We start from the raw sequence: 57,671 nt of genomic DNA, 5'->3' as shown, positions 1-57,671 counted from the left end.
GTATTTGGCAAGAAAACAATAACACCCACTAATAAGCATTTTCTACATATTGAAAGTAAATAGATTTTGAATCCTAAACCTCACAAAATTCTGTCTTATAACTCTGTTGATTGGTATTCGTGGAATGATGAAGCCTTTGCTAAAGCAAAAGTAGAAGATAAACCGATATTCTTGTCTATTGGATACTCATTAATGGGTGCAGTTGACTACTTGTCATTGGTGGCATTCTGATTTGTGGTAAAATATTAACATAATGTACTTATACGTTCGATGTGAGAAATAATAAATATAATTTACAGTAACTGGAATAAGTAGGGGAAATTGCTTTATGACCAGATCTGTAGTTAATGCATAGCAGAGGCTATTGCATAGATATTAATAATTAAAATATGAAATAACCTTTGCTCAATCCTAAAATGAAATTGTATTTAGGAGGAGCATACTAATGAGCTATATTAAAGCAACAGATGTGTTGCCACAAGCAAAAGTATACAGAAAATTATTTTCAGAATGAAAAAAGAAAATCAATAATGAAATGCGCCATAAAGCAAACGCTAGATGGCGCATTTTTGTTTCTGAAAAATGTATTAGGTTGATACATTGATGTAGCCAGTGATATCATTTAAATATAAGTTTAAGAAAGTGGTGAAGCCAATGGTAAAATAGCTAAATGATTCTCTAAATACTCTAAGCATATTATATGACAAAAATATAAATTAAAAGGAAGTTCTAAAATGTGTACAAGTTTTGCAGTATACGGTCAAGAAAAAATTATTTATGGTATGAATTTTGATACTGATGAAATTGATTTAAAACTGAAAGTCTTTTGTTATAATGATAAAAACATATTTTACTTTTCAGGCTTATTAGATAACATATACAGGGACATCGCTGGTTTTAATAGTGAGGGTCTTTTTATCTGTACTCAAGCAGTAGAATATAGTCCAGGTTTTAAATCAAGTTGTAACGAAAATGATTGGTTTGCTTTTGATATTTTTGATGAGGCGCTAAAGAAAACAAGAAAAACATCTGAATTTTGTGAAATTCTTAATAAAAGAGTAATCTCGTATCCTAGAAATCCATTATTCCCAGATTTAGGACTACATACTATTATCGCTGATAAAACTGGTAATGCATATATTCTGGAAGAAGGAATTGATACAAATATAATAAGTCGGATTAATAATGATTTTATTATTATGACTAATTTTCCAAATGGGAATTTCAAGGAAACAAATTATGATAAAGTATATGGTTGTGGTGCTGATAGATATATTTGTGCTCATGAATATATTGATAATAATATTAATAGCTTTGGTATAAATGAAGCTTTTGAAGTTTTAAGAAAAACTAGTCAGGATAATACTTTGTGTTCAATAGTATTTGAACCGTTAAAAGATGAAGTTTATATTAGTTTTAAAACAGATTTAAGTAAAAAATGGAAAATTTCAATGATCGAAAAAACAATTCAATCATTGGATGGACTTTTAAGCAACAATAAAATTCATTTTACAAATGGAGAAATATTTGTGAAGGATCTTATTAGCTTATATAAGTGAAAATCATTATAATAAAAAAGAGCAATTGATACTTTAATGAGTAATCCTCTATTGACTTGGGAAGAACAAAATGAACTATACAAGACGATAATTGAGTATATAGACTATAAGTATGTTGAAAATAGTTTGACCATTGAGATTAAGTTCAAATAAAAATTAGTGGCTATGTGCCTTACATAGTCACTTTTTGTTTGGGTATAATAAGGTTGTATCTTTATTTAAGGAGGTGATGCCCTATGACAACTAGCAAGATACCCAATAGATTAATAAATGAAAAAAGTCCGTATCTGTTACAACATGCATATAACCCTGTAGAATGGTTTCCTTGGTCTGAAGAAGCCTTTACAAAAGCAAAAACAGAAGATAAACCTATTTTCCTAAGTATTGGCTATTCCACTTGTCACTGGTGCCATGTAATGGAAAAAGAATCTTTTGAGGATCTTCAAGTTAGTAAAATATTAAATGATTTCTTTATATCAATAAAAGTTGACAGAGAAGAAAGACCAGACATCGATAATATATACATGTCCGTATGTCAGGCTATGACAGGAAGTGGAGGATGGCCTTTAACAATTATCATGACTCCAGATAAAAAACCATTTTTTACAGGAACCTATTTTCCAAAGCAAAGCAAACATGGTTACCCAGGTCTAATGGACATATTAAATAAAATAAGTGAAGCTTGGAAAAAAGATGCGATTAGTTTAATCGAATCCAGTGAAGATATAATTAAAGCTGTAAAACAATATTCTGAATTAAAACCTTTTGAGTTAAATAGTAAAGTAGTGGAACAATGCTACAAAAATCTAGTTAAGTCTTATGACCATTTATTTGGTGGTTTTGGATTAGCGCCTAAGTTTCCTACAGCACATAATATTAATTTTCTTTTAAGCTACTGGAAGTTATATGGCGAAGAGAATGCATTAGAAATGGCCAAAAGTTCTTTAATTAACATGTATAAAGGTGGAATATTTGATCATGTTGGATTTGGATTTTCAAGATATTCAGTTGAAAGAAATTGGTTAGTCCCACATTTTGAAAAAATGTTATATGATAATGCTCTTTTATCCTATGCATATCTGGAAACTTATGAGGCTACAAAAGATCCTTTATACAAAGAAGTAGCAGAAAAAATTTTTATTTATGTATTAAGAGATATGACTTCTAGGGATGGAGGCTTTTATTCTGCTGAAGATGCAGATTCTGAAGGAAAAGAAGGGGAGTTTTATATTTGGTCAAAGGAAGAGGTAGAAAAAGTATTAGGAAAAAAAGATGGAGAATTATATAGTAAATATTATAACATTACTCCAAAAGGTAATTTTGAAGGAAAGAATATTCCCAGTCTTATAAATACTGATATAAATGACAAAAACTATGGGGCTTTAAACATTAAGCTAGAAGAACTCCGCAGAAAATTATTCGACTATAGAGAAAAAAGAGTACATCCACTGAAGGATGACAAAATTTTAACTTCCTGGAATGGAATTATGATTGCTTCTTTAGCCTATGGGGGTAGGATTTTGGAAAATACCCAATATACTAAAGTTGCAGAAGAGGCTCTGGATTTTATATTTGGCAAATTACAAAATAATAATGGAAGACTTCTAGCTAGATATAGAGATGGTGAATCTTCATATTTGGGGTATTTAGATGATTATGCTTTTATTGTATGGGGCTTAATTGAATTGTATAGAACGACCTATGATTATAAGTATTTAGAAAAGGCACTAAATCTAAATGAGGAAATGATAAAATATTTTTGGGATGATGATAATGGTGGATTTTTCATGTCTTCATGGGATAGTGAAAAGTTAATTATAAGATCAAAAGATTCCTATGATGGTGCTATTCCTTCAGGAAATAGTGTCGCAGTAATGAATATGGTAAGACTTTTTAAAATAACTGGAGATGTAAAGTTGGAAAAAAATATAGATAAAATTTTCAAAACTTTTGGAAGTCTAGTTAAAAGTATGCCAGAGGCATATAGTAAAATGGTTACTGCTTTTTTATACAGTATAGTACCAGGAAAGCTTATAGTTATATCAGGAAAAAGTAATGAAGCAAATACTGAAAGTATGTTAAATATAGCTAATGAAAAATACTCACCGTTCTCCTCAATTATTTTTAATGATGGAAGTGAGAAAATTCACAAACTCATACCATTTATAACTGATCAGAATATGATAGATAATAAGGCAACAGCATATGTTTGTGAAAATTATACATGTAGAATACCTACAACAAGTATAGATGAATTAATAAAAATCTTATAAAACAACGGCTACAAAGACTTCCAATAAAAACAAAAATAAACTAGGTATATTAATTTACATAGTTTATTTTTGTTTAAAGGCATAAATCTAATTTAATATTATTTATGAGCCCATAAAAGATCCACCATTTACATGTAGTATTTGTCCGGTTACGTAGCTTGAATCTTCAGAGGCAAGATATACATATGTTGGCGCCAATTCAAAAGGTTGACCAGCTCTTTTCATAGGTGTATTTGCACCAAGAGTTGTAATTACTTCTGCTGAATAGCTGGCGGGTTGAAGTGGAGTCCAAATGGGACCAGGGGCAACACCATTAACTCGTATTCCTTTAGACACAAGAGAAAGAGCTAAGGATCGTGTAAAACTAACAATAGCACCTTTTGTGCTGGAATAATCCAAAAGAATTTTATTTCCTAGATAAGCGGTAACAGAGGTTGTATTTATGATTGTACTGCCACATTTCAAATGGGGCAGAGATGCTTTAGTAATATGAAACATTGGATACATATTTGTTCTAAAAGTATCATCGAGTTGCTGGGCTGATATGTCCTCAAGTTTATTTTGTGGAAACTGCACTCCTGAATTATTAACTAATATATCAATATGATTAAAAGCGGATAGAGTCCTTTTAACGGTTTCTATGCAGAATGATTCATCTCTAATGTCACCAGAAATTAAAATGCACTTTCTACCCAGGTTTTCTATTAAAGCTTTTGTTTCTCTAGCATCTTCGTGTTCATTAAGGTATGCAATAGCTATATTAGCGCCTTCTTTTGCAAAGGCTAGGGATACAGCCCTTCCAATTCCACTGTCGCCGCCAGTAATTAACGCAACTTTATTTTTTAATTTATTTGTACCAATATAGTTTGGATTATCAAAAATCGGTCTTGGCACCATTAGAGTTTCCAGGCCAGGTTGAACTGGTTGATGTTGAGCAGGAAAAGTTATTGGTATTTTTTTGCATTCTGTTTTGTAACCTAAATATTTATAATATAGAGTCAATTTAAATTCTCCTGAAAATGTTATCTACATAATAATATTATAAAAAATCAAATTATAGTACTGGATACTACACAAAAATCCAACCGCCGTATAATACATATATGAATACATACGACGGATTAAGAATTTGGCAAATATTCATTACATCATGATATTCTATATAGATCTATGCAATTTGAGTGATAACAAGATGTGCTGAAACTGGTCTCGTGCCTCCAGCTAGTGGAGTTATGGTAAGTGCCGTAGAGTTTCCAGCAGGATTTCTCACAGTGAGTAATGAATTTATTACTGTGGTTGTTACAACAGCGGTTTCTACTATAGCTGTAGTACCTGTTGATCGTCCAAGCACTGTATATGCAAGGTCAGCACCATTTAGAGTCAGAATCAGTTGACCTGCTTCGCTCACACTTACATTAAATAAGATTTGATAGGTGCCAATCGCAGATAAGTTAAATGTACTGGGACCAGTTCGTGTAATAATAGACCCACTAGTAGGACCGTCTTGTGGAAAGCTTACATCAGTACCTGGTGCAACTGTTGCCGCATTATCTGGAGGCATAAGTGCAAAAAAATCTGCGAAGCTTAATACTCCACCAGTTGCACCAGTAGCACCAGTGGCACCAACTGGACCTTGAGGGCCAGGAGCACCAGCAGGACCTTGAGGACCAGCAGGACCAGCAGCACCTTCAGGGCCAGCAGGACCAGCAGCACCTTCAGGCCCTTGAGGACCGGCGGCGCCAGCTATGCCTGCGGCACCTGTAGCACCAGTGGACCCAGTTGAACCAGTAGAGCCAGTAGGACCGGCAGGGCCAGTGGAGCCAGTAGGCCCGGCAACGCCAGCAGCACCTTCAGGACCAGCAGGGCCGGCAGCGCCTTCGGGACCTTGAGGTCCAATAGTGCCTTGAGGACCTTCAGGACCTTGAGGACCTTGAAGCCCGGCAGGACCAGCAGCACCTTCAGGGCCAGCAGGACCAGCAGCACCTTCGGGACCTTGAGGTCCAGCAGCTCCAGCTATGCCGGCAGCACCAGTGGTACCAGTAGCACCAGTGGCACCAGTAGAGCCAGTAGGACCGGCAGCACCAGCGGGACCAGTAGCACCAACAGCACCAGTATTTCCAGCAGGCCCAGTAATACCGGCAGGACCAGCAGCACCTTCAGGGCCAGCAGGTCCTGCTACGCCTTCAGGGCCTTGAGATCCAGGTGTGCCAGCGGGACCTTGAGGACCGGCAGGCCCAGGCGCACCTTCAGGACCGGCAGGGCCTGCAGCTCCTTCGGGACCCTGAGGTCCAGGAACACCAGCAGGACCTTGAGGACCCTGAGGCCCTTGAGGTCCTTGACAACCAATATCACAAAACCTACAGTTGTTGTGACTATTTACATGACATTCTTTAAATAAGTTGTTCTTATGACTATTTGAGCTATATTCGTCATATACTTCAGATGAATCATCATCATGGAAATTTGAGCTGCATTTGTCATGTAGTACAGATGAATCATCTTTATGCCAATATGAATAGAATTTTACGCCATTAAAGTAATAATTTCCATTCTTCATAAATATCCTCCTGATGTACTAGAATAAAGTTAAATATAGTATTAATATATTTAATCATTTACACTTCATTATATGAACTTTATAATATAAAGTTACATTATCCGTATGGCTTAATTGGAAGCAATATATTTTTGCCTGCTAATTTTGACATAATAGGGGAAAAAATAAAGTCAAAACTCCAAATTGTGAGTTTATTTTAATAAATACTCACTTATTTTTATATTTAGAATATAATGAACTACAACATTGTTTTGACTTATATCTAAGATAAAAAATTGAGGAGATTTGATTATATGGATGTTAATAATTTAAAATATAACCAAGCAGAACTTGAAATTGCTATAGATGGAGCCACAGGACCAACAGGACCCACAGGTCCAACAGGTCCAACAGGAGCAACTGGAAGAACAGGAGCCACAGGAGCAACTGGAGCTACTGGTGCAACAGGAGCAACTGGAACAACAGGAGCTACAGGAGCTACAGGATCTACTGGTGCCACTGGAAGAACAGGAGCAACTGGAGTAACCGGGCCAATAGGAATAACAGGATCTACTGGTCCAACTGGTATTTCTGGAGCAACAGGAGCAACTGGTGATACAGGTGCAATTGGAGCTACTGGTCCTGCAGGTAATGATGGAGTCACTGGACCAGTAGGAGCAACTGGAGCAACTGGTGCAACTGGTGCAATTGGAGCCACTGGAAGAACGGGTGCCACTGGGACTACAGGAGCAACTGGTCCAACTGGTGCAACAGGAGTTGTTGGAAATACTGGTATCACAGGACCAACAGGTGCCACAGGGCGTACAGGAGCTACTGGAGCCATAGGTTCAACGGGTCCAACAGGTACAACAGGATCTACAGGAGTTACTGGAGCCACTGGAGTAACAGGAGCAACAGGCCCAACTGGTGTAGGAACAACAGGAGCAACAGGTGCAACTGGCGTAGGAGCAACAGGCCCAACTGGTGCAGTGGGGGACACAGGAGCAACAGGCCCAACTGGTGCTATTGGTTCAACAGGCCCAACAGGTAGCACTGGTGTAGGCATCACAGGCCCAACTGGCGCAGTTGGAGATACAGGTTCAACAGGTCCAACTGGAAATACAGGAGCAACAGGCCCAACCGGAGTAGGTATAACGGGAGCAACGGGAGGTACAGGAGCTACAGGTGCTACTGGCACCACAGGAGCTACCGGAATAACGGGAGCAACAGGTGCAACTGGTGCAATAGGCACAACTGGAAATACAGGAGCTACTGGAGCCACCGGACAAGCTGGAGCCACCGGTCCAACAGGTACTACTGGAGCAACAGGTGCAACAGGTGCTACAGGTGTTGGTATAGGAATAACTGGACCAACAGGTGCTGTAGGAGATACAGGCGCTACAGGAGCAACTGGAACAACAGGAGCTACAGGAGCTACAGGCCCAACAGGAGGAACTGGAGGTACAGGCCCTGCAGGAGCAACTGGTTCAACTGGAGCAACAGGTCCAATTGGAGCAACAGGCCCAACGGGAGCAACTGGTTCAACTGGAGATATAGGACCCACTGGAGATACAGGAGCAACAGGCCCAACTGGTGCTATTGGAGCAACTGGACCAACAGGCACAACTGGAGCAACTGGAGATACAGGAGCAACTGGAGATATAGGAGATACAGGAGCTACAGGTCCAACAGGCCCAACAGGAGCTACTGGAATAACAGGAGCAACAGGAGCTACTGGTGTTGGAATCACAGGCCCAACAGGAGCAACAGGAGCAACTGGCGCTACCGGCGCAACTGGAGCAACAGGAGCAACTGGAATTGGAATAACAGGAGCAACAGGAGCAACTGGAGATATAGGAGATACAGGAGCAACCGGTCCAACTGGAGACACAGGAGCTACTGGAGCTACTGGAGCTACTGGTCTTACCGGAGACACAGGAGCAACTGGAGCTACTGGAGACACAGGAGCAACAGGAGCAACTGGAGCTACTGGAGCAACAGGAGCTACTGGTGCAGGGAGTACTCTAGCATCAACTCAACTAAGTAGTTCAATAGCGCTTCCAATAGGCACGGAAGTATCAGTTTTAACAATTCCTATAACAACTGTTGCAGGTCAGAGTTTGAAATTAGATTCAATGTCAGAAGTTGAGTTAACATCAGGGAATGCGTCTCCAAATCAATACACCATAACCTATAGCCTATTCCTTGATGGAACATCAATTAGTTCTATAACAGTGGAAAAAGAGCAGGATAATGTGCCTTTAGCTACACGTACTCTTTCTGAAATTCCAAATTTAACGTGGGTGGATAGTCCTTCAGCCGCTGCTCACACTTATGAAATTCGTATAACAGTTACAGCAACTAATATTGCAAGTGCAGTAGCACTCACTAGAGCTTTAAATATAGTACAATTCTAATTAATTATGAATAAAGAAATTGCCAAATATAGCATGCATATATTTGGCAATTTCTATTTTTTAAACGTATATATGTCATAACTTAAGAATTTAGCATAGTATATACTATGTTGAATTTTGGAGTGATTTATATGATAACTATTAGTTTGTGTATGATTGTAAAAAATGAAGATGATGTAATAGGAAGATGCCTTGATTGCGTTAAAGATATTGCTGATGAAATAATCGTAGTAGATACAGGATCAACGGACAACACAAAAGAAATTGTTAAAACCTTTACTGATAAGATGTATGATTTTAAATGGATTGATGACTTTTCTGCAGCAAGAAATTATGCGTATTCAATGGCAAAAATGGATTATATTCTTTGGCTGGATGCAGATGACATTATTCTTGAAGACGACAGAAAAAAATTAATACAACTTAAAGCCAATTTAAATAAAAAAGTAGATATTGTAATGATGAAATATAATGTAGGTTTCGATAAAAATGGGAATATTACTCTATCATATTTCAGGGAAAGATTGTCCAAAAGAATAAACAACTATAAATGGATGGAGCCAATTCATGAGTATTTAGAAATTAATGGTAACATTATTAATTCAGATATTTGTATAACTCATAAAAAAGAACATCCAGCAATAAAGGGGAGAAACTTAGCTATTTATGAGCAATTAATAGCTAATGGCAAGAAACTTACAACTAGAGGGCTTAATTATTATGCTAGAGAATTGTATTATAATGGTGAGTACGATAAAGCAATAGAATACTTTAATAAATTTTTAGATACAGAAAGAGGATGGATAGAAGATAATATAAGCGCTTGTTTTAATCTTTCAAAATGTTATGCATATAAAAATGATAATAAGAGAATGTTAAAATCATTATTAAGAAGTTTTGAATACGATACCCCTAGAGCTGAAATCTGTTGCGAAATTGGTCACTATTACTTTGAAATGAAAAATTATAAAAAAGCTATTTTTTGGTATAAATTAGTTTCTCAATTAGAAGAACCAAAAGATAGTTGGGGATTCATATCTCATGATTATTGGGGATATATACCTAGCATACAGTTGTGTGTTTGTTATGATAGGATTGGTAACAGAGATGCGGCTATAGAATATAATAATAAAGCCGAAAAGTATAAAAAAAATGATTATTCGGTAAATTATAATAGGAAATATTTTGAAAATACCAGTAAATAATGCTGGTATTTCGCATTCAAGAGCAGATTGTTAAATAAATCTTTACATTAGTTTACATATAAAATATTATGTAAACTAAATGCAATTGTAAACCATTAATCCTCGTAACTTTTAAATGATTAAAAGACTTAAACATAATAATCTGGGCATACTAAATTAAAAAATATGGAAAGGATGATTTAAAATGACTAATACAATAACATATCCTAAGACTGTTCCCGCTGAAAAACAGGATAAACAGCCAGGTTTGGAAAAACTTATGAATCCAAAACCTATATATGAGGATGCAGAATACAAAGGAACAGGAAAACTTAAAAATAAAGTAGCTGTTATAACAGGAGGTGACAGTGGAATAGGAAAAGCGGTGGCCATAGCTTACGCAAAAGAAGGTGCTAGAATAGCAATAATATATTTAGATGAACATGAAGATGCTAATGAAACTAAAAAAATTATAGAGACAAATGGAGCCGAATGTTTACTTATCCATGGAGACATAGGTGATGAAGAATTTTGCAAGGAATCCGTAAAAAAAATTATTAACCAATATAATGCAATAGATATATTGGTTAATAATGCTGGTGAACAACACCCTCAAAATAGTGTAGAAGATATAACAAAAGAACAATTAGAGAGAACATTTAAAACAAACATATTTGCCATGTTTTATTTAACAAAATATGTATTACCATACTTAAAAGATGGCAGTAGTATTATAAACACTTCATCAGTTACAGCATATAAGGGAAATAAAACATTAATAGACTATTCATCAACTAAAGGTGCCATAGTATCTTTTACTAGGTCAATGGCATTATCAGTGGCTAGCAGAAATATAAGAGTTAATGCGGTTGCTCCAGGACCTATATGGACACCACTAATACCTTCATCATTCAGCGCTGAAGATGTTGGAAAATTTGGATTAAATACAACGTTAGGTAGACCAGGTCAGCCAGTTGAACTAGCTCCTTGTTATGTTTTTTTAGCTGAGGATGGTTCATCTTATATTTCAGGTGAGACTATCCATATAAATGGTGGAGAAATCATAAATAGTTAAAAATATATTTCATACTTAAAATAATGCTGGCATAAGGCTTTCACTTATTTACATTGATATTTGCATATCTGATAAATAATTTTATTACGAAATATTATTTGAAAACTTGTCGATACTGTATAATAATAAGAGAATATATTATTATTATTTTAAATGAGGTGTCACGATTGGTTAATAAAGCATTAAATGCATTACAAGAGTATTTTGGATATAAAGAATTCCGTAGTTCTCAAAATTCTATAATAAACAGCATACTTTCTGGAAAGGATACGTTAGCTGTTATGCCTACAGGTGGAGGTAAATCAATTTGTTATCAGATTCCAGCACTTTTATTTGATGGAATTACTATTGTTATATCGCCACTTATATCTCTTATGAAGGATCAGGTAGACAATATTAAATCTTTAGGAATAAGTGCAGACTATATAAATAGTTCACTTACATATAAACAAACTCAGGAAGTAATTGAAAATTTAAATACAGATCAGATAAAATTACTTTACTTAGCACCGGAAAGACTACAATCCCCTGAATTCTGCGAACTTATTAGGAGATTAAATATATCTCAAATAGCTGTAGATGAAGCACATTGCGTATCACAATGGGGACATGACTTTAGAACAAGCTATAGGTATATAAGTCAATTTATAAGAGAACTTCCCAAAAGGCCAATAATTACTGGATTTACGGCAACCGCTACTGAGGAAGTTCGTAAAGATATAGTTAGATCAATAGAACTCAAAAACCCTGAAATTTATATATCAAGCTTTGACAGAGAAAATCTAAAAATCAATGTATTGAAAATAGGAGATAGACTCGGGTATACATTAAACTATGTAAATGAAAATAAAGATCAATCTGGAATAATATATGTGTCAACTAGAAAAGAAGCAGACAATATTTATGAAAAATTAACTGAAAATAATATATCAGTAACTAGATATCATGCAGGATTATCAGACAAAGAAAGAAAAAAAAATCAAGAGGATTTTGTATATGATAGGGTTAATGTTATGGTAGCTACTAATGCATTTGGAATGGGAATAGACAAATCAAATGTACGTTTTGTAATTCACTATAATATGCCTAAAAATATTGAAGGATACTATCAAGAAATAGGAAGAGCAGGACGTGATGGTGAACTAAGTGAATGTATTTTATTGTTTGCACCACAGGATATTATAACTCAAAAATATTTAATAGAAGTTGGAACTCAGCAGCCTGAAAGAAGAGTAAGTGACTATAAAAAGCTACAGACTATGATAGATTTTGTTCATCATAATGGATGCCTTAGAAAATACATATTAAACTATTTTGGTGAAGAAACGGATTATGATGATTGTGCTAATTGTAGTAGTTGTTTAAGTGAGGGAGAATTAACTGATAAAACTGTAGAAGCACAAAAAGTTTTGTCATGTATTTATAGGATGAAAAGAGATTTTGGAGTTAATACTATTGTGGACGTATTAAGAGGTTCTGCACAAAAGAAAATATTGCAGTATAAATTTAATGAACTTTCTACTTATGGAATAATGAAAAATTATAATAAAAAAGATTTAGCGGATTTTATAAATACACTGATATCCCATAATTTTATAGCTTTAAAAGAAGGTGAATATCCAACTGTTATACTCAGCAATAATTCCATGAAGGTTTTAAAGGGGCAAGAAAAGGTTGTTTTCAAGGAAGTAATTAAGGTTAAAAAGATCTCTGAGAATAATGAGCTTTTTGAAATACTAAGAACTTTACGTAAACAAATGGCAACGGATGCTGGAGTACCACCATATTTCATTTTCCCTGATAATACATTAAAGGAAATGAGTCTTAGGTATCCATTAAATAAAGAACAATTATTTGAGATATCTGGTGTAGGTCAAGTAAAATACGATAAATACGGAGAAGAATTTTTGGGGGTAATAAATGATTATGTGATAAAAAACAATATTGAAGTGAATTGGATTGAAAAATCAGAATCTAAAGTTAAAGTCACTCGTACAACTAAAACTACAAGTAATAAAGAGAAAACTCATGAGAAAACTATAAATATGATAAAGGAAGGTAAAGGCATAAAAGAAATTGCCAAAACCAGAAGCCTTACAATTAACACCATATTATCTCATATAGAAAAGTATTTTAAAGAGGGAAATGTAGATATATTAGAAATTAATTTTGATGAATTTTTCACAGCAGAAGAGGAAAAAGAGATCATTTTAATAGCTGATGAATTTGGGGTTGAAAGTATAGGTTTAATAAAGGCTAAGGTATCGCAAAAAATATCCTATGACGCAATAAGATCGGTTATAATAAAAAATTATGGTATAAACAAAATTTAATATTAATTGTTAATTTTAGGTTATATTTCAATATTAATTTGAATAATTAATATTGGGAGTGATATTATGAGAAAGATAATTAGGACAGCCAATTGTCCGAAATGTGGATCAGTAAAATTAAAAATATTATCAGGCAATGGTAAGATAGATTACTTTTGCAATGAATGTAAGATGAATATTAAGACTATTTCATGTGAAAAATTCACATCAATTAGTAGCAAGTGCAAACAATGTGGTAATGATATTTTCAAGGTTAAAATTCAAGAAAAAAATGGGGAGGAATTATGGAATCCGTTTTGTTGTAAGTGTAATGGACAAGCTAGTTTAATATGTATAGATAATCAGGGGAATGAATTTAATATAAATAAAAGAGAAGTTATAGAAATATTAAGCTCAATGAACTTATTTGAATCAAAACTGCTAAAATTAGAGAGTAGCGTTTATGACTTTAATAAAAAAGTTGAGAAATTAAAAAAAAAGGTGGAATTAACTTATGAGTATAGATTTAAGTAAATCAATTATGGATGTTATTAAATATAGAACATCAATAAGAACCTATGATAATAAACCATTATCAGAAGATATTAAAGCCAAGTTACAAAATCGTATGGATAATGTTAGTGGACCATTTAATGAAAAAGTTAGGTTTGAAATAATTGATAAATTTGATAAAAGCAATGAGAATATTAAACTTGGTACATATGGTGTAATAAAAGGTGTTAGTTCATTTATTGTAACGTCTATAGAAAAAAATGATGAGGCATTAGAACAGCTTGGCTATATTTTAGAAAATATTGTATTATATGCGACTTCTATTGGCGTAGGTACAGTATGGCTTGGAGGAACCTTTAATAAAGGTGAATTTGCTAAAGTTATTGATAGTAAGGACAATGAAATAATGCCAATTGTTTTACCTATTGGTATACCTGCGGAAAAAAGGAGTTTCACTGAAAAAATGATGAGGCTTGTTTCTGGTGGGAAAAACAGAAAAATATTTAACGATATAGTTTTTAGTGAGGACTTTACTAAAAAACTTGATGAGTCAAAAGCTGGAGAATATGCTAAACCATTAGAAATGGTAAGACTAGCTCCATCAGCTTCAAATAAACAACCTTGGAGAATAGTAGTGGACAATAGTGGTTTTCACTTTTTTCTAAATCATACAAAAGGATATAATTCTATGGGGTTTGACATGGAAAAAATTGATATGGGTATTGCTATGTATCATTTTGAAGCTTCAGCAAAAGAATTAAATTTAAGTGGACATTGGTCAAAAGAGTTTAAGCACATTAAAAATACTCCCAAAGATACAGAATTCATAATCAGTTGGCTTAAGGAATAACATGTAGAATAATATATATTTGTTAATTAAAAATGAAGGTGACACAAAATAATCATAAGATTTTTTGTGTCACCTTCATTTTATGATAAAATCGTTATAGGCATCTTCAAAATACAATAAACTAGTATACTAGTTTGCATCTTTAATTAATTATTTACTTGCAGATGCATTATAAAGATATTCTCATAAAATGCATCTTAGTTGCCCATTCTTTTTCATAAGGGATATTAAGCATATTTGGAGTGTGCTGCGACACAAGAGGATAAGAATAATAAAAAGAAGTAATTGTTGCAGAGTGAGCTATCTTACCGTTGATGTTTTCATAGAAAATAATATCCCCAGCTTCAAGTAAAGCTAAAGATGATACCTCTGAAGCTTTTACACCATACAAATTATTTATACCATTGGTTTTTAAGTGCCAATAAAGTGCACCTGCTACAGCCCAAGAAATGGACCAACCTTTATTGTTATACCACCAGGGATTTTTATCTAAAAAAACCATAGGTGCACCTCCGGCGAGTAAACATTGAGACGTGAAATTTGTACAATCACCTCCATTATCGTCATATACAGGTATATATTTAAAGGCAGGATTTGGGATTTTAGCATAATTTTTAGCATACTTCACGGCTTTTACTTTAGAATATGATGAACTTGTTATATGATTCATAATTCCCTCGTAAAATTATTTACTGTATATTTTATGTTATCTAGGCTAAAAGTTTTAATCTAATTTTAATATATTTTATTTATGTTATCTTTAATATAAAATCTCCAAAGCAAATCTTTATATTCCTCTGCATAATCGATGCCAATTCTCTTAGTAGATACTATTTCGAAATCTCTAAAATTATAATCAGCTATATAAAAATTATTATTAACACACATATCATTTTTATTTAAGGATTTATCTATGGTCATTGCAATACAAAGTTTTCCAGGGCCATTGGTCAAGTTTTTTACTTGAAGTTTTGTAAGTTTATCATAGGTGGTGTTAAATCTATTAACTGCCATTTCATCAAATCCTTCTAAAGGTTCTAATGCCCTTATTAATACGCCTTCAGGTATATCCTCTTTACGCGTAATAACGTTAAAACAATAATACATACCATAAATAAGATAAATATATGAAATACCCGCCTTACCATACATAACTTCTACTCTAGGTGTTCTTTTTCCACCAAAGGAATGTGCAGCTTTGTCTTCAAGACCTAAATAGGCTTCTGTCTCGACTATTTTACCAGCAAGTTTTAATCCATGAATTTCGTGTACTAAAACTTTTCCTAGTAGCTCTTTAGCTACTGTTATCGTATTTCTTTGAAAAAATTCCCTATTAATCTTATTCATTTGTCAATACCTTCTTTTGTGTTTGAATTTATAATAAGTTTATTTGATTTCTACCTTTAATTTCTATTATGTCACCGTTAACAGTAATACATGCTAATTTTGAAGATGGATTATACATCATGGAATTGAAATGAAACTATGAAATTTTGTAAAAGAGTAATTAATATAAATATAAGGAATATAGTAATTAAAGTTAAATTTATATGTTAAGGAGGAATTTTTATGGAAAGTAATATTGGAAAAAGAAAACTCAGTTTTTGGAGCAAGGCAATATTCAGTGTTCAAGGAATAAAACATTATAAAGATGTTTTAAAAGACACAGCTGGAAAGTCAATAATATATTTGTTATTATTATCATTACTACTAGGTGCAGTGGGCTCTTTAAGAGGCGCTATTGACACCAATAATGGAATTTCTCAATTTATAAAAATATATAATGACAAATGCCCTGATTTTGAACTTAAAGATGGACAATTAAGTGTAACAGGAGATATGCCTCTGGTTTTATCTAAAGATAATAATTATTATTTTGTTATAGATACAACTAATAACACTAGTACTGATGTTTTAAATTCTTATGATAGAGGTATTTTAATATTAAAAGATAAATTGATTGAAAAACAAAGTGGAGCACAGACTCAAATTTTTGATTTTAAGTCATTGCAAGGTTCAACTATTAATAAAAAGCAGGTAAATGTATATCTACCTCTAATAAAGCTAGTTATACCATTCATTTTTATTGGAAACATTATTTGGTACTTTTTAGGTGGACTCCTAAGTGCTTTATTTTTAGCTTTATTGGCCCTAATAATTAATGGAGTTTTTAAAACAAATTTAAAATATGGTCAGTTGTATAGCATAAGTATTTATGCATTAACTACGCCACTAATAATTGACACTATTTTAAAAATTATAAGTATTGAACATTTTAGCTATTATTGGCTAGCATATCATATTATTGGTTTTGGTTATATATGTTTTGCACTAAATAAAATTAAAAATTCTAATACTGGTACTAATCTTAGGCAATTATAAAGATAATTATTGCAACTTAACAAAAATATAATCATAAATTAACTCCAGTAAATTACAAATCCTATTTATTTAGAATATTATAAAAGTATAAGGGAGGTGTAATACGGTGAGAGTTGCTTTGTTTACTGATACTTTTTTGCCACAAGTAAATGGCGTTACTAATACTTTATCAAAGCTTATTGAGTATTATAAATCAAAGAATATAGAGTATCTTGTTTTTGCACCAGACAGCTATTTAGAGTTAAATAAAAATTATAATGTTGAAAAATTTGTAAGTATTAAATTTTTTTTATATCCTGAATGTAGGTTATCACTACCCAATATTTTCAGATTAAGGAATTCACTTTTGAAGTTCAAACCTGATATTATTCATATAATGACAGAACTTAATATGGGTATAGCAGGACTCACCTATGGGAAAAAATTAGGTATACCAACTATATCAAGTTATACTACAAACTTTGTTCAATATCTAAAATATTATAATTTAGATATGTTCCAAAATGCTTTATGGAATTATATGCGTTGGTTTCATAATCAAAATGAAATCACGTTATGTCCATCCATGGAAACTAAAAAACTCCTTATTAGCCATGGGATAAACAATACTGGTATTTTTTCAAGAGGTATAGATATTAACAATTTCAATGACAAATTTAGAAGCATTGAGTTAAGAAAACAATTAGGAATACATGATAAAATAGTTTTGCTTTATGTTGGAAGAGTAGCAAAAGAAAAAGACATCAATATTTTACAAGAGGGATATGCAAAAATATTAAATAGGTACAAAGATAAAGTAGCACTCATCATTACTGGAAATGGACCGGAACTTGAAGTATATAAAAAAAGTTTTCCAAAAGGGACCATATTCACAGGTTATAAAATAGGTAGCGAACTTGCAAAAATTTATGCCTCTAGTGATATATTTGTGTTTCCCTCACGCACAGAAACCTTTGGGAATGTTGTATTAGAAGCAATGGCATCAGGACTTACAGTAATAGCAGCCAATGCAGGAGGGGTGAAAGATACCGTAGATAATGGGATTAATGGAATGTTATTTAAACCTGGAGACGCAGAGGATTTAGCAAATTTAATCATTGAAATTATAGAGGATAAAAGTCTAATGAATAATATAAAACATAATGCTACAAAAACTGTTTTAGAAAGATCCTGGGATTGCATATTCCAAAATCTTATTAAAACTTATGAGAATATTATATTAAGTAAAAAATGTAAGCAAAGTATAATTTCTTAAATTTCATATAAAACTTGTAGATAGAAATCATATTCATCAAAATGCTGTCTATAAGTTTTTCTATTTTTTTGTTGACAAATCTTCTAATGTGATTTATGATGTTGTTAGGGAAAACCTAACAAACTTATGAGGTGATCTTTTGGATATCAATAAAAAGCTCTACGAGACTTATAGTGGACTTATGGAAATTAAGGGTGAGTGCTCATGTAAACTAATTGATGAGTTGAACATGTCGGAATTAACCCTTCGTCAAATTGAATATATAAAAAAATTTGACCAATATGATTGTGTTACCACTAGCAAATTGGCAAAGGATTTAGACTTATCTAAACCATCTGTTACTGAAATGATAAAGAAATTTATTAAACTAGAATGTATATACAAGCAAAAATGTAATGAAGACGGAAGAGTTTACTATCTTCACCTTACAAGTAAGGGAAAAGGTATTGCGAGATTTGAACAATTAGCTGTCAAGAGAGTAGTGGATAGAATAATAGAAAGTCTTGATGAACAAGAAATCGATGACTTGATAACACTATTATCAAAAATAAAATAAAAAAATGAATTTTTTTTAAAAATATAGTTAGTTAGAAGAAAACTAACTATACCCAATCTAAAATAATTTGGAGATGATTATCGTGAAAGAACTAAATGTTAAAAGAGAATTATCCTTAGTTGTTATACCAAATACAGTACTATTACCTGGAAAAAGTACAACTATAAAAATTAGCAAAGAAATTGGAAATCAATTTTATAAAAGAATTGTACAAGATGATTTTTATGGAGTTGCATTAGCACTTAAAGAAGGCCATGATGGTAGCCTATATGGAGAAGATGATTTTTATCATGTTGGAACATTAATTAAGATTGATGATACCAAAGTATTAAGTGATGGTTATGAATTTGTTATAGATGTAATTGAAAGAGTTGAAGTAAAAGCATTTATCCCAGATGCTACAGACTACAAAATATCTTATGATTTTATATCCGACATAATAGATTTGGATAAAGGAAATCAAAAAGAAATGATTAATTATATAAAAACTTTAGTAGCTGAAATTAGCCAAAATTTTAGAGGCTCAGAAACTTATGTGGAATATATAAATAAATTAGATGATATTACAGATATTATTTCTTACCTATTTCCATTTATGAATTTGTCTTTTGAAGACAGACAAGCCTTCTTAGAGATTAGATCATTGAGAAGAAAGAGTCTTAGATTTTTAGATATTTTAATCGAGCAAAAAGAATCTATTAAATTTCAGATGGAGATTGCTACAAAGTTTAATGAGAAGGTCAATAAAAACTACAGAGAAAATATGTTGAGGCAACAACTTAAATCTATTCAAGAAGAATTGGATGAAACAGAAGGAACCACATCAAAAAAGAAAAAAGATTACAAAGAATTAATTGAAGCAGCCGGCATGCCTGAAGATGTTAAGGAAGTTGCACTGGATGAACTTAATAAATTAGAAAGGCAAGGTGCAAATAGCTCAGAAGGAAATGTTATAGAAAATTATCTTGACCTACTAACGGATTTACCTTGGGGCGAAAGTAAAGTTAAAGATGTAGACATAGAAGCTTCAAGAAAATTATTAGATACCCAGCACTATGGGCTTGAAAAGGTTAAAAATCGTATTATTCAACATTTAACAGTAATGAAATTAAAACAGAACAAACAAGGATCCATTTTATTATTAGTAGGACCTCCAGGAACTGGTAAAACAAGCTTAGGTAAGAGTATTGCTGAGGCCTTAGGACGTAAATACGTGAGGATTAGTCTTGGTGGAGTAAGAGATGAAGCTGAAATAAGGGGACATAGAAGAACTTATATTGGTGCATTACCAGGGAGAATCATCCAAGGTATTAAGCGTGCAGGTGAAAAAAACCCAGTATTTATTTTAGATGAAATTGATAAATTGATGACATCTGGAAATGGAGATCCAGCCAGTGCACTTTTAGAAGTCTTAGATTCTGAACAAAACAATACATTTTCAGATCACTATTTGGATGTGCCTTATGATTTATCAGAAGTGTTTTTTATAGCAACAGCAAATTCATTAGGTGATATTCCAGGACCATTAAGAGATCGTATGGAAGTTATAGATATAAGTAGCTATACAAGCTATGAAAAATTTCATATAGCAAAAGAGCATTTAGTAACTTCTGTATTTGAAGAAAATGGTCTAAATAATGATCAACTTCAAATTGAAGATGAAGCTTTAAAAACAATAATTGAAAAATACACTAGAGAAGCGGGTGTAAGAGGGGTTAAAAGACAACTTGCAACAGTTGCAAGAGTAGCTGCTGAAAAGATAGTTCTAGCTCAAGTTGATCTACCTTATGTAATTAAGGATAATATGTTATTAGATATTTTAGGACAAGAACTTGCTTCCCATGATAAAGTAGGTAAAAATAATGCTCCAGGGGTTGTTACCGGACTTGCATGGACACCAGTTGGTGGAGAAATATTATTCATTGAAGGTGCACTTATGCCAGGAACTGGACAATTGATACTTACAGGCCAACTTGGAGATGTAATGAAAGAATCAGCTAAAATTGCTCAGAGTCTTATTCGTTCAAGACTAGCTTTAAATTTAAAATATATTGAATTTAATAAAAATGATTTACACATTCACGTACCAGCAGGGGCTATACCAAAGGATGGACCATCTGCAGGAGTATCATTGTTTACAACAATTGCATCATTAGTAACAGGGCGTAAGGTTGATCCTAAAATGGCAATGACAGGTGAAATTTCATTAAGAGGAGCAGTACTTCCTGTAGGCGGAATTAAAGAAAAAGTACTTGCAGCTCATCGCTCAGGAATTAAACGTGTAATTTTGCCAAAGGATAATGAAAAAGACATATTGGATATACCTAAAGATGTGAGAAATGATTTGCAATTTATACTTGTTGAAACTATTGAAGATGTACTAAAAGAAACTATTGGCATAAAATTGCCCAAAGCAGATGTTCTTGAAATGGTAACAAGTACTGCTAGTGGAGCAAATGTATAAATTTAAATTATATTGAAATAAAAGTGTAAAGCCTTCCTGCATTTAAGGCTTTACACTTTTTATTTATAATTTAAACAAGGGATAATCCAGTGTAATATAATACTTCTCAATATAACCATTTATAAATTAGACATATTAGAGACAATAAAATATAATTTATTACCTTTAATTATAATAAAGCTTGCTTATTTATAATGTATTATATATAATGATTACATGATATAAAACATGTTTGAAATAATTAATTAAAAGAAAGGAAAACAAATATGACAGATATGGACCTTAACGAAACTGAAATTATGACGGTCAGTGAAGTGGCTGCGTATTTAAAGATTAGTGAAGTAACTACATATAAATTAGTTCAACAAGGTAAAATCCCAGCTTTTAAAATTGGACGTCACTGGAGAGTAAAGAGAAGTGATCTTGGTGAGTTTATAGAACAGTTAAAGCATGGTGAGAGATTATAATTTTTCCCAGCTGTCTTAATTAGTTTTTCTAGTTCTAGATGATAACTATGAAAAAAGATGAATGAATATAAATTTAGTTTCCACCATCATTAATAATATGGGATCTATATTTATTCAAGTTTTTTCACATGTATTCAACTATAAAAAACGAATTAATCTATTTAACTATACTGATAATTATTAATATATTGCTTAGCGTAATTTATTTACGGCAAAAGTTATATTTTAATTACTTATGGTAAACACTTTAATTTTAGTTATATAGTTTATAGAGTTTTACTGAAAATAGTAACATACTAGTACAGTATTACAAACACTATTAAATAAATGTCGTTCCACCCATTTACTCAGTGGGTTTGATTTTTATGGGGTTTTATATGATTGATATTAAAAAACAAAAAAATATATTAAATGTTAAAAATTATTTAACAGACAGGAGATAAGATGAAAACGAAAACTAGAAATAAAGTTAAAGTTATTCCACTAGGAGGTCTAGGGGAAATTGGAAAAAATATTACAGCTATAGAATACGGTGAAGAAATTATTATTATTGATTGTGGTTTAGCATTTCCGGGTGTTGAGCTATTCGGTGTTGATTTGGTAATACCTGATATAACATATTTATTAAATAATAGTGAAAAAGTAAAAGGAATCTTTTTAACACATGGGCACGAGGATCACATTGGAGCTCTGCCATATGTTTTGAAACAACTCAATGTTCCTGTTTATGGTACAAAGCTCACGTTAGGTCTTGTAAAAAGCAAGCTTGAGGAACATAAAATCCTATCTGACTGCACACTTGTTGAGGTTAAGCCAGGAGAAGAGATTAAAACTGAAAGTTTCAAGATCGAATTTATAAGAACCTGTCATAGCATAGCAGATGCATGTGCCATAGCTATACATACACCAGAAGGTGTAATAATTCATACAGGAGATTTTAAAATAGATTACACACCTATAGATGGAGAAATAATAGACCTCCACCGCTTTGCAAAATTAGGTAAGCAAGGAGTACTGCTATTAATGGCAGACAGTACGAATGTTGAACGAACTGGATATACAATCTCAGAAAAAGTTATAGGTGAAAACCTAACAAGAATTTTTGGGAATGCAAAAGGTAGAGTAATCGTTGCTTCTTTTGCATCAAATATTAATAGAGTTCAAGAAATCATAAATTCATCTTTGTTTTATGGCAGAAAAATTGCCTTTAGTGGAAGAAGTATGGAGAAAATATCTGGAATAGCTATGGAGCTAGGTTATATGAATTTACCTGAAGATCAACTAATAAGTGTAGATGATATTCATAAATATCCTGCTGAGAAAATAACAATTATAACAACAGGTAGTCAGGGAGAGCCAATGGCTGCTCTTTCTAGAATTGCATCTTCAACTCATAAAAAAATTACAATTGAAAAGGGCGATATGGTAATTATATCAGCTTCGCCAATTCCAGGAAATGAAAAATTGATATCTAAACTTATAGATGCACTTTTCAAGAAGGGTGCAGAAGTAATTTATAATGCTATAGAAGAAGTTCATGTTTCAGGTCACGCTTGTCAAGAAGAACTAAAATTGATGCATAGTTTAGTAAAACCTAGATTTTTTATGCCTGTGCATGGTGAATTTAGACATCTTAGACAACATGGATTACTTGCGGAAGGTCTTGGCATGGACTCTAAAAATATATTCATTTTAGAGACAGGTCAGGTACTTGAACTTAGTAGAAATGGGGCTAGAGTATCTGGAATAGTGCCTTCAGGCTCAGTTATGATTGATGGACTTGGTATTGGCGATGTAGGTAATATGGTACTTAGAGATAGAAAGCATCTATCAGAAGATGGAATAATAACCGTGGTAGTAACTCTAAGTAAAGATTCAATTAGCGTATTATCAGGACCGGATATTATTACAAGAGGTTTTGTATACGAGAGAGAATCTAAAGATCTATTAGGTGAAGCAAGAGATGTAGTTAAAGTTGAGCTAGAAAAATGCCTAGATAAAAAAATTATAGATTCTTATATAATAAAATCTAAAATAAAATATTCATTAGGTGAATTCATATATAACAAAACGAGAAGAAAACCAATTGTTATACCAATAATCATGGAAATTTAATATGAATAAAAACGCTCTAAAATCTTAACTATGGTTTTAGAGCGTTTTTGTAGTTATACATCTTTGTGTCTGTTTTTTCAGATGCAGCCCAATTCTTAAAATAATTACTTTAGCATTGTTGAAGTGGAAACAAAAGTATAATATAATATTGTTAATACAATAACGGGTTGGAGGACAGGTCATGAAAAAAGAAGAACAGGTCATAAAGGGTTTCAGGGAAATATTAAACAAGATAGTTTCGCTTAATAAACCTAAGATGAGAGACAGTCTTAAGGGCTATAAGTCTTCTGAAATACATTGCATCGAATACATTGGAAGAAATGTAGATTCTAATGTGACTAAACTTGCGGATTCCTTTTATGTGACTAGGGGTGCCGTAAGTAAACTAACTAAGAAGCTCATAAAAAAAGGTATTATTGAAAGCTATCAGAAACCGGATAACAAAAAAGAAATCTATTTTAGATTGACATCACAAGGGAAAGCAATTAACAAAGTCCACGAGGAGCTGCATAAAGAGTTTCAAGAGCGGGATAAAGCGGTATTTGAGCAGGTAACCGATGAACAATTTGATACCATACTTAGCTTCGTGGAAAAGTATAGTAGGCACTTAGATGCAGAAATAAAGAAACAGGGTCAGGATTTAACAAATGGCAATGATTTCGAATAATGGGGTTGCATGAAAATGTTAGCCTAAAGGGGATTGCATCATACGCTGAAACATAAGCGTATGATGCAATCCTCATTTTATTGTTGACAGAGAAACAATAAAATGATAAAATGATTTTGTTGACAAGGAAACATAAATATTCTTTTTACAGATGAGAGAATTTAAGGAGGAACATTATATGGAAAAACAAATGAAAATCATAGGATTTATTGGAAGTCCGCATAAAGAAGGCAACACGGCGTGGATAGTAAACAAAATACTCGAAGGCGCAAAAGAAGAGGGCGCAGAAACTCAATCCTTTAATTTCAGCGATCTTGATATCAAACCGTGCCAGGGTTGTTTTGCCTGTCACAATGGCGATGGGGGTTGTGTTATAAGCGACGACATGCAGAAGCTTTATGACAATCTTAAGGATGCCGATGCACTTGTTCTCGGCTCACCAACTTATATGGGGCAGATGAGCGCCCAGGCGAAGATATTCGTGGACAGGTTGTCTGCCACAAATCATCCACGATTCTATCCCAAGTTCAAGGAACATGCTGCTATAAAGCTGATTCTTGTGTTTGATCAGGGTAATCCTGATTCAAGCCTGTTTCAAACGTATTATGATTATACTAAAAAAATGTTTCAGATGCTAGAATTTGATGTTAAAGACGTAGTTGTTGTTACCGGTATGCGAAATGGACCTGCTCATGAAAGAGAAGAGCTGCCAACTGCTATGAAAGATATTGGCTCATCGCTAGCTTTAGATAAAATACGTCCATGAGCAGTTGAACAAATAGTTTCAAGAGCGGGATAAAACCGTAGTAAATATAACAAATCAAAATGATGAGGTGGAAATTTTAAATGCGTAAAAATACTTTGTGGATCATTGTGGGGATTGTGCTAATGAATGGAATAGGGATGACGGTAGTATTCCCACTATTGCCATTTTTGCTTGGTAGTTACTTGCCTTCTTCCCAAATAGTTATAGGAATGAGTACTCTGGCATCAGTTTTTGCAGCTTGCACTTTTTTTGCAGCTCCAATATTTGGAGCATTAAGCGATCGCTACGGTAGAAAAAAGATTCTAATTATTAGTTTATTAGGATCTGTTATAGGATATATTATGTTTGGCATGGGCAGAGCACTGTGGGTCCTCTTTCTGGGCCGAATAATTGATGGACTAACAGCAGGGAATATCAGTACATTGTTTGCTTATATTGCTGATAGTACGGAGCCACATGAGCGCACAAAATGTTTTAGTTATATAGGTGCTGCCATGGGTATAGGATGCATGATAGGTCCTGCACTGGGAGGTCCACTTGGGGCAATTTCAATTACGTTGCCGTTTTTCGTTACAGCAGGTATAATGTTCCTCTCCGTTATTTGTACCTATTTCTTTCTGCCAGAATCACTGTCTCCTGAAAAACGCTCAACTCATTTTTCAATAAAAAGTTTCAATATCTTCGGTCAGTTCAAAGATATTATCACAATGAAAGAAGCGAAATGGCTTATCTTCATCGGGGGATTCTTCTATGTGGGTATTGGAATCTATCAATTTAATTTCAGCATCTTTTTAAAAGATATCTTCTCCTGGGGCCCTGCGCGTATCGGTGGTATATTTACTATTATTGGAGCCTGCGATATTATTTCTCGAGCTGTTTTATTACCTCTTCTTATTAAGAAGTTCAGTGAGCGAAATATTGGTATTGTTGGACTTTTCGGACTGGTAATGGGACTAGGGCTAATAATTCTTAGTGTTCATATCTTATCTCCAGTAATTATTATTGCTGCAGTTATGAGTATAACCCTAGGCGAAGGTTTGTTCGATCCGTCATACAACGGAAGACTCTCGCAGTCTGTAGACGAAAGTAGCCAAGGGAAATTACAAGGTGTAAATCAAAGTTTGCAGTCGGCTTACAGAGTTCTTGTTCCTCTTGGAGCCGCTGCAATATACTCATTCAGTCCGAGCATTCTATATGGAGTTGCATCTTGTGTTATGATTATATCGCTAATTTTATTCTCGAAATTACGACCACAATATATTTAAGTCTAATTGGGAAATCTAAAATGTGCAACAACCCTATTCTGCTTGTACCAACTTAAAAGTGAATTACTTTCTCGTGCACTGGGGAACGAATTATGTATAACATAAGGTACGCCATTTCTTCCTCTCCTATCTGATATAATTCCTATATGTTCCTGCCTCTCTAAAATTATTATATCACCACGTTGCCACTGTATAAGGTTATTTTTGTCATTAGGTATAACTTGAGTAGTTAAATTTAAAGCGTGTCTTTTAAAAAAAATCTCGAGATTTTTTACTCGCCTAAAGTCTATATTTGGGTCTGGAATTTTTACTGATGCAGAATAATCTTTTGGATTTTGTTTAATATCATTATCAACAGCAGTTTTCAAATCATATCCAGCATGTTTTAAAGCTCTCCATACAACATCAGTACAAACATCTTCACTATTGGGCGGATAGCCACCAATATAGTAAGCATCCTTTTATTTTGTTCTATTAATGGCATCTTGTCTAGCTCCAATAACTATATCATCAAGATCATCAATGCTATTTTTATTTTTATCACTGTTACATTTAATGTTATCAATTATAATTTTGGGTTTAATAATGGAAAGTGGATCGTTATTTACCGATTTTTCATAGAGTAAGATTGCTGTTATAGTGATTACGAACAGGCAAAATATGCCAATAATAAGTTTTTTCATTGCTATCTCCTTGTCTTTAATGATTGATCAACACATCTGTATTATCTACCCACGCTGCAAAATAAGGATTGCTTTTACCGTGCTCTTTTAGCATGATCAAAAATGGCTTATTAAAAATAAGATGTTTTTGTTTTATATGATTCATATTTGGATTTCTTGCAGTAATTTTTATCTCGATTTTAGCATCAGATTTTATTTCAGCACCATTATTATCAAGATTAAAATTAATATCTTGAATTGCCTTAGAAATCTTGTAATCCTCAAAACCATTATTTAAAAATCGTTTGTTTTCAAATTCGGTAAATTCCTTATTTTGATTTAAATGTATCATAGGAATTTGAAGGGTATCATTATCATTTAGCCATTGTTTTTTTCCATCTTTAATTCTTATGTTTATATTTTCAATAGTATTTTGTAACGTGTTTAGTGGCTCTACATTCGCTAAAATTATTTCATCTTTTGAATTTTGTGTCTTTAAACTAATAATAAAATCTGAATCATTTTTATAGTCTAAAATATTTATTTGATTACTAAGCTTATTATCAATAGAACCACCTTTAAATTTCTCTATTCCAAAAGCTTTTATTTTGGATTTCATAAAGTTTATAGGTTGAGTTAGTTCCTGAAATTTATACATAAATTGCAAATCAACATTTAAATACGAGTAAGCTAAAATATCTTCTGGATCTTTTAAATTCGCGTTAACTATTGGAGCATTAGCACCAAATTTTTCTTTTAAACTCTTATTAATTTTTCGAACAATATTATCTTTATTATAGCCTACCATAGCTAAATAAGATTTTTCTGAAATATCATTCTTAGTAGACAAACTCTTATTTAAAAAGTCGGCACCTTCTTCATTTCCATCAAGGAGAATATCACCTTTTACAATATTGTTTTTTAATTCATTCCATGCAAGCTGAAAAGTAGAACAATATACCAATTAGAATACCTATTCATATTATTATACAACTTGAAACAGGAAATTTTTGAAAAAATTGATAATAAATCAAAAAATTATATTGACAAAGTACAAGCTTCTGTCTATACTCTTCTCAACTTAAGGAACAGTATTAAATGATTAGCTAATTAGTTAATCAAAATTTATTAGAGGAGAATTTCTATGAATCTTAAAACTTTAAATGCCACTTTTATTAGAAACTTTATTGTTCAATTACGAGCCTATCCAAAGGATTTTTTTATTGGTAACCTTTTAACAGGAATATATACATCGCTTTCAGCATTTTTTATGTATAAATTACTATTTAGAGGAAGTATGCAGGCCTCCTTTAAGCAATATGCAGGCACTGGGGATTATATAAGCTATGTTATTGTGGGAACAGCTGTATATTTATATGTTGTTAGAACTTGTTTAAACGTAAGCAGAAGTCTAATAACAGAACTTAGAACAGGTACACTTGAAAGCATTATGATTGCACCATTTAATAGAATGCAATATTTTGTGGGTAGTATGCTTCAGCAAGTAATTACTACAAGTGGTGAAATCGTAATTGCAATTTTGGTGAGTATTCCATTTGGACTTAGATTTCCTAATTTCAATGCAATGTCCTTCATTGTTGTATTTATTATAAGTCTTTTTTCATTTTTTTCATTATCAATGGTTTTAGCCTGCATTATGCTTTATTTTAGAGATACTTATATCTCTCAGAACACACTTTTTTTAGCACTATTTTTATTATGTGGAATAACGTATCCAATTGAGTATTTGCCTAGATTAGTTAGAATAATATCAGTATTTATACCAATAACAGGTGCTGTAAACTTAATAAGAGGATCATCACTTTTAGGACTGGGAATAAGGCAGCAAATGGGTACTATAATTTATGTATTCATATTAAGTACTGTTTATTGCATTTTAGGTTTTAAACTTATGAAGAAAATCGAACACATAGCTCTAGAAAAAATTCAAGGTTAGGGAGAGAGAAAATGATTAAAGTAGAAAATTTAGCAAAAACATATGAGACCAAGGTTAGAAAAGGATTTTTTAAATCTAATAAAGTACAACTTGAGGCTGTAAAAAACATATGCATGGAAATTGAAAAAGGGAAAATCATTGGTTTGCTTGGTATAAATGGAGCTGGTAAGACTACAACAATTAAAATGCTTTCAACATTATTACTTCCAACATCAGGAAGAATAACAGTTGACGGCATTGACGCTATAAAAAATCCTATGACGGTAAAAAAGAGAATAAATATGGTAGCAGGTGGGGAGAGAATGATATATTGGCGCCTTACTGGAAGAGAAAATCTTTGGTACTATGGTCAAATTTATGGTATTGATGATAAGATTCTTTCAAAGAGAATAGATGAGCTTTTAAATTTAGTTGGAATTACCGATAAGCAGGATACGCCTGTTGAAAACTATTCTAAAGGTATGAAACAAAGACTTCAAATTGCTAGGGGTCTTATAAATAATCCTGATTATATTTTTATGGATGAACCAACTCTTGGTCTTGATGCATTAATAGCAAAAGAGCTTAGGAATCATGTGAAGAAAATCGCATGTGAAGATGGAAAAGGGATACTTCTTACATCTCATTATATGGCAGAGATTGAGGAACTTTGTGATTATGTATATATTCTAAATAAGGGCGAAATTATTGAAAAAGGAACTCCCAAAAACCTTGCAATGCTTGGACTTAAAAATAAAACTGTATATTTAAAAGTTGAAAAAAATAGTGTGGCTTACGAAGGAATATACAATGCATGTAGGTTAACAGACAAATCCGTAGTTGTGGAACATGATAATAAGGAAGAGCAATTTACAATAACATCCTCTCTAGATTTAAAACTAACCCTGTCAAAGTTTTGTATGAATAATAAAGTACCAATTATAAAGCTTTATGAAGAGGAACCAAAACTAGAAGATGCAATAATAAGGTTTGCAAAGGAGGCATAAAATGATGATAAAATTCATAAAAGCTATGAAAGCTATGAAAGCCGAGATGCTGAAACAACATAAAGTTTATTTTCACAATAAGATAATATATGTTTCTCTTTTTATTTGGCCACTACTTAGTTTTATTTCTTCATATTTTAGTTTTAAACCCTTTAATATTAATAGTAGCACTGTATCATATCTTAATGAAAAAAATTTATTGATATTTATACTTTTAGGATATATATGCATGAGTTTTTTTAGATCCCTAGTTCAGTCAGCTTGGAATTTTTCTTTTGAAAGGCTTTCTGGAACATTAGAATACATATATCTTTCTCCAGTAAATAGGTTTGCAGTAATACTAGGGAATGCGCTATCATCGCTCTTTGAAAGTGTTTGGGTTATGGTTGTGTTTTCAATTGGAATATTTATAATGAAACATGAATATTTTAATATAAATATTCCAGCTGCAATTATAACTTTTTTGCTAATGATAGTAATGGCTATTATGTGGGGGATGTTATTAAATGCCATTTTTCTTTTTTCAAGAGACTCTGGTTTTTTATTCACAGTTCTTGAGGAACCTATGGAGATATTTTCTGGGGTTAAAGTTCCAACAACAATATTTCCATTTTGGGCAAAGATAATTAGTTTTATTTTTCCACTAACCTATGTCCTGGATGCAATAAGAAAAGTGTTTTTAAATGGAGCTAATTTAGCTGAAGTCAAAAGCTCTATATTATGCAGTATATTCATAATATTACTCATGTTCGTAATAATAAATCTTTGTTTGATTTTAGGAGAAAAGCATGCTAAAAAAACAGGTAATATGACATTGTTTTGAGTTATGATATAATTTTAAGAAAAAGGTAATTATGGTGATTTTATGAGGATAAATACAATTAATAAAGATAACTGGAAAGTTGAATTTGTATACTCGCCTCTATTTGAAATGTTATGTAGTATTCATGTACTTATAAGTCCAGAACATCATCTAGAAAGAATTATTTGGGCAAAAGACATGAGAGATAATATATCTGAGGAATTATATAAAAATTTAGCTAAGATTGGTAAAATCACCTGCGAATGGTGTGTAATAATGGATTTATGCAATATATACGAAAAGTGTGATGATTTTAATATAATGGCTTCATTGGATTTTATGGACGATTTAAGTTTAGACGATTTTAAACGTGTATTTCAAAAATATGATGAATTGAGAGAAGTATGTTTTAATCAAATTCTAAAAAAGTCAATAATAAGAATGCTAAAAGAATACTATATAATTTATTTTGATAAAGAATTAAGATATATAGAACCTTTATTAATACGTTGCCTTAAAAGGGATTATGACATATGCAATAAAAAAGGTGTTTTTGTCTATATAGATGAATTACATAGTAGAATTGAAGTAACAAAGGATGCTTTCTTATTTCATAAATTCACTCTTTTTACAATACCATTTAATAAATTAAAAACATTGATAATAAGGGTAAGTAGTTTTATAAGCCCTCATCTTTTAATGGATTACGGGGAAGAGATGGTGCAGTTTACTACAACAGCTCATCTAAACATGAAAATTGAAAAGGTACCAGTGGATTTGCTTAAATTAATGAAAGCACTTTCTGATGAAACTCGGCTTAAAATAATTAGGCAACTTAGAAAAAATAAGGGTTCGACCCAAAGTATTGCAAAAGAATTAAACCTTACAGAAGCATGCATATCAAAACATCTAAAAATGCTTTATGATGCGGAACTACTGTATAAAGAAAGGATGGGGAATTATATTTATTACTACTTTAACACATTTTTAATAGATAGAATCCCCCTTGTTTTGTATGAATATTTGGATTATTGATATATTTTTAATAGCTAATTTAAAATGAGAATTTCTAGTAAATCATCTTTTAATAATATAATAATATAATATAGAGGGGGTTTACGGTATGGGAATTATCCTAGTGCAACAAATTAATTTAAAAGACATAGATAATGGTTTTAAGCAAATACAAAAGAAGTATAATTCCAATATAATACCACGTAAAGGTGATTATATATGTGATTTTGTTTTGAATGAAACAGATGAATATGAAGTAACAAAGGTAATTATAAATTATCAAGAAGATTATGTGTTAGTATGGCTAGAAACAATAAATTTAGAAACAAATGATAAATCTGCATTGGAGGAATATATTAAGACAACAAAATCACATGGGTGGGAATGCAATTTTTTATTTATTGAGAATCTTTAACTAAAGTAATAAAAAAGTATTGACAAGAGAATGAACTAGGTATAGTATTTAAGAAATATTAAAATTCGTTGAAGGGAAAATTAAATATTATCTTAGTATCTTAAGCGAGTGGAGGAAGGTGTGAGCTCCATGAGAACAGTAATATTGAAAGACATCCTGAAGAAATTTATCTGAAAATGCAGTAGGATAAGTCGGTTTCCACCGTTAAAAGGATTAAAGATAACTTTGGCTTTTTTGTTAAAGTAGGATGGCACCGTGAAATTATAGCTTTCACTCCTAGATTGGAGTGGGAGCTTTTTATTTCATTTTTGATGCATAATACTGTTTTAACTTTGAAAAAAGAGATTAATAAGTTTAAAAGGGTGGTACCGCGATAAAACGCCCCTTGAGTGATAAACTCGAGGGGCGTTTTTTAGTATTAAATATTAAAAGAAGGGGAGATAATTAATGGAAAGAGTACTCATAAGTAAACTTAACAATTGTATTGGTAAAGAAGTTAAAATAATGGGGTGGATATACCGTATAAGAAAGCTTAAAGCCATAACTTTTATTATAATAAGAGATAGAAGCGGTTTAGTACAATGCATTGCAATGAATAATGTGACCAACCTTAGGGATGTAAACCTTGAATCTGTGGTATCTATAACAGGGGAAGTAAAAAAAAGTCAAAATAATCTTAATGATTTTGAAATTTCAATTAAAGCCTTCGAAATAATAAATATTGCAGAAGAGCCCCTAGGAATCCAAATAAACAAAGCAGATTTAGAAGTTAACTTAGATACTATGCTAAATAATAGAGTACTAAGCCTCAGACATGAAAAAACAAATGCTGTATTTAAAATTCAAAATCTTATAGTCCAGGGATTTAGAGAGTTTTTAATCGGTGAGGATTATACAGAAATCTTTACCCCAAAGATTATTGCTGAAGGCATTGAGGGAGGAGTAGACCTGTTTGAAGTAAAATACTTTGATACCAATGCATATCTTGCTCAAAGTCCACAATTTCACAAACAAATGATGGTTGGTGCTGGTTTTGAAAGGGTTTTTGAAGTTGCTCATGTTTATAGAGCTGAGATGCACAATACTACTAGGCATTTAAATGAGTATGTAAGTATGGATCTTGAAATTGGATTTATAAAAGATGAAGAGGAGATAATGGAAGCTGAGGAAAGATTACTTAGGTATATATTAAATAAGGTAGAAAAAGAAGGACAAATTTATTTGCAAATTCTTAATGCTACTATGCCAACAATGGGTGATAAAATCCCTAGGATTAAATTTACAAAAGTTTTAGATATATTAAAAACAGAATTTAATAAATTTGATTTAGATGGAGATCTAGACCCAGAGGGAGAAAAATTAATCTGTAAATATGTAAAAGAAAAATTAGGAAGTGACTTTGTATTTTTAACTCATTATCCTAGAAAAAAAAGACCAATGTATGCGATGCCTTGTGGAGAAACAGAAACTCATAGCTTTGATTTATTATTTAGAGGTGTAGAAATCACTACAGGTGGGCAAAGAATCCATGAATATAAACAACTTATTGAAAATATAAAATACAAAGGTTTAAACCCTGAAAAATATGAAAGTTATACATCTGCTTTTAAGTTAGGTATGCCTCCTCATGGTGGGCTTGCTATAGGATTAGAACGAATAACTATGAAGCTACTATCTCTAGAAAATATTAGAGAAGCATCATTATTTCCTAGAGATAGAACTAGGTTAGTTCCATAATTATTTGGAGCTGTAATACTGACCTAGAGATATTCCATTTGAACCAAGAGGTGTCTGATGGTCAAGCCCGATGAACTTTCCACCTGACTGCCATAACGCAGGTTTTAACAATGCATATTTTGCTTCATCCCAAGTTGTCCAATCAGAGTTTAGTAAACCACCAGTATCGCCTGAATTTGGATTTATGCACCAAAAAGTTTGATTGATGTGGTTGTCAACTATATAATCTCTAAGTAGCGTCATCCATTTTTGATTCTTTCCTCCATCCATTTGTCCTCCCCACTCGCCTATTAAAATTGGGGCAATTGCTTTATCATTAATATATGCCCAGGTGTTATACCAATAGTCATCTAACATGGTTTGTGTTGTGAAATCCTTGTCAAACCATGTTTGGTCAGATACTGAAGGACCATAGTCATGAGGAGAATATACAATTTGACTGTTAAGGGTGCCCAAATTAATTGGATAATCCTTTACTCCTCTTAAATTTCCACCCCACCAAGCACTATACCATGGAGATGTAATAGAAGTAGCACCGAAGATATCTGGCGTATCAAAGGTATATCCTAGTTCAGTTTTAGGGTATTGTTCTATACCTTCAACCATTATTAATAATTTGGGATTTGCTGCAAGTACTGATTTAGAACATTTTTCAGCTGCATATTTCCAGTTATTTTCATCTTCTGAATTATCCCATTTTGCTATATTACTAGGAGTAGTAGCGGAATATCCTCTTTTTCCGTGTGGCTCATTTTTTAAATCCATGGCTAGAATAGTATCATCATTTTTGTATTTATTAGCTAGCCATGTTAAAGTATTTATCCACTTATCTGTGGTTATTTCACCTGCTGTTGATGTGTTTAGACCGTACCATAATGGATAGTTTTGCCCTGAATTATTCGCATCTGGACTATGCACATCAATCATAACCTTTATACCAAGCTGTTTACAGTAGCCCATTATAATATCAAATATCTGCATGCTGTTTTTAACACCATTTGTAGTTGGGTCATAGAAATCAGGATTGCAAACATAATAGGGCGGATTATTCACTGCAGTTACACTTGAAACTTTATTTGGGCTTCCAATCATCCAACTATACAGCAGCTCAGATGAAATAGGGATTCTTAAAAATCCTATGCCTCTATTTGCAATATTAGTTAAAGTACTTTTCACGTCATACCAAGAACCATGCAATACATTCTCAGTACAGTTAAACCCAAACCAATTAGCGCCAGTTATCCAAACTTCATGACCGTTCATGTCATAAATCTTATTACCTACGCAGTGTAGCCAGTCATCATTGCTAGTATCAGCGGCATATACCTTTTGCGTTTTATTAAAATTACATGTTGTAATGGCAATCATTATAATAAGAATCAATGAAATTGACCTTTTGATTTTTTTCAATATAGCATCTCCTCTATCTTAATATTTAGTATTTAACCTGATTCTATTAAAAAAATCCCCCCACATTATCATCATCCCACATTATCATCATCTATTGGCTAAATAGTCTTTATAATTGTATTTGACTTGAGCTATTTTTATTCCACTCTATGACTGATTTTTAGATGAATATGTGCAGCTCAATTAAAATATAAAAAAATATTCCATACCATAGTATTAAATGATAATATTATAGATATAGTAATTAATAGAATTTATGAAATGAGGCTAGATCAATGGATAGAATAGCAATAATATCTGATATTCACGGAAATATACCTGCACTAGAAGCAGTGGTTTTAGATATTAAAAATAGAGGTATAAGTAGAATAATGTGTTTAGGTGATCTCGCAGGGAAGGGACCTGACTCAGATATAGCAGTAGATATGATTAAAAATGATTGTGAACTGGTTGTCAAAGGGAATTGGGACTATTTCATGGCGGAGGGAGATTATAATGTTATGCTAGCGTGGCATAGAAAAAAGCTTGGTGAAAAAAGATTAAATTACTTAAAAAATCTTCCTGGTTATGCAGAATTTTATATGAGTGGCAGACTCATAAGATTATGCCACGCAGCACCAAATGATGTATTTCATCGTGTTCAATCAACAGCATCCTATGAAGAGAAAATCACACTATTTAAAGATCCTAAGGGTGAAGATAAAGAATCAGATATAGTTGGTTATGGAGATATACATGGTTCATATATAGATAACTTTCAGGGCAAAACATTATTTAATGTAGGCAGTGTTGGTAATCCATTGGATATAACTCAATCATCCTATGGTATTATTGAAGGTAGTTATGAAGAAAAAAGCACTTCGGCATTTTCTATATCTTTAGTAAAGGTTCCCTATGATATTGAAAAAGCAGTTCAGCAAGCAATTGAAAGTAAAATGCCAGATCTTCAGGAGTATATAAATGAATTAAGGACGGCACGGTACAGAGGGAAAAATGACTAATAGTGCAGTAATTAATTATTATCATTGTTTACAATAAGTAATCCAAGAGCTCCGTTAATAAAAATTAGTAATAAAAGGGGAGAAAAAAATATATGATTAAATCACATAAAGTTTTTACACTCTTAGTTGTTATGACCATATCAATATTTTCAAGCATTTTCTTTGCGGAGAAGGCTTTCGGGGCTACTGATAATTATTATATATCTAATATTGTGATAAATGCATCAGTAAAAGAAAATGGCGATATGGCAGTTCAGGAAAGCCACGATTATGTTTTTCAGGGAAGTCTTAATGGAATTAAAAGAGACGTTAAAACAAAAGGTTCTGATGGAATTACAGATATTTCAGCTGAAGCTATTAAAGATGGACTTAGTGAGAAAAACAAAGTAGATATTTCAAAAGACTCAGATAAAACAGAAATAAAAATATATAGTAAAAGTAATAATGAAACAAAAAACTTCAGGATTAACTATACATTAAAAAATGTTGTAACAAAGTTTTCAAACCTCGGAGAACTCAAGTGGGTTTTTTATACAAATGATTCCAATGTAAGGACTAATAAAATAACCATTTTTATAACTTTGCCAGAAAATATAACAAATCAGGTTAAATATTATGGTGAAGGTCCTAAAAGTGGAATGGCAACATTAGATAATAAAAATCAAATAAAGTTAGAACTAAATAATATGGAAGATAAAGATGTTATAGGTGCGATAGTTCTTTTTCCTTCGGCCTGGGTTAAAACTTCAAAAACTATAAATATGGACAGAGATTCATATTATGCCATGATCAAGCGAGAAAATAATATAAAAATAGCTACTGTTGTATTAATAATATTTGTTATTATACTAATTTTATCAGTATTTTTTTATAAAAGGACCAGAAAAAGAAGGAAGGCCATAGATGAGTACAGGCAAGGTTATACATTGTTTAGTGACACCTATTACAAACAATTACCTAGTGAGTTACCTCCAGCCTTGGTGTCTAAGCTTATAAATAGTAATGATACCACGAATGCATTGCTAGCAACTATATTAAGCTTCGCAAGTAAGGGTGCTATCAAATTTTTAGAAGAAGGATTTGACGATAAAGATTACCAAAAACTTAGTTTTAAAATAAATGATTTTTACCAAGGGCAAGGTCTTATGGACTATGAATTATTTTTACTTCAGCATATAAGTGAATATTCAAAAAATGGAGTAGTAATGCTAGTAGATTTAAAAAAGAATGCTGGAAAAACTAGTTTTATAAATAAGTACACAAAATGGAAAGAGCTTGTTACTAAGCAGGCTGAAAAACTGGGTTTTTATACTATAATAGAAGGTAAAAAAATATTAACCAATGAATATGAAAATGAAAAATTAAAATGGATTGCATTTAAAGATTACCTAAGGGATCATAAAGATATACAGAGTGATGCAGAAGGTGAAGATTTGAGTGAGAAAATTGTACCTTACGCCATAGTTTTAGATGTTTCAGAGAATATTGTTAATGATTTCGAGAAAGTTAATGGGAATAACTATAATAATATTTTTATGAGCTATTGGTTTTTAAGTTACTACACCACAACTTACAATGAAGATTTTTCAAATAGCTACTCTAATGGATCAAGTAGTTCTGATGCCAATTTTTCAGGCTCTAGTGGTGGTGATTTTGGAGGCGGCGGTGGTGGCAGTGCATTTTAGCCATCAATAAATAAAACTACATTATACTCTTTACTTTATTTGCATTTAATGATATTATACTGTAAATAATAGCTTTGCAAATTAGAATTAATATATTATATCAATTATGGAAAATAAGATTATAATAGTAATTAAGAGAGCTGATGGCTGGTGCAAGTCAGCAAGCAACGTAATCCCTCCACTTCCATAGCTAAAGCAAAATTGAAAGGTCTGTGTCCTTTATCTCACAATAAAGTGGTCATATTTATATATGGCAATTTGAGTGGCAACGCGGAAGTTTAACTCTCGTCTCTATAGTTTTTATAGAGACGAGAGTTTTTTTGTTTATTTTAAATTATTAATTACACTTTCTAATCTATTGATAGTATAAAAAATTTCAGGAGGCAATGTAAAATGTTAGATTTAAATTTAATAAGAGAAAATACTGAAAAGGTTAAAGCAGCACTTTCTAAACGTATGGATAATATTGATTTCACTGAACTTCTTCAATGGGATGGGGAAAAAAGAAAATTAATATTAGAGAGTGATGCTTTAAAAAATGAAAAAAACAAAGTATCTAAAAAAATATCTGAACTTAAAAGAAACGGGAAAAATATTGAAAAATATTATTTAGAAATGAAAGAAGTTTCAAATAAGATAAAGGGTTTGCAAGAAAGATTGACTCCACTTGGAGAAAAAATAAATACTTTCTTAAGGGCTTTGCCTAATATACCTGATGACGATGTGGCATATGGTGGAAAAGAAAACAATAATGTATTGCGAAAGTGGGGTGAAAAAACTGTCTTTAACTTTGCTCCTAAGGATCATGTGGAACTTGTAACAGCTCATAATCTAGTTGACTATGAAAGAGGTGTAAAGCTTGCAGGAAATGGCTTTTGGGTTTATAAAGGGTATGGCGCTATGCTTGAATGGGCACTTCTAAATTATTTTATAGAAACACATATAAAAGATGGGTATGAATTCATTCTTCCCCCACATATTTTAACTTACCAATGTGGATTAACAGCAGGTCAATTTCCTAAATTTGAGGATGAGGTATTTAAGGTGACTGATAATAAAGATAAAAATAATAGTCAATTTATACTACCAACGTCTGAAACTGCATTAGCTAATTTACATAGGGATGAGATTTTGAGGGAAGAAGAACTTCCTAAAAAATATTTTTCATATACCCCATGTTATAGAGTGGAAGCGGGAAGTTATAGATCGACAGAAAGAGGAATGATTAGGGGTCATCAATTTAATAAGGTAGAAATGTTTCAATATACAAAACCAGAAGATTCTGATGCCGCATTTAATGAGCTTTTAGATAAAGCAGAAAAACTTGTTCAAGGCCTAGGACTTCATTACCGGGTGTCTAAATTAGCTGCTAAAGATTGTAGTGCATCTATGGCAAGAACTTATGACATCGAAATATGGATTCCAAGCATGAGTGAGTATAAAGAAGTGAGTTCAGCATCAAATGCTCGTGATTATCAAGCTAGACGTGGAATGATTAGATTTAAACGGGACGGAAGTAATAAGACTGAGTATGTTCATACTTTAAATGCTTCTGGTCTTGCTACAAGTAGATTACTTCCTGCTCTTGTAGAACAAATGCAACAAGAAGATGGAAGCATAATTGTTCCAGAAGTATTAAGAAAATGGATAGGTAAAGATAGATTGTAAACAGTGATTAAATGTGATATAATTCCAATAATGACATTTTATATTTTATATTTTATATTGCAATTATGAACTTTTATACAACTATTCGGTAAAACTTATCTGAATTTTCAATATATAAATTGAGTATTACTATGGTTAAGCAAAATAGAGACTTATGTGTCTTTCTTTGCCTATTCCTTTATAAAAATCCATGTGTGCAAATCTAATACCAGACGCATATATTAATAGTATCAGAGTAGATTTATATTCTCAGATAAAAAAATACAAGCCTGTGTAATTAAATGAATAAAAGCTAGTACCGTATATGAGGGGTGGTTTAAATGAAAGGTATAGATATTTATTCAGGTACAGTTATTACAGATTGGAATGCAATTAAGTCTAGTGTTGATGTTGTTTATATTAAATTAACTGATGGAATTACCTACAATAATCCAATGGCCCCAGAACAATATAAAGCAGCTAAAAGTGTGGGGCTTAAAGTTGGAGCATATCATTTTGCAGAAAAAAACAATGTAATTGCCGAGTATAACCATTTTTTTAATGAGTCAGCAAAATATAAGTGGGATCTAAAACCTGTTTTAGATTATGAGATTACTACAAATCCAGATTTTAATTTTATAGCCCAATTCATAAGCAGAGATCCAAACCTATTGTTATATGGTTCACATTTTATTGCTAATAAAACTGGATTAGCTAAGAGCAGAATATGGATTGCACAACCAACTGATACTCCAGGTTCCAATTATTCTGTCCCAACGTCAGTAGGCGAATATGCTGGAATCCAGTATGAATGGTATGGAAAAATTAACGGACTTAATGGAAATGCAAATGTAGACTTATTTTCTAATAACATATTAGTTACTGGTAGTAATCCTGTTATAATTGATTCGTCACAACCAGGTCAGAGTGGAGATCCTTCAGTTAGACTTATACAAATAGAACTAAATACTTTACTTAAAAAAGGGCTAGCAGTGGACAGTATTAATGGTCCAGTAACAACAGCAGCTATAAAAGATTTTCAGTCCATTATGGGTTTAAAAGTTGATGCAATTTGGGGACTCAAGACATCAGTAGCAGTTAAAGAAATTTATTCAATGGCCACAGATGGGGTGGTCTATGCTCATAAAGAGTATGCTACAAGATATATACAATATCGTGTAGGAGGGGTAATCGATGGAATATTTGGTACTAAAACAAAGATTAACGTCCAAAACTGGCAGGCACGTCATAAACTAAAGGCAGATGGAATTGTTGGTAAAGCAACTTGGTCAAAATTGTTAGATGAAAATTCCTAGTATTATAGGAAAACAAAGATGTTGTTCAGTTTATAAATAATATTTTGGGAGGGAGTATTATGAATCAAACATTAATCACTAGCATCATAATACCAATATTAGTAGCTGTTATAGGGACTATTTTAGAAATAGCAAGAAGACAATTAAAATCTTTCATAGATTCAAATAGACAGCTAATTGAAAAGCAGAAGCAGGCATTAATACAGTCTATGGGAATTGAGCGGTATAATGCAGATGTGGCAATTGTAAAACGAGCGGTACAAACAGTAGAACAGCTAGGAAAGGAATTTAATTGGGAGGGTACAGTTAAGCATAGTAAAGTATTAGAAATGATTGAAGGCAAGACAGGACTCACAGATACCGAGATTTACAACATTATTAAGGCGGTTGTTTTGCAGGTTAATCAATTTAAAAAAGTGGTTAAATAGAAGGCAGTATAAAAAAACTACCTTCTTACAATATTTTATCTATCCTGAATTATTTTTCCTTTTTCATTTAAAAATTCAAAAAGTTTATCTTTGCTTGTGTTAATTATTAATTCTTCTGGCATATCTATGCTTTTAAGAACTTTAATTGCAGCATCAAAATTACCTATATGAAAACATGAATGAGCATCACTGTTAAGTATTATCTTCACACTATTTTCCTTACATAACTTAGCAAGTTTAATACAAGTTTTTTCGCTTCCAATTCTTGATCTAATAAAAGAACTATTATTAATTTCAATTAAAATATTTTTTTCTTTTGCCTTTTTAACTAGAGCTTCTTCGTGAATAGGGAAGCTGGGATTACCAGCATGACCAATTATTTGAATATTACTATTATCCATAGCGTTTAGATAAGCCCTAGTATTTATGTCTGGATCTTTATTAGGCTTCATAACAGGGTCATGCATGCTAGCTATCATTATATCTAATTTTTCTTGTATTTCTAAAGGTAAATCTATATCTCCTTCATAATCAACGATATTTGATTCACAACCATATAGCATTGTAACTCCTGCTATTTTTCTAGGGAGTGATTTAAAATTACCAAAATACCATAGTTCAGGTGCTCCAGGCATACTAGGTGCATGATCTGTAGTTCCTAGAACCTCAAGGCCTATTTCACTTGCATATTTTGCATTTTCTAATAGTGTAGTATATGCGTGACCGCTAGCTATAGTATGTGTATGTAAATCTATAGGATATTTCATAACAGTACTCCTTCCGATTTTAAAAAATATATTTTTCATGTTTAGAATTTTGATTTTTTTACTTTTAATCGCATATTCTTAATTATAACTCAAAAATCAATCATTTGCATGTGGATTATGTGTAAAATTGCGTTATATACATGTAAAATGTCAAAGTACTCTTGATATTTCTATAATTTAATAGTATATTTATAACTGCTATTAAAATTGTTAAATAACATTATTAAATCGCAAAAACATTGACTTGCGATTTGTGTTATAATAGTATTAGGTATTTAGTCACTATGGTTATCAGATGGGTAATTAACTTGAATTTATAATTTTGAGCGAAGAACTTTATCTTCTAATAATAAGGCAAGGGATTAGGCAACTTAAAGAAAATAACAAGTCAAATATGAAGGTATATTTTTTTTTGAAGACGCCTTAAGAAACTCTTAGCTATACTAGCGATTGAAACATTATATAAGATCAGAAGGAGTGAGTTATTTTGGAACAAGTAATATTAAATGTTGAACCAAGAGAAAAAACATCCAAAAAATTTAAAGAAGAAGGGTTTATACCAGCAGTAATTTATGGTAACGCTTCTGGAGAGGCACAATCAGTTAAAATCCAGGAAATAGCACTTAAAAAGATCCTTTCAGTACACGGATCAAATGTTAAACTATGGGTTAAGTGTGGAGAAGACAAGAAATTCGGATTTATTAAAGAAATCCAAAGACAACCAGTTTCAAATAAAATTAGACATATCGATGTACAATTAGTAGCTAGAGATAAAGATGTGAAAATACAAATTCCAATTATATTTGATGGTGAAGAAGCTTTGAAAAAAGTACAATTACAATTACAAATTCGTAAAGCTTTTGTAGATGTTTTTGGTAAAATAGATTTAATGCCAGATGTAATACGTGTAGATGTATCTAAAAAAGATAGAAATGACACAATTACTTTTGAAGAATTTAAATTAGATGAAAGCTTAAAATCAGCTGATAAAGATGATGAAGTTTACGGAACTGTAACAAGCTTTATAATTGAAGAAGAAGTAGAAGAAGAAGTAAAACCAGTAGCTGCAGTAGCACCTGTAGCAGAGGCTAAATAATTTAAATATACTATTTGATTATTTATTATATAAAAGCAGCATAAAGATTGAATTTTTATACTGTTTATGATAACATATATACAATAAAATTGAATTCTTACCTAGGGTAGAGGAGCTATAATTATAAGTATTTTTTCCTAGCTTGCAGGCGTTGAGGGATAAAGAAAGGAATTATAGCCGAAGAAAATGTTTTTGCTGAAATATTTTCTGGTTTTGTATAAAACATATATAAAACTGTCACTAAAGTTTTTATAGTGGAGAGCTACAAGGTACACGTGCATTGTTACTATTAGTCTTTATAATAACAGCAAAGGTGTTCCTTTGCTGTTATTTTTGTGTTCACTAATATAATGTGATTTTGCCCGGGTAAGAGAAAGGTAGGAATAATATGAAAATTAAAGGTGTTTTAGTACCTATTATCACTCCATTTACAGGAGGAGAAGTAGATTTTAAATCATATGAAAAGTTGATTAAACATTATTCTAAACTTGGAGTAACTGGATTTGTTCCACTTGCAACCACAGGTGAAACTCCTACATTATCCGATTATGAGTATGAAGCTATATTAGAAAAAACTATTGAGTATAATGAAAATAATTTGCCAATATATGTGGGGTTCGGCGGGAATAATACAGAAAAAATGGCAAAAGATATTAAGATGCTAGAAAAATATAAAATCCAAGGTGTTTTATCAGTATGCCCATATTATAATAGGCCAGATCAAAGGGGGATATATGAGCATTTTAAAAAAATATCAGAAGCTACACCCCTTGATATTATTTTATACAATATACCGTATAGAACTGGAAGAAACATTGAAAATGATACAACGAGAAGGCTTTCTGAACTTAAAAATATTGTTGGAATAAAGGATGCATGTGGTGATTTTAGCCAAAGTAGTGAACTCTTATTAAATCCACCTAAAGATTTTTCTATATTAACAGGAGAAGATGCTTTCTTTTACAGTACATTAATGCTTGGTGGAGATGGAGGGATTCTTGCTTCAGCCCATCTTCATACAGAAAAGTTTATTGAGATATATAAAAAAGTTCAAGATAACGATCATCTTAAAGCTTTCGAAATTTGGAAGACGCTAGCTAATCTTATTCCATTATTATTTGAAGAACCTAATCCTGCTCCAATTAAATATTGCTTATATAAATTAGGATTAATTAATTCTCAAGAAATAAGGTTACCTTTAGTTCAAATATCAGAAACTTTAGCCAGAAAAATTGATAAAAACTTATAATCTTAATCCAAATTTATGCTAGAATGAATAGTGTAGATTTGGATTTTTTTAAGTAGCATGATAAAAATAATACTGCTGCACATAGGTAAGTTATTTCATGGCAATTAATCATAAAATTAAAGGTGGCTAAACATATGAATACAAATAGAATAAAAAAGCTCACACCCTTGGCAGAAACAAAGTTTCTAAATCTTTACGATGCTGAGTATGAAAATAAAAATAAAAAGTTAAGTCATTGGACTGTTGCTTCACGAAAAGATTTTAAAACTCTTTCTTCTCAATATTTTCAAGGCGCAGAAGAAAAAATGGATGCCACTATAATAGCTGCATTGCACAATGAAAGCAGAAAGATCGTTTGTATAAGACAATTTAGAATACCACTCAATGATTATGTATTTGAACTGCCAGCTGGTCTTATAGATACTGGTGAAGATTATGAAAAAGCTAGTGCTAGAGAGCTCAAAGAAGAAACTGGACTAGACATCATAAAAATAAATCATGAAAGATCTAGAAAAGGAGTTTATGCTTCTGCAGGAATGACAGATGAATCTGCTGCTATTGTATTTTGCACTTGTAGTGGGAATATCTCCTACGATGGACTTGAAGAAGACGAAGATATAGAAATAATGCTCTTTTCTGTCAATGAAGTAAAAGAACTACTTAAAACAGATGTTAAAATTGATATGAGAGCATTTATAACATTACAAGCTTTTGTACTACTTGGAGAAAAATTGTTTGAGTAATTTACTCTAGCCATCTTCATAAATATATATAGCCTGTAGGAAATATTTTTGAAGATGGCTTAAATTAATTTCCAAATTTTTTTAGTCCCTTTGACTTGTAATTGATAGAACATGTCAATTGATTATCAATAGGAAAATAGGGTAGGAAACAAATGTATAAATTTCACTGATATTAAACATATATTAGATAGATATGAGCTATACATCTAAATGGATTTATATAAAATTTAAGGAAATAGGATTTGTACAAGCTGGCATTTGTATATTAGTGATAATATGTTTTCTTAGATTTTATTACAACGTAATTCAGAAAAAAAACAAATTTTACCTAGGAAGTACTATGATAAAATACAAGAAAAATTATCCCCTTACATCGGAATATTACTGCGTAAAATAGGAATTTGACGCAGTAAGCAGTAAATTTGGAGGTTTTTTATGAAATATGACTTAAAACAACTAATAGATAACGACGTTCCTGAACAAGTTACTAATTTTCTGAATTATTTAAGAACTATAAGAGGAACTTCAGAAAACACAATTTATAATTATAAAATAGAACTTTGTCTGTTTTTTAGATTTATGAAGCTTTATTATGGCAAGTCAAAAAAAGAAGATGATTTTAATGATATTTATATTGGTGATGTGGATATTTCATTTATAGGGAATATAAAATTAGAAGACCTATTTGCTTTTTTATCTTTTGTAGAGAATTACAGAGGTAACGGGAATTATGCCAGAGCTAGAAAAGTTGCTACTCTAAAATCATTTTTTAAATATTTAAGTGTCAAGGCTAAAGTATTAATTATAAATCCAGCACTAGAACTTGAATCTCCTAAAATTCATGGCAGGAATCCGGTGTATTTAAGTTTGACAGAAAGTAAGTCCCTATTAAATGTTGTAGATGGAGAAAATAAAGAACGAGATTATTGTATATTGATGTTATTTTTAAATTGCGGTCTTAGACTTTCAGAACTAGTAGGAATAAATATTTCAAAAATCAAAGATGATACCCTATCTATAATTGGTAAAGGTAATAAAGAAAGAACCGTTTATTTGAACGAAGCGTGTCTTCAAGCCATTCTTCTTTATATTCCTTTTAGAGAATTAAAAATTAAGAACATACGTTCTATCGAGGACAAAGACGCATTATTCTTAAGCAGAAAGAACAAAAGAATAAGTAAAAGAACAGTTGAAGTATTAGTAAAAAAATATATAAAAAAGGCTAATTTAGATAGCACTAAGTACACTCCACATAAACTCAGACATACTGCAGCAACTTTAATGTATAAATACGGCAATGTAGATATACTAAGTCTACAGCAGATTCTTGGTCATGAGAGTGTATCCACCACCCAGATTTATACTCATATAGACGATGAAAAACTACGTCAAGCTGTAAAATCTAATCCGCTAAACGATAAAGAGGTGCCCGAAAATCAGTCCCATTCCCCTCATGAGCAATAAGAATAACGAAGAAAGACCTTGTCTCAATAAAATAAGACTAGGCCTTTCTTCGTTATTCATTTAGGTTTTTTTACAACAAAAAAACCTGGGGATTTTTCTTCTAATAGTTGTTTTGCTTTTCTGTCTTCGTCAATCATTTCAGACAAACCATCAATATCATCTATTAGTTGTAGATCATAAGGTAAATCATCCTTTTCATCCCGTACATAATCATCATCATAGTCATCAAGTAAATTTTCATCTAGACCACTTTCGTCATCCGAAAACCCCTCTTCATACTCTTTTATCTCATCAGGATCTTCTAGTATCTTATCAATAAGTATTTCTTTTTTTTCACCAAGCTCTAGATTAATGCATTCGCCACAACTGTCGCAAATTTTTTCAGGATTTAAATCACATTTATCACAAGTTCCACATTCATTACATTTTTTTGTTGAATCTAATACACATATTTTTTCCATAAATCTACCCTCTTCGTTTTAAGCAGTAACATATATTATATCAGTTGTTTATATAAATATCAATACTTAGTTAAAATGCTTAATTTATTAAAATTAACTTAGTTAACAGTTATATATAGTTTACATAATGATTATTACGTAAACTAGTTCTAATATAAGAACATAGGTTTGCATGAATTAATTATATATGATATAATTTCATTAAATCATGACAAAGCTATAGTTAGAGGTGTTACATATGTTAAAAGATAAAAAAAGAGACGTTCAGACAGAAATTTATGACTTCATTCAGTCTGAAGTAATTAATAAAGGATATCCTCCTTCAGTTAGAGAAATATGTGCTAAGGTTGGTCTTAGTTCAACTTCCACTGTTCATGGACATCTTTCAAGAATGGAAAAAAAAGGACTTATTAAAAGAGATCCTTCTAAACCAAGAGCAATTGAATTGCTAAAGGATTCATTTCCAAAGCAAGAACTTATAACTGTCCCTATATTAGGTAAAGTTCAGGCTGGGCTTCCAATTTTGGCAGTAGAAAACATAGAAGACTATTTTACTCTTCCTATCCAATACACTAAGAGTAATAAAGATCTATTTATGCTTAAAATTTCTGGAGAAAGTATGATTGATGCTGGAATATATGATGGAGATTTAGCTATCGTTGAAAAGTCAAGCTCTGCTGAAAATGGTGATATAGTAGTTGCTTTAATTAATGATGAAGCTACGATTAAAAGATTTTTCAAAGAAAAAGACCACATTAGATTACAACCAGCTAATCCTTCCATGGAGCCAATTATCGTTGATGATTGTCAAATAGTAGGTCAACTTGTTGGATTGTACAGGCGTTATTAGGATTAAAATAACTCTCTCTAAATATACGTTAGAGAGAGTTATTTTTTATTTTTATATTAGTCCTGACAAAGCTATCATTATTCCTATTTTAGCATGATCAAAAGTTAATCCACCCTGGAGATACCCAATATAAGGTTCTCTTATTGGTGCGTCAGCGGAGAGTTCTATTGATGCACCTTGAATAAATGCTCCAGCAGCCATTATAACTTGATCCTCATAACCTGGCATATCCCATGGTTCGCATTCCAAAAAAGAATCTATTGGGGATCCTTTTTGAATTCCCTTGCAAAAACTGATTAATTTTTCCTTGTCGTTAAATTTTATTGCTTGAATTATGTCACTTCTTTTATCAGTATACCTTGGAAGTACTTCAAATCCAGCTAGCTCCATAATTCTAGAACAAAACACTGCACCTTTTAATGCTTCTATGGAAACATGTGGAGCTAAAAATAAACCTTGAAAAAGTGATCTCATTACTCCAAAAGTTGAACCACACTCCCCGCCAATCCCCGGTATAGTTAATCGATAAGCGGCTTGGGTTACATATTCTTTCTTTCCAGCTATATAACCACCTGTTGGAGCAATTCCCCCACCTATGTTTTTGATCAATGACCCAGCAACTAAATCCGCACCAACTTCTGTTGGTTCTTTAGTATCAATAAATTCTCCATAACAATTATCCACAAAACATATTACATCTTTTCTTATTTTCTTAACAAAACTAATAATTTCTTCTAACTTATCAATAGTTAGTGACTTTCTCCATCCATATCCAGTAGATCTCTGTATATGCACAAGTTTTATACTATCATCACTTTCTAATGTTCTTTTAACATTGTCAAAATCGATTCCACCGTCACTCTGTAAATCTACCATTTTATACTTGATACCATATTCCATTAAAGAACCTATGTTCTTTTCACTACTTATGCCAATAATACTATGAAGCGTATCATAGGGAGTTCCGCATATTGATATAAGTGTGTCATTAGGTCTTAAATTACCAAAGAGTGCTGCACCAATGGCGTGTGTGCCATTTACAAAATGAGGTCTTACTAAGGCCATTTCGGTTTTAAATATTCTAGCATATACCTTATCTAAACTATCTCTACCTATATCACCATAGCCATATCCTGTACTGTTAGTAAAATGAGAATCGCTTATTCTCTCTTCTTGAAAAGCATCCAAAACCTTTAATTGATTAAATTCTCTTATTCCATCATATAATTCAAATTGTTCCTTGATATCTTCTAAAGACTTTTCAGCTAATTCTATTATGTTATCTTTAATTCCGTATTTATCTTTTAGTATTTTTTTTGTGTCAGAAATCATTAATTTTCCTCTTCCCCTGTTTGATTAAATAGTATTGGTTTTAATGGCGTAATTGTTGAAATTGCATGTTTATACACCATCATCTGCTTGCTATCACTGTCAAGTATTACTGTGAAACTATCAAAACCTTTTACACTTCCTCTTAATTGAAAACCGTTGGTCAAATGGATAATAACTGGTATTCTTTCTTTTCTTGCATTGTTCAAAAAAATATCCTGTAAGTTATTTGTAGTTTTATTCATAGCATTTCACCCTCCGTTTATTTTATTATATTAATTCTATAAAAAAAATCAAAATCCTTTTATTACTTTAACTTTTCATTTTATAATTTTATAGTTTTTTATATCTTCTAAAATAAAACTTACTATGTCTTCATCTTTCATTTTATCCTTTTGTATCCATTTAATACGATTATCTTTTCTAAACCATGTCAATTGTCTCTTAGCGTAATTTCTACTTCCTTGTTTTATCATTTCAATTGCTTCATCTAAGCTGATCTTGTTATCAAGATAATACAATATTTCTTTATATCCAATACCCTTCATTGACTGCATATTAGAATTATATCCTTTTTCTTTTAAATTTACAACTTCCTCAACAAGACCTTGCTCTAACATTTGATCTACTCTTTTATTTATTTTATCATATAATTCTTCACGATCCATATTTAGAACATAATAATTAATATTATACGGTATATCATAGATGTTCTGATTTTCATTAAGTTCACCTATGGTCTTACCAGATAATTTATAAACCTCTAATGCCCTAATAACCCGCTTTAAATCATTAGGATATAACTTTTGGTATGAAGAAGCGTCAACGTCTTTTAAAAGGTCATGAACAAAAACTTTCCCCTTCTCCTCAGCTAACATCTCAAGATAATTCCTATATTCCATATCTTTATAGGTACCTGTAAACCCATAATTAAATATAAGAGAACTTATATATAGACCTGTTCCACCAACTAAAATTGGATATTTACCTCTTGAAATTATATCCTCTAAAGCATTCTCTGCTAAAACTTTAAACTTTGCTACACTGAATTCCTCATTTGGGCTTATGACATCAATTAAATGATGCTTAATTCCATTCATTTCTTCTGGTTGTATTTTTGCTGAACCAATATTCATATATTTGTATATTTGCATTGAATCAGCAGAAATAACCTCTCCATTTAAAGCTTTTGCTAGTTTAAGAGAGATTTCAGTCTTACCTATTCCTGTTGGGCCACTTAAAATCAATATGTCTTTCATTTGTCCTCCATCATTGCACTCTTTTAAATTTCTTTTCCATTTCATATAGTGTGGTTTTAATAATAGTTGGTCTTCCATGTGGGCAATTAAATGGATCATCTATTAATCTTAAGTTTTCAATAAGTACTTTCATTTCTTCTATGTTCAAGTTGTCATTTGCCTTAATGGCCGCTTTACATGCCAAAGTTGCAATTTTTTTATACTTCACTTCATAGGTTTCACCAGAACCTAGTTTTTTTAGATTATCTAATATTTCTGAAAAGATATTTCTAAGTTCTGGTTTCCCTAGGAAATTAGGCACTTCTCTTATATTTATAGTGTTATCACCAAATTCTTCAATACTAAAACCTGCACCTTGAAATATTTCTTTGTTCTCTACATAATAAATAAAATCTTCTGGGGTTAGTTCAATAACTTCTGGCATTAATAGTATTTGAGCCGTTACATGGCTTTGCTTTATATCCTTGGTGTATTTTTCAAATAATATTTTTTCATGTGCAGCATGTTGATCTATAATATAAAAATCTTCTGCACTTTCTGCAAGTATATAAGTATTATGAAACTGTCCTATTATACGTAGAGCAGGAAATTTAGGTGTACTAGCTGATGATATATCTGTAGGCTTTTCTAACTGTTGTTTATTAACTTTATCTTCAATAAATGCAGAATAATCTTTTGCTACATCATTGGTTTCTTTAACAAAATTATTTGAGGATGCCATTTGACCCCTATGGAAATCATTTATTGAAACAGTATTTTCATTATCGGTTTTTAAATCTAGTGGCATTTGGATAGATTCCCGTTTAAATGTATTCCCTTCTATTTCCTGCTGAATTGGTGATTCTAATTCTAGTTCAAAATTATTTTTCAAACTATTTCTAATTGCCTCGTGTACTGCATCAAAAACCAACTTAAAAAGTTCTCTATCATTTTCAAATTTCACTTCTGCCTTGGTTGGGTGCACATTAACATCAATATATTCAGGAAATATATCTAAAAACAATGCAAAAAAAGGGTATTTATTAATCATCATAAATGATTTAACCGCAGTCTCTACAGCTGTAGCAATAAGTTTATTTTTTATATATCTGTTATTTACAAAAACGCTTTGATTATTTCTGCTACCACGACTAATTTCAGCATTACCAACATAACCATATACAGATGCTATATCTGTATGTTTTTCAAATTTTATAACGTTATCACCTATACTTTTACCATATATAGTTCTTATAGTATTAAATAAACTTTCTGTAGAATAGGTATTAACTACCTTTTTACCATTGTTTATAAGCCTAAATGAAATTTTAGGATTTGAAAGTGCAAGCCTATTTACTATATCCGTAATAATTGAAGCTTCCCTTTGAGTGGATTTTAAAAACTTCTGCCTTGCTGGAACGTTAAAAAATATGTTTTTAACCTCAGTTGTTGTTCCAATGCTACAACCTATCTCCTTAACATACTCTTTAACCCCTCCATTAATAGAAATCTCCTTACCTATCTCATTACCTTCCATTCTGCTTCTAAGCACTACATTAGACACTGCGGCTATGCTTGGAAGTGCTTCTCCTCTAAACCCTAATGTATTTATTGCATAAATGTCTTCTATTGAACTTATCTTACTTGTAGCATGTGGCATAAATGCAAGTTCTATATCTTCTGGATTTATTCCTGTTCCATCATCAGATACTTTAATAAGTTTTTGGCCACCTTCTTCAATCTCAATATTAATAACACTAGCTTTTGCATCAATGGAATTCTCAATTAATTCTTTAACTACAGAGGAAGGTCTCTCAACAACTTCCCCTGCTGCAATTTTATTGGAAGTATCTTCATTTAATAAATTGATTCTTCCCAAAATACATCACCCTCTCTATTGTAATTTTTTAGCATTTGTTATAAGCTGGAAAATTTTATTCATAGATTCTAATGGCGTCATACTCATAACATCAATTTCACATATTTCTTTAATGAAATTTTCTTTGCCTATATCATTAAATCCAATTTGAACTGAATCACTTACTATTTTCGTTTTACTCTTATCAGATTTTTTTGTCTTTTCGCCAGTTATTTTTTCAGCTGCAATTTCATTATTATTTTCATTTTCAAGATGCTCTAATATTTCCTTTGCTCGCTTAGTAACCTTTAACGGAAGTCCTGCAAGTTTTGCAACTTCAATCCCGTAGGATTGATCTGCCCCACCCTTAACTATTTTCCTCAGAAATACTATATCATCCTTTATCTGTTTAACAGCTACTGAATAGTTCTTTAGCCCATCTATGACCCCTTCAAGACTTGTGAGTTCATGATAGTGGGTGGCAAATAATGTTTTACATCTTATTTTTTTATTTGTGCATATATACTCAACTACTGACCAAGCAATACTAAGACCATCATAGGTACTTGTTCCTCTACCTACTTCATCTAGTATTATAAGGCTATTTGGTGTAGCATTTTTAAGTATGTTTGATACTTCTGACATCTCAACCATAAAGGTACTTTTACCAGCTGCCAAATCATCTGATGCACCTATCCTTGTAAATATTTTATCACAAATGGAAATCTTAGCGTTTTTCGCAGGTACAAAACATCCTACTTGAGCCATTATTACTATAAGTGCCACCTGCCTCATATACGTAGACTTACCTGCCATGTTAGGCCCTGTAATAAGTATAAGTTGCTCATCTGTAGTGTTTAATTTAGTGTCATTTGCAACAAAATCACCAAAGGAAAGCATATTTTCTACAACTGGGTGTCTTCCATCCTTAATATTTATAGGACCGCTCACAGAAATTTCAGGTTTACAATAGCTATTTTCTAATGAAACGGTGGCAAAAGAAGATAGACAATCTAGCTCAGAAAGTAATTTAGCACTTCCTTTCATTCTATCTATATGCAGAGAAATTTCATCTCTTAACTTTACAAAAAGCTCATACTCTAAATTCACAAGCTTTTCGTCAGCGCCTAATATCTTTTCTTCCATATTTTTAAGATCTTCTGTAATATACCTTTCACAATTAGCCAGTGTTTGTTTTCTAATATATCGGCCTTCTGGTATCATGCTTATATTTGACTTAGTTACTTCTATATAATATCCAAATATCCTATTATAACCTATTTTCAAGGATTTTATATTAGTAACTTCTCGCTCCTGATTTTCAAGGCTTGCAATCCATTCCTTACCATGGGATTTTGCCTTTCTAAGTTCATCTATTTCTTCATTGTACCCATCTCTAATTATATTTCCTTCCTTAATAGATAATGAAGGTGCTTCAAGTAGTGCATTATCTAACAATACCTGTATATCTTTTAAATCATCTAAATTGGAATGTATTTTACGTAGAAGTTCACAATTAAACTTCTCCAATATTACTTTAACTCCTGGTAACTTTTCTATGGAATTTTTTAAAAATATAAACTCCTTAGCATTTACACTTTGCGTAGATATCTTTCCCACGAGTCTTTCAATATCATATATTTGTTTTAGTGAAGCCTTAAGATCCTCATGAATGGATATATTAGCCGTAAGTTCTTCTACTGCACCTAATCTTCCTTTAATTGAATTTTCATCAATTAAAGGCTCTTCTATCCACCTTCTAAGTTGTCTTGCACCCATAGCCGTACTTGTTTTATCTAATACCCACAAAAGTGAACCTTTTTTGCTCTTTTCTCTGAGCGTTTCGGTAAGTTCTAAATTTCTTCTTGAATTAATGTCAATACTCATATAATCAACTACTGAATAATGTTTGATTATATTTATGTGACTTAAAGAAACCTTTTGAGTATCTATTAAATATTTCATCAATGCATTTCCAGCATTCAAGATAAAATCGTCATTTTTTTATAATTTCGTAATTTGAAAATTGCTTGCTTAGATTCTCTTCCGTACCCTGGATAAAAATTTCATCATCAAAACTAGTAACCGCGCATTTAAATCTTTCTTTAATATCTTTAAGTAGCTTTTTATCAATATTATTTTGTACAAGTATTTCCTTTGGATTATATTTAGATAATTCATTTATTATTATCTCTGTATCTTTACGTTCTGAAGTACAATCAAATTCTCCTGTAGATACATCTGCAATGGCAATACCAAATCTATTTTCATCCATGAAAATGCTCATAATATAATTATTTTTTGTATCATCTAAAAATGCTGAGTCTGTATAAGTTCCTGGAGTTATTATTTTAACTATACCCCTTTTGACTATACCTTTACTAGCAGATGGATCTTCTAATTGCTCTCCAATTGCCACTTTATATCCTTTGTTAATTAGTCTTGTAATATAAACGTTAGCAGCATGGTGAGGGATTCCACACATAGGTGCCCTTTCACTAAGTCCACAATCTTTCCCTGTAAGAACAAGTTCAAGTTCAAGTGCTGCGGTTTTAGCATCTTCAAAAAACATTTCATAAAAATCCCCTACTCTAAAAAAGAGTATGCAATCTTTGCACTTTTCTTTTACATTTAAATATTGCTGCATCATTGGGGCCAATGCCATATTAAACTCTCCTTTTTTATAAGTTTAGGTTTGACATATATGTATCTGTCAAACCTAAAGGTGTTTTAAACTTCTTCTCCATAAAGGGAAAATGAATTTGCTTTAGTAATTTTAACTTTAACAATTTTTCCTATATTATCTTCATCTGAAGTAAAATTAACTAATTTAGATGTTCGAGTTCTACCCATAAGTTTTGTTTCATCATTTTTACTAGTACCTTCAACAAGCACTTCAACTATTTTGCCTTGATATTCCTTGTTCTTTTTAGCACATATTTCATTTACTACATCTACTAATCTATTAAATCTTTCATGTTTCACTTCATCACTTATTTGATCTTCCATTTCTGCAGCCGGGGTACCTTTTCTTAATGAGTATAAAAACATAAAAACAGAATCATATTCCACTTGCTTAACTAAATCTAAAGTTTCACTAAAATCCTCTTCTGTTTCTCCAGGAAAACCAACTATTATATCTGTAGTTAAAGCTAGATCAGGTATCTCCTTCTTCATCTTTTTTATAAGATCAATATAATATTCTTTTGTATAGTGCCTGTTCATCTTTTTGATAATACTTGATGAACCTGATTGCACTGGCAAATGAATATGTTCACATACTTTTTCACAATCTCTTATTGCTTCCACAACTTTAAATGTTAGATCTTTAGGATGTGATGTCATAAATCTTATTCTTTCAATTCCATCTATTTTATTTATTCTTCTAAGTAAATCTGCAAAATCTATATTTGGACTAAGTTCTTTACCATAGGAGTTAACATTTTGACCAAGAAGAGTAATCTCCGTGTAGCCTTTACTTATGAGTTCTTTTATTTCTTTTTCTATATCTTCTGGATTTCTGCTTCTTTCTCTACCTCTAACATATGGAACTACGCAATATGTACAAAAATTATTACATCCATACATTATAGTTACAAAGCCTTTTATACCACTACCTCTATCAATTGGAATTCCTTCAACAATTTCCTTTTCTTTATCCCATATTTCAATAACTGATTTTCCTTCTTGTTTTACAGTGTTAAGGTATTCAGTAAGCATATGTGCATTATGTGTTCCAAAAATTATATCCACAAAGGGGAATTTTTTTATTATATCTTGTGCCATATCCTTTTGTTGCATCATGCATCCACATATAGCTATAATTAAATTTGGATTTTTTTCCTTAGCCTTTTTCAAAATCCACAGATTGCCAAATACTTTAAGTTCAGCATTTTCTCTTACACAACAAGTATTAAATATAATTAAATCAGCTGATTCTTTGGACTCTGTTTTTTCGTAACCACTTAACTTTAACATTCCGGAAAGCTTTTCTGAGTCCTCTTCATTCATTTGACAACCGTAAGTATGAATAAAGAAGAGTTTTTTTCTAATGTTGTCCATCTATATTAATCCTCCATTTTTATTGTTTTTTAGTATAACTAATTATATCATATTATTTATTTTTTTTGATGATTTACTTGCATCACGCAAGAAAGCAGAAGAAACTATAGAAAAGGGGGACGTATTCCCCCTTTTCTTCCTACTCTATTGTAGCAATATGTCTATAAATTTACAATAAATGATTAAACAAACTTTAGAGATTTTATATACAAATTTTTAGCGGATAATCATGTTAATGAAATTTTAATCTATTGACAATTATCATTGATGTAACTATAATAGTTACATAGGGGAGTTGTAACCGGTCTAGTTACATAAACTTAGTAACTATGAAAATAGTTTTGAATTAAACAATTGTTGTAAATAATAATAAAATAAAATTAGTTGAAGGAGATGCAATTATGCCAATAATTAGAGTTACAATGGGAAAAGCTAATGTTGAAATGAAAAAGATGTTGATTGAGAAATTAACTTCTGCAGCAGTTGAGGTTACAAAAGCTCCTGGGAGTGTTTTTACTGTCCTTATTGAAGAGCTTGAGCTTGACAATATGGGTGTCGGTGGTCAGACGTTAGCTGAAATACACCACAATAAATAGTCTTTTAGAGGTCTAGCTGGAATGTCCATAGATTGTGTGAATAAAATTTATGGAAGTATAATAATAGAATTATTGTAAATAATAATAAAATTAGTTGTAACTATAATTGTTACAAAAGGAGATTAACATTATGAAAATAGGTATTATAGGTTCAGGAAATATAGGCACTGCAGTGGGCAAGAAAGTAGTCGAGGCAGGACATGAATTGATTATTAGTAATAGTAGAGGACCTAAAACATTAG

51 protein-coding genes, 2 pseudogenes, 1 riboswitch and 1 other annotated feature (1 of these 55 running past the window's edge) are annotated in these 57,671 nt (G+C 31.7%); of the genes and pseudogenes, 37 read left to right on the top strand and 16 right to left on the bottom strand.

Translation table 11 applies throughout. The features are described from left to right. The 4 genes and pseudogenes from BR66_RS0106960 to BR66_RS0106945 form a co-directional block, all read left to right on the top strand. Positions 1-22: the 3' portion of a class I SAM-dependent methyltransferase gene (locus tag BR66_RS0106960; RefSeq protein ID WP_026882266.1), read on the top strand. It extends 752 nt beyond the left edge of the window; the window shows 22 of its 774 coding nt (coding positions 753-774); the start codon falls outside the window, past its left edge; the stop codon is at positions 20-22. A gap of 41 nt (positions 23-63) precedes the next feature. Then, positions 64-189 (top strand): annotated as a pseudogene (locus tag BR66_RS25120) (DUF255 domain-containing protein); the annotation flags it as partial. A gap of 545 nt (positions 190-734) precedes the next feature. Then, the gene (locus BR66_RS0106950) at positions 735-1,559 is read left to right on the top strand and encodes a C45 family peptidase (protein WP_026882265.1); all 825 of its coding nucleotides are present in this window, start codon (positions 735-737) and stop codon (positions 1,557-1,559) included. Between the two features lie 236 nt (positions 1,560-1,795). After that, positions 1,796-3,832, top strand: a complete 2,037-nt coding sequence (locus tag BR66_RS0106945; RefSeq protein WP_026882264.1) for a thioredoxin domain-containing protein — start codon at positions 1,796-1,798, stop codon at positions 3,830-3,832. A 102-nt stretch (positions 3,833-3,934) separates the two neighbouring features. On the opposite strand, the gene BR66_RS0106940 is transcribed toward BR66_RS0106945, so the two are convergent. Together BR66_RS0106940 and BR66_RS26605 are read right to left on the bottom strand one after the other, a co-directional pair. After that, positions 3,935-4,834 carry an SDR family oxidoreductase gene (locus BR66_RS0106940; RefSeq protein ID WP_026882263.1) on the bottom strand — a complete coding sequence of 300 codons (900 nt, stop codon included), beginning with the start codon at positions 4,832-4,834 and terminating at the stop codon, positions 3,935-3,937. Between the two features lie 166 nt (positions 4,835-5,000). Beyond that, on the bottom strand, positions 5,001-6,389 hold the full coding sequence (locus BR66_RS26605; RefSeq protein ID WP_084156385.1) for a collagen-like domain-containing protein: 1,389 nt from the start codon (positions 6,387-6,389) through the stop codon (positions 5,001-5,003). A gap of 293 nt (positions 6,390-6,682) precedes the next feature. On the opposite strand from BR66_RS26605, the gene BR66_RS23330 reads away from it, so the two are divergent. From BR66_RS23330 to BR66_RS0106905, 6 genes are all read left to right on the top strand, one after another. Then, positions 6,683-8,785: a collagen-like protein gene (locus tag BR66_RS23330; protein WP_084156383.1), complete on the top strand. Its 2,103-nt coding sequence runs from the start codon at positions 6,683-6,685 to the stop codon at positions 8,783-8,785. A 131-nt stretch (positions 8,786-8,916) separates the two neighbouring features. After that, complete coding sequence (locus tag BR66_RS0106925; protein ID WP_026882261.1) at positions 8,917-9,990, top strand: tetratricopeptide repeat-containing glycosyltransferase family 2 protein; 1,074 nt, start codon at positions 8,917-8,919, stop codon at positions 9,988-9,990. 184 nt (positions 9,991-10,174) lie between these two features. Continuing rightward, positions 10,175-11,044 (top strand): SDR family oxidoreductase, encoded by an 870-nt coding sequence (locus BR66_RS0106920; RefSeq protein ID WP_026882260.1) that lies wholly within the window; start codon positions 10,175-10,177, stop codon positions 11,042-11,044. 167 nt (positions 11,045-11,211) lie between these two features. Continuing rightward, positions 11,212-13,377 (top strand): DNA helicase RecQ, encoded by a 2,166-nt coding sequence (gene recQ / locus BR66_RS0106915; protein WP_026882259.1) that lies wholly within the window; start codon positions 11,212-11,214, stop codon positions 13,375-13,377. Positions 13,378-13,443: 66 nt separating this feature from the next. Further along, positions 13,444-13,890: a hypothetical protein gene (locus tag BR66_RS0106910; protein WP_026882258.1), complete on the top strand. Its 447-nt coding sequence runs from the start codon at positions 13,444-13,446 to the stop codon at positions 13,888-13,890. Continuing rightward, complete coding sequence (locus tag BR66_RS0106905; RefSeq protein WP_026882257.1) at positions 13,871-14,719, top strand: nitroreductase family protein; 849 nt, start codon at positions 13,871-13,873, stop codon at positions 14,717-14,719. Before BR66_RS0106910 ends, BR66_RS0106905 begins: the two co-directional genes overlap by 20 nt. 169 nt (positions 14,720-14,888) lie before the next feature. Here BR66_RS0106905 and BR66_RS0106900 read toward each other — a convergent pair whose 3' ends face one another. Next, the gene (locus tag BR66_RS0106900; RefSeq protein ID WP_026882256.1) at positions 14,889-15,389 is read right to left on the bottom strand and encodes an amidase domain-containing protein; all 501 of its coding nucleotides are present in this window, start codon (positions 15,387-15,389) and stop codon (positions 14,889-14,891) included. A 65-nt stretch (positions 15,390-15,454) separates the two neighbouring features. After that, a complete protein-coding gene (locus BR66_RS0106895; RefSeq protein WP_026882255.1) occupies positions 15,455-16,066 on the bottom strand; it encodes a DNA-3-methyladenine glycosylase in 612 nt (203 codons plus the stop codon). A 222-nt stretch (positions 16,067-16,288) separates the two neighbouring features. Here BR66_RS0106895 and BR66_RS0106890 point away from each other — a divergent pair, with 222 nt between their 5' ends. From BR66_RS0106890 to BR66_RS0106850, 9 genes are all read left to right on the top strand, one after another. After that, positions 16,289-17,101 carry a DUF1189 domain-containing protein gene (locus BR66_RS0106890; RefSeq protein ID WP_026882254.1) on the top strand — a complete coding sequence of 271 codons (813 nt, stop codon included), beginning with the start codon at positions 16,289-16,291 and terminating at the stop codon, positions 17,099-17,101. 106 nt (positions 17,102-17,207) lie between these two features. Further along, the gene (locus BR66_RS0106885; protein WP_026882253.1) at positions 17,208-18,356 is read left to right on the top strand and encodes a glycosyltransferase family 4 protein; all 1,149 of its coding nucleotides are present in this window, start codon (positions 17,208-17,210) and stop codon (positions 18,354-18,356) included. Positions 18,357-18,495: 139 nt separating this feature from the next. Next, complete coding sequence (locus BR66_RS0106880) at positions 18,496-18,912, top strand: MarR family winged helix-turn-helix transcriptional regulator (RefSeq protein ID WP_026882252.1); 417 nt, start codon at positions 18,496-18,498, stop codon at positions 18,910-18,912. Positions 18,913-18,994: 82 nt separating this feature from the next. After that, the gene (gene lon, locus BR66_RS0106875; protein WP_026882251.1) at positions 18,995-21,376 is read left to right on the top strand and encodes an endopeptidase La; all 2,382 of its coding nucleotides are present in this window, start codon (positions 18,995-18,997) and stop codon (positions 21,374-21,376) included. Positions 21,377-21,642: 266 nt separating this feature from the next. Further along, the gene (locus BR66_RS0106870) at positions 21,643-21,843 is read left to right on the top strand and encodes a helix-turn-helix domain-containing protein (RefSeq protein WP_207641239.1); all 201 of its coding nucleotides are present in this window, start codon (positions 21,643-21,645) and stop codon (positions 21,841-21,843) included. Between the two features lie 444 nt (positions 21,844-22,287). Beyond that, a complete protein-coding gene (locus BR66_RS0106865; protein ID WP_026882249.1) occupies positions 22,288-23,958 on the top strand; it encodes a ribonuclease J in 1,671 nt (556 codons plus the stop codon). A 181-nt stretch (positions 23,959-24,139) separates the two neighbouring features. Then, positions 24,140-24,625 carry a MarR family transcriptional regulator gene (locus BR66_RS0106860; protein ID WP_026882248.1) on the top strand — a complete coding sequence of 162 codons (486 nt, stop codon included), beginning with the start codon at positions 24,140-24,142 and terminating at the stop codon, positions 24,623-24,625. A gap of 190 nt (positions 24,626-24,815) precedes the next feature. Next, positions 24,816-25,391, top strand: coding sequence for a flavodoxin family protein (locus BR66_RS0106855; protein ID WP_026882247.1), 576 nt, complete (start codon positions 24,816-24,818; stop codon positions 25,389-25,391). 80 nt (positions 25,392-25,471) lie between these two features. Beyond that, a complete protein-coding gene (locus BR66_RS0106850) occupies positions 25,472-26,656 on the top strand; it encodes a tetracycline resistance MFS efflux pump (protein ID WP_026882246.1) in 1,185 nt (394 codons plus the stop codon). Between the two features lie 2 nt (positions 26,657-26,658). On the opposite strand, the gene BR66_RS25110 is transcribed toward BR66_RS0106850, so the two are convergent. Genes BR66_RS25110 through BR66_RS0106840 form a run of 3 tightly spaced genes read right to left on the bottom strand, consistent with a single transcriptional unit; the run spans position 26,659 to position 28,282 of the window. After that, a complete protein-coding gene (locus BR66_RS25110; RefSeq protein WP_156946244.1) occupies positions 26,659-27,102 on the bottom strand; it encodes a DUF1287 domain-containing protein in 444 nt (147 codons plus the stop codon). A gap of 15 nt (positions 27,103-27,117) precedes the next feature. Next, on the bottom strand, positions 27,118-27,339 hold the full coding sequence (locus tag BR66_RS25595) for a hypothetical protein (protein WP_051624133.1): 222 nt from the start codon (positions 27,337-27,339) through the stop codon (positions 27,118-27,120). Positions 27,340-27,355: 16 nt separating this feature from the next. Continuing rightward, entirely contained in the window at positions 27,356-28,282 is a 927-nt protein-coding gene (locus BR66_RS0106840; protein WP_026882245.1) for a hypothetical protein, read from the bottom strand. Between the two features lie 180 nt (positions 28,283-28,462). On the opposite strand from BR66_RS0106840, the gene BR66_RS0106835 reads away from it, so the two are divergent. From BR66_RS0106835 to aspS, 6 genes are all read left to right on the top strand, one after another. Further along, positions 28,463-29,275 carry an ABC transporter permease gene (locus tag BR66_RS0106835; protein ID WP_026882244.1) on the top strand — a complete coding sequence of 271 codons (813 nt, stop codon included), beginning with the start codon at positions 28,463-28,465 and terminating at the stop codon, positions 29,273-29,275. A gap of 11 nt (positions 29,276-29,286) precedes the next feature. Next, on the top strand, positions 29,287-30,261 hold the full coding sequence (locus BR66_RS0106830; RefSeq protein WP_026882243.1) for an ABC transporter ATP-binding protein: 975 nt from the start codon (positions 29,287-29,289) through the stop codon (positions 30,259-30,261). A 1-nt stretch (position 30,262) separates the two neighbouring features. Further along, complete coding sequence (locus tag BR66_RS0106825; RefSeq protein WP_242841124.1) at positions 30,263-31,084, top strand: ABC transporter permease; 822 nt, start codon at positions 30,263-30,265, stop codon at positions 31,082-31,084. Positions 31,085-31,126: 42 nt separating this feature from the next. Then, positions 31,127-32,098, top strand: a complete 972-nt coding sequence (locus tag BR66_RS0106820; protein ID WP_026882241.1) for an ArsR/SmtB family transcription factor — start codon at positions 31,127-31,129, stop codon at positions 32,096-32,098. Between the two features lie 88 nt (positions 32,099-32,186). Beyond that, complete coding sequence (locus BR66_RS0106815) at positions 32,187-32,492, top strand: hypothetical protein (protein ID WP_026882240.1); 306 nt, start codon at positions 32,187-32,189, stop codon at positions 32,490-32,492. Between the two features lie 59 nt (positions 32,493-32,551). Further along, positions 32,552-32,773, top strand: a binding site (T-box leader). Between the two features lie 166 nt (positions 32,774-32,939). Then, a complete protein-coding gene (aspS, locus tag BR66_RS0106810) occupies positions 32,940-34,229 on the top strand; it encodes an aspartate--tRNA(Asn) ligase (RefSeq protein WP_026882239.1) in 1,290 nt (429 codons plus the stop codon). Here the strand turns inward: aspS and BR66_RS23320 are convergent, their stop codons facing one another. Next, the gene (locus BR66_RS23320; protein WP_242841128.1) at positions 34,230-35,597 is read right to left on the bottom strand and encodes a glycoside hydrolase family 5 protein; all 1,368 of its coding nucleotides are present in this window, start codon (positions 35,595-35,597) and stop codon (positions 34,230-34,232) included. 317 nt (positions 35,598-35,914) lie between these two features. Between BR66_RS23320 and BR66_RS0106800 the strand changes: the two genes are divergently transcribed. The 5 genes from BR66_RS0106800 (at position 35,915) to BR66_RS0106780 (ending at position 41,716) form a co-directional block, all read left to right on the top strand. Further along, the gene (locus BR66_RS0106800; RefSeq protein ID WP_026882238.1) at positions 35,915-36,640 is read left to right on the top strand and encodes a metallophosphoesterase family protein; all 726 of its coding nucleotides are present in this window, start codon (positions 35,915-35,917) and stop codon (positions 36,638-36,640) included. 92 nt (positions 36,641-36,732) lie between these two features. Further along, the gene (locus tag BR66_RS0106795) at positions 36,733-38,325 is read left to right on the top strand and encodes a DUF2207 domain-containing protein (protein ID WP_026882237.1); all 1,593 of its coding nucleotides are present in this window, start codon (positions 36,733-36,735) and stop codon (positions 38,323-38,325) included. A 393-nt stretch (positions 38,326-38,718) separates the two neighbouring features. Beyond that, a complete protein-coding gene (gene serS, locus BR66_RS0106790; protein WP_026882236.1) occupies positions 38,719-39,993 on the top strand; it encodes a serine--tRNA ligase in 1,275 nt (424 codons plus the stop codon). A 320-nt stretch (positions 39,994-40,313) separates the two neighbouring features. Continuing rightward, complete coding sequence (locus BR66_RS0106785) at positions 40,314-41,288, top strand: peptidoglycan-binding protein (RefSeq protein ID WP_026882235.1); 975 nt, start codon at positions 40,314-40,316, stop codon at positions 41,286-41,288. Between the two features lie 59 nt (positions 41,289-41,347). Continuing rightward, positions 41,348-41,716, top strand: coding sequence for a hypothetical protein (locus BR66_RS0106780; protein WP_026882234.1), 369 nt, complete (start codon positions 41,348-41,350; stop codon positions 41,714-41,716). A gap of 35 nt (positions 41,717-41,751) precedes the next feature. Here the strand turns inward: BR66_RS0106780 and BR66_RS0106775 are convergent, their stop codons facing one another. Continuing rightward, on the bottom strand, positions 41,752-42,483 hold the full coding sequence (locus BR66_RS0106775; protein WP_026882233.1) for a phosphatase: 732 nt from the start codon (positions 42,481-42,483) through the stop codon (positions 41,752-41,754). Positions 42,484-42,970: 487 nt separating this feature from the next. Between BR66_RS0106775 and BR66_RS23315 the strand changes: the two genes are divergently transcribed. From BR66_RS23315 to BR66_RS23310, 4 genes are all read left to right on the top strand, one after another. Next, positions 42,971-43,579, top strand: a complete 609-nt coding sequence (locus BR66_RS23315) for a 50S ribosomal protein L25 (RefSeq protein ID WP_051624132.1) — start codon at positions 42,971-42,973, stop codon at positions 43,577-43,579. Positions 43,580-43,678: 99 nt separating this feature from the next. Beyond that, positions 43,679-43,852, top strand: a riboswitch (Lysine riboswitch). Between the two features lie 115 nt (positions 43,853-43,967). Continuing rightward, positions 43,968-44,828: a 4-hydroxy-tetrahydrodipicolinate synthase gene (gene dapA, locus BR66_RS0106765; protein WP_026882232.1), complete on the top strand. Its 861-nt coding sequence runs from the start codon at positions 43,968-43,970 to the stop codon at positions 44,826-44,828. A gap of 134 nt (positions 44,829-44,962) precedes the next feature. Continuing rightward, entirely contained in the window at positions 44,963-45,571 is a 609-nt protein-coding gene (locus BR66_RS0106760) for an NUDIX hydrolase (protein ID WP_026882231.1), read from the top strand. 435 nt (positions 45,572-46,006) lie between these two features. Then, complete coding sequence (locus BR66_RS23310) at positions 46,007-47,035, top strand: tyrosine recombinase XerC (protein ID WP_051624131.1); 1,029 nt, start codon at positions 46,007-46,009, stop codon at positions 47,033-47,035. A 56-nt stretch (positions 47,036-47,091) separates the two neighbouring features. On the opposite strand, the gene BR66_RS0106750 is transcribed toward BR66_RS23310, so the two are convergent. After that, positions 47,092-47,496 (bottom strand): hypothetical protein, encoded by a 405-nt coding sequence (locus tag BR66_RS0106750; protein ID WP_026882230.1) that lies wholly within the window; start codon positions 47,494-47,496, stop codon positions 47,092-47,094. A gap of 238 nt (positions 47,497-47,734) precedes the next feature. Between BR66_RS0106750 and lexA the strand changes: the two genes are divergently transcribed. Beyond that, entirely contained in the window at positions 47,735-48,346 is a 612-nt protein-coding gene (gene lexA, locus BR66_RS0106745) for a transcriptional repressor LexA (protein ID WP_026882229.1), read from the top strand. Positions 48,347-48,397: 51 nt separating this feature from the next. Here the strand turns inward: lexA and BR66_RS0106740 are convergent, their stop codons facing one another. From BR66_RS0106740 to miaB, 6 genes and pseudogenes are all read right to left on the bottom strand, one after another. After that, positions 48,398-49,678, bottom strand: a complete 1,281-nt coding sequence (locus BR66_RS0106740; protein ID WP_026882228.1) for a methionine gamma-lyase family protein — start codon at positions 49,676-49,678, stop codon at positions 48,398-48,400. Next, entirely contained in the window at positions 49,678-49,920 is a 243-nt protein-coding gene (gene hfq / locus BR66_RS0106735; RefSeq protein ID WP_026882227.1) for an RNA chaperone Hfq, read from the bottom strand. Before hfq ends, BR66_RS0106740 begins: the two co-directional genes overlap by 1 nt. A gap of 75 nt (positions 49,921-49,995) precedes the next feature. Then, positions 49,996-50,934, bottom strand: coding sequence for a tRNA (adenosine(37)-N6)-dimethylallyltransferase MiaA (gene miaA, locus BR66_RS0106730; protein ID WP_026882226.1), 939 nt, complete (start codon positions 50,932-50,934; stop codon positions 49,996-49,998). Positions 50,935-50,944: 10 nt separating this feature from the next. Continuing rightward, positions 50,945-52,792, bottom strand: a complete 1,848-nt coding sequence (gene mutL / locus BR66_RS0106725; RefSeq protein WP_026882225.1) for a DNA mismatch repair endonuclease MutL — start codon at positions 52,790-52,792, stop codon at positions 50,945-50,947. A gap of 15 nt (positions 52,793-52,807) precedes the next feature. Next, positions 52,808-55,436 (bottom strand): annotated as a pseudogene (gene mutS / locus BR66_RS23305) (DNA mismatch repair protein MutS). 65 nt (positions 55,437-55,501) lie between these two features. After that, positions 55,502-56,833: a tRNA (N6-isopentenyl adenosine(37)-C2)-methylthiotransferase MiaB gene (gene miaB, locus BR66_RS0106715; RefSeq protein ID WP_026882224.1), complete on the bottom strand. Its 1,332-nt coding sequence runs from the start codon at positions 56,831-56,833 to the stop codon at positions 55,502-55,504. A 401-nt stretch (positions 56,834-57,234) separates the two neighbouring features. Between miaB and dmpI the strand changes: the two genes are divergently transcribed. Together dmpI and BR66_RS26780 are read left to right on the top strand one after the other, a co-directional pair. After that, entirely contained in the window at positions 57,235-57,429 is a 195-nt protein-coding gene (dmpI, locus tag BR66_RS0106710; protein ID WP_026882223.1) for a 4-oxalocrotonate tautomerase DmpI, read from the top strand. 130 nt (positions 57,430-57,559) lie between these two features. Next, positions 57,560-57,671, top strand: a 112-nt coding sequence (locus BR66_RS26780) for an NAD(P)-binding domain-containing protein (RefSeq protein ID WP_035795678.1), incomplete at its 3' end; no start/stop codon positions are given.

Origin of the sequence: Clostridium akagii DSM 12554 (assembly GCF_000686725.1) — a bacterium.
Taxonomy (GTDB): Bacteria; Bacillota; Clostridia; order Clostridiales; family Clostridiaceae; genus Clostridium_I; species Clostridium_I akagii.
The sequence above is the reverse complement of the archived record's forward strand: the minus strand, read 5'-3'. Positions and strand labels throughout refer to the sequence as shown.

Coding starts and splice junctions, on each gene's coding strand:
- BR66_RS0106750 (WP_026882230.1), bottom strand. CDS start 47,496: ATGGAAAAAATATGTGTATTAGATTCAACAAAAAAATGTAATGAATGT.
- miaA (WP_026882226.1), bottom strand. CDS start 50,934: ATGAAAGACATATTGATTTTAAGTGGCCCAACAGGAATAGGTAAGACT.
- BR66_RS0106895 (WP_026882255.1), bottom strand. CDS start 16,066: ATGAATAAGATTAATAGGGAATTTTTTCAAAGAAATACGATAACAGTA.
- BR66_RS0106795 (WP_026882237.1), top strand. CDS start 36,733: ATGATTAAATCACATAAAGTTTTTACACTCTTAGTTGTTATGACCATA.
- BR66_RS0106865 (WP_026882249.1), top strand. CDS start 22,288: ATGAAAACGAAAACTAGAAATAAAGTTAAAGTTATTCCACTAGGAGGT.
- aspS (WP_026882239.1), top strand. CDS start 32,940: ATGGAAAGAGTACTCATAAGTAAACTTAACAATTGTATTGGTAAAGAA.
- hfq (WP_026882227.1), bottom strand. CDS start 49,920: ATGAATAAAACTACAAATAACTTACAGGATATTTTTTTGAACAATGCA.
- BR66_RS23320 (WP_242841128.1), bottom strand. CDS start 35,597: ATGATTGCCATTACAACATGTAATTTTAATAAAACGCAAAAGGTATAT.
- BR66_RS0106785 (WP_026882235.1), top strand. CDS start 40,314: ATGAAAGGTATAGATATTTATTCAGGTACAGTTATTACAGATTGGAAT.
- BR66_RS0106855 (WP_026882247.1), top strand. CDS start 24,816: ATGAAAATCATAGGATTTATTGGAAGTCCGCATAAAGAAGGCAACACG.
- dapA (WP_026882232.1), top strand. CDS start 43,968: ATGAAAATTAAAGGTGTTTTAGTACCTATTATCACTCCATTTACAGGA.
- BR66_RS25595 (WP_051624133.1), bottom strand. CDS start 27,339: ATGAAAAAACTTATTATTGGCATATTTTGCCTGTTCGTAATCACTATA.
- BR66_RS0106910 (WP_026882258.1), top strand. CDS start 13,444: ATGAGAAAGATAATTAGGACAGCCAATTGTCCGAAATGTGGATCAGTA.
- BR66_RS0106950 (WP_026882265.1), top strand. CDS start 735: ATGTGTACAAGTTTTGCAGTATACGGTCAAGAAAAAATTATTTATGGT.
- BR66_RS0106945 (WP_026882264.1), top strand. CDS start 1,796: ATGACAACTAGCAAGATACCCAATAGATTAATAAATGAAAAAAGTCCG.
- BR66_RS0106900 (WP_026882256.1), bottom strand. CDS start 15,389: ATGAATCATATAACAAGTTCATCATATTCTAAAGTAAAAGCCGTGAAG.
- BR66_RS0106870 (WP_207641239.1), top strand. CDS start 21,643: ATGACAGATATGGACCTTAACGAAACTGAAATTATGACGGTCAGTGAA.
- BR66_RS23310 (WP_051624131.1), top strand. CDS start 46,007: ATGAAATATGACTTAAAACAACTAATAGATAACGACGTTCCTGAACAA.
- dmpI (WP_026882223.1), top strand. CDS start 57,235: ATGCCAATAATTAGAGTTACAATGGGAAAAGCTAATGTTGAAATGAAA.
- BR66_RS0106820 (WP_026882241.1), top strand. CDS start 31,127: ATGAGGATAAATACAATTAATAAAGATAACTGGAAAGTTGAATTTGTA.
- BR66_RS0106850 (WP_026882246.1), top strand. CDS start 25,472: ATGCGTAAAAATACTTTGTGGATCATTGTGGGGATTGTGCTAATGAAT.
- BR66_RS0106890 (WP_026882254.1), top strand. CDS start 16,289: ATGGAAAGTAATATTGGAAAAAGAAAACTCAGTTTTTGGAGCAAGGCA.
- BR66_RS0106760 (WP_026882231.1), top strand. CDS start 44,963: ATGAATACAAATAGAATAAAAAAGCTCACACCCTTGGCAGAAACAAAG.
- BR66_RS0106740 (WP_026882228.1), bottom strand. CDS start 49,678: ATGATTTCTGACACAAAAAAAATACTAAAAGATAAATACGGAATTAAA.
- BR66_RS0106825 (WP_242841124.1), top strand. CDS start 30,263: ATGATGATAAAATTCATAAAAGCTATGAAAGCTATGAAAGCCGAGATG.
- BR66_RS0106835 (WP_026882244.1), top strand. CDS start 28,463: ATGAATCTTAAAACTTTAAATGCCACTTTTATTAGAAACTTTATTGTT.
- BR66_RS26605 (WP_084156385.1), bottom strand. CDS start 6,389: ATGAAGAATGGAAATTATTACTTTAATGGCGTAAAATTCTATTCATAT.
- BR66_RS0106920 (WP_026882260.1), top strand. CDS start 10,175: ATGACTAATACAATAACATATCCTAAGACTGTTCCCGCTGAAAAACAG.
- BR66_RS0106780 (WP_026882234.1), top strand. CDS start 41,348: ATGAATCAAACATTAATCACTAGCATCATAATACCAATATTAGTAGCT.
- BR66_RS0106775 (WP_026882233.1), bottom strand. CDS start 42,483: ATGAAATATCCTATAGATTTACATACACATACTATAGCTAGCGGTCAC.
- BR66_RS0106830 (WP_026882243.1), top strand. CDS start 29,287: ATGATTAAAGTAGAAAATTTAGCAAAAACATATGAGACCAAGGTTAGA.
- lexA (WP_026882229.1), top strand. CDS start 47,735: ATGTTAAAAGATAAAAAAAGAGACGTTCAGACAGAAATTTATGACTTC.
- BR66_RS0106800 (WP_026882238.1), top strand. CDS start 35,915: ATGGATAGAATAGCAATAATATCTGATATTCACGGAAATATACCTGCA.
- BR66_RS0106925 (WP_026882261.1), top strand. CDS start 8,917: ATGATAACTATTAGTTTGTGTATGATTGTAAAAAATGAAGATGATGTA.
- BR66_RS0106905 (WP_026882257.1), top strand. CDS start 13,871: ATGAGTATAGATTTAAGTAAATCAATTATGGATGTTATTAAATATAGA.
- miaB (WP_026882224.1), bottom strand. CDS start 56,833: ATGGACAACATTAGAAAAAAACTCTTCTTTATTCATACTTACGGTTGT.
- serS (WP_026882236.1), top strand. CDS start 38,719: ATGTTAGATTTAAATTTAATAAGAGAAAATACTGAAAAGGTTAAAGCA.
- BR66_RS0106815 (WP_026882240.1), top strand. CDS start 32,187: ATGGGAATTATCCTAGTGCAACAAATTAATTTAAAAGACATAGATAAT.
- BR66_RS23330 (WP_084156383.1), top strand. CDS start 6,683: ATGGATGTTAATAATTTAAAATATAACCAAGCAGAACTTGAAATTGCT.
- BR66_RS0106860 (WP_026882248.1), top strand. CDS start 24,140: ATGAAAAAAGAAGAACAGGTCATAAAGGGTTTCAGGGAAATATTAAAC.